We start from the raw sequence: 57671 nt of genomic DNA on the forward strand, positions 1-57671 counted from the left end.
GGGCGCTACCTGGGGGTAAAGCCTTAAGGTGGGTACATAATAACCATTTATTCTGACCCCGACTTCACCGCGCACCCATCAAATCGTCAGGTAACCCCCATCGGCATTAATACACGCCCCCGTGGTATAACTCGACGCCCCGGACACCAGATAAAGCACCGTCCCCGCCATCTCATCGGGATCCGCCACACGCTTCATGGGAATATGCGCCATGGCCTGCTTCTTGATGGCCTCATTGGTGGTCAGGGCGCTAGCGAACTTGGTGTCGGTCAGGCCGGGCAGCAGTGCGTTGACGCGAATGTTCTGCTGACCCAGTTCCATGGCGAAAGACTTGGTCATGGAAATAACCGCCGCCTTGGTAACCGAATAGATACCCTGGAAATGGCCGGGGTTCACGCCGTTGACAGACGCCACGTTAACGATCGCGCCACCACCGTGTTTCTTCATCATCTGGGCACCGCGGGCACACATGAAGAAGTAGCCGCGGATGTTCACATCCACGGTTTTCTGGAAGGCGCCGAGATCGGTGTCTTCCACCGGACCGAAATAAGGGTTGGCAGCGGCATTGTTGACCAGGATGTCCAGCTTGCCGTGTGCCTTGTCGATATGCTCCCAGATGGCTTCGATCTGATCCATCTCGCCGATGTGGCAGGCGACCGCTTCGGCGCTACCGCCCTCGTCACAGATGCTGCTGGCCACCTTCTCGCAGCCGTCAATTTTGCGGCTGCTGACGATGACATGGGCTCCATAGTGGGCCAGGGTCCGGGCGACACTCTCGCCAATACCTCGGCTGGCGCCGGTGACCAGGGCCACCTTGCCGGACAGATCGAACAGGTTCTTGGTACTCATGGATTTCCCCTAATGCGTTATCGGAATGTCACCAGGGCGGGGTCTTCCGCCTCTAGGTGGCTGTAGTTGTTGAAGACGGCCAGGCTGCGGCGCGGGCCGGAATAGAGAATGCGGGAAACGCTGGTATTGGCGATGACATTGTTCACCGCCAGCGCCTTCTCATCGGAAAGCTCCAGCAAGTGCTGGGCAATGACGGCAATCGGGCCGCCAGAAGTGGACACCAGCACATCCCCACCATCGGCGTAACCGATCAGCTCATCCAGCGCGGCAATGACCCGTGTCTGAAACGCGCCCCAGGTCTCGGCGTATTCCTCGTCAAACTCACCGCTGATCCAGCGCGCCATGGCCTCCTCGAAAACCTGCTGGAACAACCGCGCAGGCTTGGGAAAGGCGGCCATATCGCGGGCCATGACCTGACGATCCGCCCATTCCGGCTTGAGTCGCTCGACGACTTGCATGTGGTCGAATTCGTTCAGCCCTTCAACCGCCTGCATATCCGGCAACGACTGACCGAACCCGGAGGCGATGGCCTCAACGGTCTCCCGGTGGCGCTCCATGTTGCCGCCGAACACCGCGTTGGGCGCGACTTTACCCGCCAGCCAGCGACCGAGCACCTGCCCCTGTTCCCAGCCCCTGGGAGACAGCTGGTCGTAGTTGTCCTTGCCAAAACTGGCCTGGCCATGCCTGATCAGATAGATGGTCGCCATTACAGAGTGCTCTCGCTGATCAGCCGCTGGCACCGCTTTTCCAGATAATTGGCGGCGTGGCCGAAGGCGGCAAAACGTTTGTCCCTGGTCTGGCCGTGGTAGAAGCGGTAATAAATCTGCTGGACGATCACCGCCAGCCGGAACAGACCGTAGATTTCGTAGAAATCGAAGTTATCGGCATGAAAACCCGACTTCTCCATGTAGTAATCCACCACTTCCCGGCGCGTCAGCATGCCAGGCCGGTGCGTCGGCTGCCGCCGGAGCATCTGGAACGGACCCTCGTCGTCCGCCTCGATCCAGTAGGCCAGGCTGTTGCCCAGGTCCATCAGTGGGTCGCCGATGGTCGCCATCTCCCAGTCCAGCACACCGATGACTTCAAAGGGGTTGTCCGGATTCAGTACCACGTTGTCGAAGCGGTAGTCGTTGTGGATGACCACCTGGGCGATATCTTCCGGCATCTTGTCATTGAGCCAGCCCATCACCGCCTCGAAATCACCCACATCGTCAGTCCGGGCCTTGCGGAAGCGGTCGCTCCAGCCGCCGATCTGGCGCTGCACGTAACCGGCGCCCTTGCCCAGCTTATCGAGACCTGCCGCCTGGGCGTCGACCCGGTGCAGGTCGACCAGCTTGTCGATCACGTTCAGGCAAAGCTTTCGGGTATCGGCCTCGCTCAGCTCGAAATCCTTCGGAAAGTCCTGGCGCAGGATAATGCCCTTCAGGCGCTCCATAACGTAAAAATCACAACCCAGAACGTCATGATCGTCGCAGATGGCCACAATATTCGGCACGTACGGGTATACCGGCCTCAACGCCTGCATCACCCGCGCTTCCCGGAGCATGTCGTGGGCGGATTTCGCGATCTTGCCGAGCGGCGGCCGGCGCAGCACGTAAGAATGGTCGCCGTAATCCACCTGATAGGTCAGGTTGGAGGCGCCACCGGGGTATTGCTTGATCGAGGGCTGCCCCTCCAGGCCTGGAATCGCCTGCTTCATGAACCGGTCGACAGCGCCGATATCCAGCTCCTCACCCTCACGGATATCCACCGCCTGGTCGATCTGTGTCATTCACTTTCTCCTGTGGTCTGTTCCGGCCACTCAGGCGCTGGCCTTGCCGCCCATCTTGTTCATCCAGCGCTTGCTCTCCTGATGCATCAGCCAGTCAAAAGCCCAGGGCGCATGGCGCTTCAACACCCACATCCGGCGCTCTTTCGCATGTGGCAGCACCCAGAAACTCTTGTCCTTCACGCTGCGGAAAATGTCCTCGGCCACATCCTCGGCGCTGATGCTCGAACGCTTCATCAGCTTGTTCACGTTCTGCTGGATGCCGGGAATATCCGAGCGCATGGTACTGGCCAGATTGGTCTGGAAAAATGCCGGGCACACACAACTGACGTGGATACCAGCATCCCGCAGCTCCTGGCTGAGAGTCTCGGACAGGGCAATCACCCCGGCCTTGGAGACATTGTAACTGTCCATCAACGGCGCCAGCATAAGCCCGGCCATGGAAGCGACGTTAACAAAAGCACCGGAGCCCTGCTGCTTAAACAGCGGTGTAAAGGCCTTGCAGCCCCGAACGACGCCCAGCACGTTGATATCGAGGATCCACTCCCAGTCGGCCATGGTAGTGTCCTCAATCGACCCGGCAGAGGCCACACCGGCGTTGTTCACGACAACGTCCACACCACCCCATTTCTTGACCAGGTCATCCCGGACTTTCTCGAAATCCGTCAGCCGGCGCACATCGCATTCGACAAAGTAACCTTCGCCGCCGTCCTTATTGATCTCCTGCTCGACGGCCATGCCCTGCTCCGGGTTGATGTCACCGATACAGACTTTGGCGCCTTCTTTGGCATACCTCAATGCAATCGCCCGGCCGAGACCACTCGCCCCTCCGGTAATGAATACTCGCTGCGTCATTGCTATTTCTCTCCGTCACGTTTGGAGTTGATGTTCTTTTTATCGGTGCAAGAGCTGCCAAAGAATCCAGCTCCGATAGTTCGAGGGAGCAGGTGGGATAAGCTTTCTGAAACTGTGTGGAGCCATGGATGGCGGAGCTCAAGCGTCACATGGACGTGCCGAAGGAGCGGGTTTCAGAAAGCTTATCCCACCTGCTCCCCTGCACCTCAATTAGAAGCCCACGGCTCAGGACTTATATTTCCGAAGCTCAAGCCGAGCCACCATAGCCCGATGGACCTCATCCGGCCCATCCGCCAACCGCAATACCCGAGCATAGGCAAACAACTGGGTCAACGGGAAGTCATCATCGCTGACACCCGCACCACCATGAATCTGAATGGCCTGATCGACAATGGTCTGCAGCATCTGCGGCACCACCGCCTTGATCATGGACACCTCCTGCAGTGCCCCCATGATGCCCTTGGTATCCAGCGCCCAGGCACACTTGAGAGTCAGCAGACGCGCCTGCTCAATGGACATCCGGGCATTGGCAATGATGTCCGGATTGCCACCCAGCTTGGCGATGGGCCGGCCGAAAGCTTCCCGAGTGGTAGCCCGCTTGATCAGTAATTCCAGTGTACGCTCCGCCGCACCGATGGCCCGCATGCAATGGTGTACGCGCCCCGGTCCCAGACGGCCCTGGGCAATTTCGAACCCGCGACCCGGGCCGGCGATGATCGCACTCTTGGGCAGGCGCACATTATCGAAAAGGACCTCACCGTGGCCGTAGGGCTCATCGTAGGCGCCGAAGACTGGCAGCATACGCTCGATCTTCACCCCCGGAGTATCCAGCGGCACCAATACCATGGAATGCTGGCGATGCTTGTGGGCATCAGGATCCGTCAGCCCCATGAAGATGCCCACCTTGCAGTCCGGGTGACCAATGCCGGTACTCCACCACTTACGGCCGTTGAGGACCACTTCGTCGCCCTCGACGATGGCAGTGGCTTCCATATTGGTCGCATCGGAGGACGCCACTGCCGGCTCGGTCATACAGAAGGCGGAGCGGATCTCACCACTCAACAACCTGGGCAACCACTCCGCTTTCTGCTCCTCGGAGCCGTAGTGAATCAGCACTTCCATGTTGCCGGTATCCGGCGCGTTGCAGTTGAAGATTTCCGGGGCGATGAAGCTCCGTCCGGTTTCCTCGGCAATCAGGGCATAATCGGAGTTGAGCAGGCCGCAGCCGTATTTTTCGTCCGGGAAGAACATGTTCCACAGACCCTGGGCCTTCGCCTTCTCCTTCAGATCCTTGATGATCGGTAGCACCACCCAGCGGTTTTCCCGAGACATCAGTTCCCGATGGTACTGCTCTTCGATCGGAAAGATCTCATCCTTCATGAACTGTTTCACGCGGTTGAGATAATCCTGGCCTTTTTCGGAGATGTTGAAGTCCATTGCCTGTCCTCACTGATTCTGAAAGCCGGCGCTCTTTGCGCTTATTGAGCCCAGTCTAGGCAGGACCAAGGTATTAGGCGACTGAATTATTCTTATCCTTTATCATTATCCGGACTTATTCAGAATAACGGATCGCAATCATGGCACTGAATCGCCTGGACCTGAACCTGCTGCATGTATTCAACACCATTTACCGGGAAGGCAGCCTGACCCGGGCCGCCAAGGCCCTGCATCTTACCCAGCCGGCGGTGAGCCATTCCCTGTCCCGATTGCGGGATCACTTCGATGATCCGCTGTTCACCCGCCAGGGCAACCAGATGATCCCCACGCCTCTGGCCCGCCGGTTCCTGGAATCGATGCGACCGGGGCTCACCCAGATCCAGAGTGCGGTGAACCAGTTCCATGCGTTTGATCCGGCCAACCAGCGCAAGACCTACTCCCTGGGATTGAGGGACGTACTTGAATCCACGTTTCTCCCCCAGTTGATGCAGCGGCTGGATGCCTACCCGGAGCTGGAAATCGTCTCCCGCCGCATCGCCCGGCGCGAGATGGAAACGCAGCTGGCCGCCGGCAAACTGGATTTTGCGGTGGATGTACTCTTGCCGGTGAGCAGCCAGACCGGCCATGAACTGATGCGCAGGGATAGACTGGTAGTTCTGGCTCGCAAGGACCACCCCATTGCCGGCGATAGACTGACCATGGAAGGCTACCTCTCGGCCCAGCACGTGCTCGTTTCATCCCGCACTGAGGGACCGGGCATCGAGGATTTTGAGCTTTCGCGCCTGGGCGTGCACCGGAACATACGCCTGCGGTGTCAACATTACTTCGCCGCCTGCCGGGTGGTCGAAGGCACCGACCTGCTGCTCACCATGCCGGAAACCTATGCCCGCATTATCGCGGAGAACTCGTCCCTCGCACTCATGGATCCGCCAGCTGATCTACCCTCTCTGGATGTGCATCTTTATTGGCACAAGGCTTATGAAAAGGAGCCGGCGTTGGTGTGGTTGAGGGAGCAGCTTCGGAGCGTGAGCTAAGTCGGGGTGAGTTAAGGAGGGGTCAGAAGAAGGCTTTCTTCTGACCCCGGAGTATGACTGGCCGCGGCTCGGGTGGGATGAAATTGGGGTCAGATGAAGGCGTTCATCTGACCCCGGCGTTTGAGTCGAAGCTTGCGGGTAAGCGGGGTCTGATGAAAGCCTTCATCTGACCCCATCTTCAATAAGCCCCCACTGCCGCCAGGAACCCGAAGAAACCGGCGGCGGTGATTCCCAGGGACGCTACCACAATCCCCAGCCCCCACCAGACGGCCTTGGCATCGGAAATATTTACCCCATGGCCGCGCAGGGTGCGGTAGAAGGCCCAGGGACCGAGTATGAAAGCGCCAGCCACGGCGAATACCAGGCCGACGCTGATACCGGCAAAGGTCCAGGTGGCCAGGACGGTGGCGCGGTCGGAAACCTGGTCGGTCACGCCGTGGTGTTCCAGGAACTTTTTGCAGAAGAGCCAGATAAGCCCGAACAGGGCGGCGACAAATACCAGCGCGCCAATAATGGTGATGATGCGATACAGCAATTTCGTGTCCTTTCAGGTTCGGTGAAAGCTCGGCTCAGGCAGGATACTCGGGTTCCGGCAGGCACTCAAAACCCGGCTTGGCAAACAGGAATCCCTGGAACAGCGTGATGCCCTGGGAACGCAGCCAGAAATACTCTTCCTTGGTTTCCACCCCTTCCGCGATGATGCGACCGCCCAGGTGCGCCCCCTGGCCTTCGGTTCCCCGGACCAGGGCTTCGTGGGCGAACACCGAGCGGTTGACTACGTCGACGATTGGCTGGAAGGCAAAGCTGAACGAAAAGCCCAACCCTTCTCCGCAGGCACATTGACCGCAATGGGACGCGTCAAAGAGAACTTCAGGTCGCTCCACATCTACTCCTGGTTTCTCAGTACAGGCGACGGTCGCATGTCTGTTGACCATACTTCTCCAAACTATAGTTGTTGGCTTTCCGTTGGTAAAACCACGTACGCAATCGCCGGGGACAACCGGTGGCATCCCCGGAGTGGGTGACTACACTGACTTTTGTACTTATACGCGTCTTTTATGAAAAGGAGTCTCCAGAATGGTCCAATCTACACGTATTGCCGTTACACCGGGCGACGGCATTGGTCCGGAAGTGGTAGCGGAGGCAGTACGTTGCCTTGAAACCCTGCGCGCCAAGCATAGCCTGGCGCTGGAATGGACCCGTTTCCCCTGGCCATCTCATGCCTGGCATGAAGAGAACGGTGAATCCTGGCCTGCGGATGCACTGGAGCAACTGAAACAGTATGACGCCATCCTGCTCGGCGCCCTGGGTGATCCGGGCCCGATGGATGATCCTGACCGCTACCTGCTGCCGGACAGCATTTCCCTGGCCCCGCTTCTGGAGATGCGCAAGAACTTCGACCAGTGGGTGTGCGAACGCCCCGCCCGCCTCCTCAAGGGCGCACGGCAATACCTGGCTGACGAACGGGCCAAGGATATCGACATGCTCGTAATCCGGGAAAACAGTGAGGGCGAGTATGTCAGCCAGGGTGGGCGCCTGCGTCAGGGAACGCCGGATGAAGTGGCCACCCAGATGGAGGTGTTCACCCGCAAGGCCACCGACAGAATCATCCGCTACGGTTTCGAGCAGGCCCGTAGACGGGCGGAAGAACGGGTTCGGGATGGCCGTACCCGCGGCTTCCGGACCCTGGATGGTCGCACCTGTGAAAGCCAGGTGTGCCTGGTGACCAAGCGCAATGCGTTACGTTACTGGGGTGACATGTACACCGAGGCCTTTGAGGAGATCAGCAAGGAGTACCCGGATGTCGCGACCCATCACGAACTGGTGGATGCCGCCTGCATGAAATTCGTCCAGGCCCCCTGGGCATTCGACGTGGTTGTCGCCAGCAACCTCCAGGGCGATATCCTTACCGACCTGGCTGCGGTTCTTTCCGGGGGCATGGGGGTGGCTCCGTCCTGCAATCTGAATCCCACCGACAGCAACATGCCGTCCATGTTCGAGCCCACCCATGGCAGCGCCCCGGACATCGCTGGCCAGGGTCTGGCGGACCCCACAGCCATGCTGTTCACCACGGCCCGCATGCTGGAATGGCTGGGACGAAAGGATCCTACCCTGGCCGCTGCCGGCAAGGAACTGTTCGATGCTGTCGCCGCCGATCTGGCCCAGAATGCCGGGACACAGCGCGGTACCCACGAAATAGGCCAGGCCATTTGTAAACGTCTGGAGGCCTGACTAGTCTGCAAAAGAGGTATTCTACTCACTTCTGGAGGTACGATGTGACCGAGCACAAAGGCAAGTTATCCCCCCTGCTCAAGCAGGCCACCGGCATCACTGCAGCCAAGGGCGAAGGCGCCTACATTATTGATCCGGAGGGCAAGCGCTATCTGGATTTCACCTCAGGGATCGGGGTAACCAGTACAGGTCACTGCCATCCGAAGGTTGTGGAAGCTGCCCAGAAACAGGTGGCGACCATGATCCATGCCCAGGCCACCACGGTGATGAATCCAAGGCTGCCGGAGCTGGCCGAAAAGCTCGGTGAACTGACGCCGGATCCCCTCAATGCCTTCTTCTTTTCCAATGCCGGGACGGAAGTGGCCGAGGGTGCCATCCGGCTGGTGCGCCAGGCCACCGGTCGGCCGAACATCATCGTGTTCCACGGTGGCTTCCATGGCCGGACCATGGGATCGCTGTCCCTGACCACCTCCAGTGTCGGCTTGCGGGCTGGTGTGAGCCCGATGATGGGTGGTGTGGTGGTTGCCCCCTTCCCCCATGCCTTCCATTACGGCTGGAGCGTGGAGGAGGCCACGGATTTCTGCCTGAAAGAGCTGGACCGGATCTTCGTGACCTACTCGGCCCCGAAGGAAACCGCCGCCATGCTGATCGAGCCGGTCCAGGGTGAAGGCGGTTACGTGCCCGCCAACGCCCGTTTCATGCAGGGCCTGCGGGAACGCTGCGACAAGCATGGCATCATGCTGGTGTTTGATGAGGTCCAGGCCGGCTTTGGCCGCAGCGGCAAGTTCTGGGCCCATGAACATTTTGGTGTCACGCCGGATGCGATCATGATTGCCAAGGGCCTGGCCAGCGGCTTCCCGATCTCGGCGCTGGCAGCTTCCGAGGAAACCATGGCCAAGGGCTGGCCGGGATCCCAGGGTGGCACCTACGGTGGCAATGCCGTCTCTGCAGCTGCGGCGATTGCCACCATCGATGTGATCAAGGAGGAAGGCCTGGTCGAGAATGCCGCCAGGATGGGGCAGCGCCTCTGGGACAACCTGCACGCCCTGAAGAAGGACTATCCCGAGATGGCGGATATCCGCGGCAAGGGCCTTATGGTGGGTGTGGAGATGCGTCGGGGCGACTGCCCGGATGGCGAACGGGCCGGCAACCTGCTCAAGGAATGCGAGAAGCGCGGGCTGCTGATGCTGCGGTGCGGACCCTACCACGAGATCGTGCGCTGGCTGCCGCCGCTGATTGTGAACCAGCAACAGGTTGACGAGGCCACGGGGATTTTTGAGGAGGCGTTGAAGGCGACTGCCTGAAATTTGAAGCTAGGCCTAAGACGGGGTCAGATGAAAGCTTTCATCTGACCCCATTTTAATTCCGAAGCCTGAGCGTGAACCCCGGGGTCAGAAGAACGCTTTCTTCTGACCCCTTTTTCAACTTTGTAGATAGACCCAAGACGGGGTCAGATGAAGGCTTTCATCTGACCCCATGTTAGTGACCCCGCTTTCATTCGTTGTCCATCACGAATTCCAGGCGCCCCGGCGCCACCCGCACATCCATCGGCACCATCCCGAACATCCGCTGGGCGAAGTCGGCCTCATCCAGGCGGTACACCGGCATGGTCTCCAGCATCTGCGCCACCATCCGCATCACGGTGTCGGTCACCGGTGCCAGATCCCCCTTGAAGAAGGGCGAGTCGATACTGCTTTCCAGCAGTTGCAGCCGCCGGATGTATACGGCCTTTTCCTGCCTGTCGTAGTAAGGCGCGCCTTCCACTTTCAGGGCGATGTCGACGGGCAGCTTTGCCATCAGGGCATTCAGGGCCACCTGCCCACGCACGTCGATCACGGCAACATCCCGGCCATCGGGGCCCAGGGTGATGTCAGCGTCATTCAGACTAAGACTGAGCGGGGAGCCACTCTGCAACTGCTTGCGGTCATACTCCGCCACCACGTCTTTCAGATGGCGCTCCAGCTCCCCCTCCGAGATGGAGTAGGGGGAAATGCTGGCACAGCCGCCCGAAAGCAGCGCCACAACAGCCAGAAGTGCCCACAAGGCGCGGTTTGGTAATGTCTTCATGAATGGTTCCTCCGAAAGATGCTCTTATCCTGCGCCACGGGGCAGGATCGGGCAACTGCGGGATATTAAAGATCGGTCAGGAACAGCCCGGGTCTAGTCATTCTCGGCCCGGGCCTCAACGTGCGGTGTAAGGTTTTCATCAATGGTCACATGCAGCAGAATCGGCTGACAGCAGACCTGGCAGTCCTCCACGTACTCCTGCTCCGCCACTGACGGGTCGACGCTGATGTCCAGCGTCTCCCAGCAGTAGGGGCATTGGATGAGCACAGACTCCAGGGCAGGCACGCAGGCTCCTTACAGTTGCTGCTTGGCCATCCAGGGGATGATCCGGTCAAACGCCTCTTCGAGCCGTTCGCAGGTGGTGGAGAAGCTGATGCGCAGGGCATTGGTGCACTCCTCACCGAAGGCATCCCCCGGCACCACGCAGACCCCGGTTTCCTTGAGCATGCGCAGCGCCAGGTCCGAGCCGTCCACATGGGGCGGCAGATCCGGGAAGGCAAAGAATGCGCCGCCGGGTTTATACCCGGTCATGTAGGGTGTCTGATCAATCAGTTCCACCACCTTGTCCCGGCGTTCCCGGTAGATATCCACCATGTCCCGAACGCACTGCTGATCGCCGGTCAGGGCCGCCACACCGGCGAACTGGGCCGGGGTATTGGCCACCGAGGTGGTGAACATGTGGTACCGGCGCAGCGACTTGATCGCTGCCTGGCTGGAAATCACCCAGCCAACCCGCAGGCCCGCCATGCTGTAGGTCTTGGAGAAACTGCTGATACACATAATGTTGTCCAGGTCCATCGAACAGTTGAGGACACTGGCAAAATCGTCATCATCGAAGATCAGGTGGTCATACACCTCATCGGCGTAGACCTGGATGCCCCGGTAGGCGCATTCCTCCAGGATGGTTTCCACGGTGCTGCGCGGGTAAACCGCCCCGGTGGGGTTGTTCGGGTTATTCAGGACCAGTGCAAAGGTCCGGGAACCCATGGCGCGGATCACGTCATCCGGATCCAGCTGGTGGTTGTTCTCGGCCCGGGTGGGCACGTACTTGACCTCACCACCGTTCATGCGAATCAGCGGGGCATAGAGCAGGAACGAGGGGTCAGTGACAATGAACTGGCGGCCAGGTGCCGAGGTGGCGGACAACGCCAGGTACATGGCCTCGGTGGCGCCACTGGTAATCAGGATGTTGTCCCGGGTGAGCTTGCGGTTGTAACGGCGGCCGTAATAGTCACGCAGTGCTACCAACAGTTCCGGCAGGCCGGCATCCATGGTATAGCCGGTCTGGCCCGCATTGAGGGCGTCAACGTAAGCATCGATGATGTGCTTGGGCGTTGGCAGATCCGGCTGACCGATGGACAGGTGGATCACGTCCTTCATGCTCGAGGCCATATTCACCAGACGACGAATACCGGATACCGGAATCGCCTGCATGGCAGGGTTCCAACTGGCCTTCGCCTTACGATACTTGATCTTGCGCGGCTTGGCCTGGCCGGTTTCGCGGTTGGGAGCTTCTGCCATAAATACCTCCTCGGGACGGGACGGAAAAAGACCTACCTCTGCAGGTTAGCCAGTAAAAACAGGCGGTACAAGACAAAAACCAACAAAGATGGGATAAGTAAAAATACGGCCGCGGCCCCGTGATTACGGCCCACGAAACCTCGCCTTGTCGAGCACACGAGAAGGCGAACCCCGGGGTCAGATGAAAGCCTTCATCTGACCCCTTCTTGGCGGCCACTCCCGCTTGATGACAACTTCTCCCCGGGAGGACCGGGGTCAGAAGAAGGCTTTCTTCAGACCCCTAGTTTGATGCCCCGGGATCTGATGAACACTTTCATCTGACCCCATCTTATTGAAGACCTCCCCAGGTTGACCGCACTCCATCGTCAAACCAGACTGTAGGAAGCGGTATACCCAACCCACCGCAGGAATTTCATTATTCACCGATAACGAGGCGGAGGCCCAATGACTCAGCAAAGCAAACCGGTTGTAACCGTTTTGACAGCCCCTGGCGAACAGCCACCACCGGGCATGGATGCGTTAAAAGCCCGGGCCGAGATCCGGTTTGCCTGTGACGAACAGACGCTGAGAGACACCCTCCCGGGCACCGACGTGATGATGGTGACCGATTTCAGGACCGAAGCCCTGGAGGCCGCCTGGCCCTGTGCCGACAAACTCCAGTGGATCCACGCCACCAGTGCCGGCGTCGATGCCCTGATGTTCCCGGGCCTGATCGAAAGCGACGTGGTCGTCACCAACGCCAGGGGCATCTTCGACCGGACCATCGCCGAGTACGTGCTCTGCACCATCCTGATGTTCGCCAAGGACTTTCCCAATTCGATCCGCCTCCAGGGCCGGCATGAGTGGAAACACCGGGACACCGAGCGGGCCGAAGGCAAGCAGGTGCTGGTGGTCGGCGCCGGCTCCATCGGGCGGCAGATCGGCCGACTGGTCCGGGCGGCGGGGCTCAAGCCCCACGGCATTGCCCGCACCCCGCGCCACGACGATCCCGATTTCGTGGCAGTACATGGCAACGATGACCTGTTCAATCAGCTGCCCCACTATGATTTTGTGGTCATTGCCGCTCCCCTCACCCCCCAGACCGAGGGCCTGTTCGACCACAAGGCCTTCAAGGCCATGCGCAACAGCGCCCGGCTCATCAACATCGGCCGCGGCCCCATCGTGAAAACCGACGATCTGATCGTTGCCCTGCAGGATGGGGAAATCGCCGGCGCTGCCCTGGATGTCTTCGAGGAAGAGCCGCTGCCCCAGGGACACCCGCTCTGGGATATGGAAAACGTCATCATGACCGCCCACATGGCCGGCGATTTCATCGGCTGGAAGCGGGCCCTGACCGACCAGTTCCTGGAGAACTTCGATCTGTGGCACAAGGGCCGTGACCGGTTCAACCTGGTGGACAAGAGGCTAGGTTACGCCGGCAGCAAATAACCGCAGCCCCGGGATTACAGCCCCACCAACAAAAACGGGAGCCTAAAGGCTCCCGTTTTCAGGTCAAACCCGGGGTCAGATGAAAGTTTTCATCTGACCCCAACTTCAATCAGCCACCGGAAAGCGACTGATCCGAAGGATCGATTTCCATCTGCTGGATCGCGATCACTGCCTGGGTCCGGTTACGAACCCCCAGCTTCCGGAATACCGCCGTGATATGGGCCTTGATGGTCGCCTCAGAGACATCCAGATCGTAGGCGATCTGTTTGTTCAGAAGCCCCTCGGCCAGCATACCCAGCACCCGGAACTGCTGTGGCGTCAGGGACGCCAGGCGCTCGGAGAAATCCGTCGACTCGGACTGCATCCGTTCGATCTTCTCTGCCACTCCCTCCGGCAGCCAGACATCCCCTTCCAGGACCGCCTGAATCGCCTCGGTAATGGTCGGCAGCGGCGCCGACTTCGGAATGAAGCCGGACGCCCCGTAGTCGATCGAACGACGCATCACCTGCAGCTCCTCCGATCCTGACACAACCACCACCGGCAGGCCCGGATACTGCCCGCGCATGAACACGAGCCCGGAGAAGCCGTGGGCACCCGGCATGTTCAGGTCCAGCAGAACCAGATCCGCGTCCGGGTGCGACTCTACCGCCGCCTGCAGTGACTTGATGCTGTCGACTTCAACCGTCTTGGCATCCGGCACCGCCTGACTGACCGCCTGCTTCAATGCTGCTCGGAACAGCGGGTGATCATCAGCGACGATAATTGTTTGTGTCATTCAACAGATTCCTCACAGGTTATTGGCTGACAGCCGGCGTTACTTGAACGCCCGGCTGCTGATCAGCTCGTCCACTACACCCGGGTCTGCCAGAGTAGAGGTATCGCCCAGCTGATCATGCTCGTTAGCGGCAATCTTACGCAAAATCCGACGCATAATCTTGCCAGAACGAGTCTTCGGCAGTCCAGGCGCCCACTGGATCACGTCCGGAGAAGCGATCGGACCGATCTCCTTGCGTACCCACTGGACCAGTTCTTTCTTCAGCTCTTCGCTGGGCTCCTCGCCCTGCACCAGGGTGACATAGACATAGATGCCCTGACCCTTGATGTCGTGCGGATAGCCGACCACGGCAGCTTCCGCCACCTTGTCATGGGCAACCAGTGCGCTTTCGACTTCGGCGGTACCCAGGCGGTGACCGGACACGTTCAGCACGTCGTCGACACGGCCGGTGATCCAGTAGTAACCGTCCTCATCACGACGGGCACCGTCACCGGTGAAGTACATGCCCTTGTAGGTGCTGAAGTAGGTCTGAATGAAACGCTCGTGGTCACCGAAGATGGTGCGCATCTGGCCCGGCCAGCTGTCCAGGATAACAAGGTTACCCTCGGTCTTGCCTTCCAGGATGTTGCCTTCGTTATCCACCAGCGCCGGCTGGACACCGAAGAACGGCAGGGTCGCGGAACCCGGCTTGAGGTCCACGGCACCGGGCAGCGGAGAAATCAGGATGCCGCCGGTCTCGGTCTGCCACCAGGTGTCCACGATCGGGCACTTGCTGTTGCCGATAACGCGGTGGTACCACTCCCAGGCTTCCGGGTTGATCGGTTCGCCCACGGAACCCAGCAATTTCAGGCTTTCGCGGGTAGTACCGTCCATGCAGGACTCGCCCTGGGCCATCAGTGCACGGATGGCGGTCGGGGCAGTATACAGGATGTTGACCTTGTGCTTGTCGACCACCTGACCCATACGGGAGCTGTCCGGGTAGTTGGGCACACCCTCGAACAGCAGGGTGATGGCACCGTTGGCCAGCGGGCCGTACAGGATGTAGCTGTGACCGGTCACCCAACCGAAGTCGGCGGTACACCAGTAGACATCACCGTCATGGTAGTCGAACACGTACTGGTGGGTCATGGAAGTGTAAACCATGTAACCACCGGTGGTGTGCAGGACGCCCTTCGGAGCGCCGGTAGAGCCGGAGGTGTACAGCATGAACAGCGGATCCTCCGCATTCATCGGCTCGGGCTCGCACTCGGTGGAGGCGGACTTCATCAGGTCCTCGTAACGCAGGTCACGGCCTTCGTTCCAGGGTACTTCCTTGTTGCCGGTGCGGGTGACAACGATCACCTTGTCGACGTTGGCGTTTTCTTCATGCTTGAGTGCGGAATCCACGTTCTTCTTCAGGGGGATCGCACGGCCACCACGCAGGCCTTCGTCAGCGGTAATAACGAAACGGGATTTGCCGTTGACGACCCGGGCCGCCAGTGCTTCCGGTGAGAACCCACCGAAGACCACGGAGTGGATCGCGCCGATACGGGCACAGGCCAGCATGGCAACCGCGGTTTCCACGATCATCGGCATGTAGATGGTAACCACATCACCTTTCTTGACGCCCTGATCTTTCAGCACGTTGGCGAACTTGCAGGTCTCTTCGTACAGTTCACGGTAGGTGACGTTGCGGGATTCGGAAGGATCATCACCCTCGAAAATGATCGCAGTCTGGTCGCCGCGATCCGCCAGGTGACGGTCCAGGCAGTTGGCGGAGGCGTTCAGGACACCATCCTCGAACCACTTGATGGACAAGTTGTTGTAGTCGTAAGAGGTGTTCTTGACCTTGGTGAAAGGCTTGATCCAGTCAATCCGCTTACCGTGTTCGCCCCAGAAGGTATCCGGGTCTTCGACTGACTGACGATACATTTCGTCGTACTGTTCCCGGGTCACCAGGGCCCGTTCGGCCACTTCCGGGCTTACCGGATATAGCTGTTTATCAGTCATTGTGCTCCCCCTTTTAGTTAGAGTCTGTTGTCATTGTCGGTTTTTAAAAACAGAGCGATCGGGCCTCTCCGGCCCAGAAGACGGATAGTCGTAGTTCAACATGTGTGCCACCACACAATGAATTAGACTAACGTCCTAATGTGCCTGCACTTTTAGTCCCAAACTGACGGCAAACTGCAAGAAACGGCTGGAAAAAACACAAACTGAGTGGCTATCTTGAGGATAGTCCGAGACAGGAAAATCGCCAGTAAAAATGGCCGGATCCGATCATTGCGACCGGACCCGGATGCCCGGACGGATCAGGCCGCTTTCTTTTTGCGGTCGCGGGCCGCACGCAGGCTGTACAGTTTTCGCTCCTTGAGCGCATAACGGTTGAGGCCAGCGAGATGGATCTTGCGCAGGTACATCGACCAGTCAATCTGGCGGGCGTCCACCGGGAACAGCGCCTGATCCAGACCGCCCATGCGGGCTGACAGAGCCATGAGTTCACCGTTCCGGAAAATATAATCCGGAGCCGTGTAGAAGCCGAAGATGGTCGCCAGCGAACGGGTGGTGTCCAGGTTCCGGAGCATCTTCAGTTCCCGGGTGTGGCCCAGCAGCTTGAGCACCCGGTCCGTCAGCCTCAGCGGGATACGAACACCGCCAACCACGGTGTCGAACAGCTTGCGATTCACCGCCACAAAAGGCTTTTTCGGCTGGCGATAGAACAACTGGTCGTACTCGGCATAGTTGCTCTTCGACTCCGCCATCAGGTGGTCGATGAACTCGCCCAGGGAAATCGGATTGGAACTGCCGCTGCAGCATTGGTAGATGCGATGCTCTGCCTGCTCGGACAGCGCCTCGGCCAGCCCCAGGATGATGGCATTGGCAACAAGATCCACCGGAATGACATCGATGACACCGGCGCGCTTGCCCGGGAACAGGGTCACCTTCTCGCGGGCATAGGCCAGGATAATGGCATCCGCCACCTTCACACCTTCAATCCAGCCTGGCGCCGGCTCTTCCAGCGCGCTCTCGATGATGGACGGGCGAACGATGGTCAGCGCACGACCCGCCAGCGCTTTCATCAGTCGTTGCTCGCCCAGCCACTTGGTGAAGGTGTACGTGTCACTCCAGCCATAACGATTGGCTTCCCGGATACCCAGCTCCACCAGTTTCTTTTCCAGCAACCTGCCGGAATAGCGCGAGCGCACGTCCGCAATCTTGTCTTCGAGCAGGTTGACCAGCTCGCCGATTTCAAAATAGCCGTTTTCACTGCGGGGGATCGCGTCGCCGGCAGGCTTGATAATGGATTCGGTCACCTGCCCCGCATTCATCCCGTTCACGTAACAGGTAGAGACCTGAATCACTGCCAGCTCCGGGTTGCTGAGCGCCAGTCCGGCAATGTTGTCCAGGCAAAGAGTGTTGATTGCCAGGGCCTTGTCGAGCTCCTCGCGGAAATTCACACTCGCGGCAGAGTTGATCACCGCATCCAGGCCGGAGGACAGGGCGTTGAAATCCTTGAGGGGCAAGCCGAAGCGGGGCTCGGTCACTTCTCCGGTGACACAATGGATCTTGTCCTCAACGAAGGTTTCAAATCCTTCGGAATCCTCGGCACGCAGGCGCTCGAACACGGACGAGGTGGCAATTTCATTCAGGAACCGGCTCCGGGCATCCGGGTGGCGTTTGTTTCCCCGAATGAGCAGGTGTATGCCACCAATATCCGGCACTGTCCGGATCAACTTCTCCAGGACAACCTTACCCAGAAAACCGGTGGTACCGGTAACCAGAACCTGCTTTCCGCGCAGTGCATCGAGTACCTTCGATGAAGATGCTTCGGGGGTGATTTGTGGTGTTGCCATGAACGAACTCCTTCTCTGACTGAGCTGGTTAGCCGGATCGATACCTGCCGGGCAGTGGCCCCGGATCATATCCACCCTTTCACCGGATGGGTTGCATATTACGGGCCACCACGCCCATTTCTGCGGTCAATGTTTGCACAATCTCCGTGACAACACGGTGACAAACCGCAAAATTACGACACAAAAAAAGTACAAATGAAATGACATAAAAAGAGGCACATTCGAAGTGCGGTTCAGAAGCGGTCTGTACCGTGACTGGCAAGGGCACGGAGCAACTGATCAATAGAAACGTCCGCCGGCTGTTCCCTCAGAGCCCGCACCAGACGCTCCTGCTCACCAAGGCTGATGCGGTCAAACAAGGGTTCGGGAGCTTCCGCAGGCACGGCGGCCGGTTTGGGGTTTTCATCTTCCGGGGGCGCAATCTGGTCCGCCAGATGCCTTAAATGCGTGGCCATATGTTGTCGGTCATCGGGCGGCATTTTCTCCCAGGGCATGGCGGCCAGGCCGGTCTGGATAAACTCGATGCTATCGGCATCCAGGTTGCGCCCCAGCAGTGCAAAAAAACGGTTGAATGCCTCATAACGCAGCATGGGGTCCAGGCGCTGGCCGAGTATCGCATCCAGCTCATCCATGGCGGCCGAGAGACGTTCCTGCTCGCTCCGGGGGCGCTCGACCGTCTCCTCCTGATGCTGCAGTCCGGTTCTGTGCCGGCGCCGAAGAACCGACTGCCAGTAACCCGCCATTCCCGATTTTTCCGGTGGCAATCGGGAAAGCCGGACGTCCAGCATGTCAGCGAGGGTATGGAACTGGCGGCAGGAAGGATCGGATACCGGCAACGTTGCCACCGGGACACCGGTCACTACCGACTGGCGCAGGGTTTCATCGCGCCAGACCGCGCCGAGATAATGCAGGGAATCCCCCAGGTGACGCCCGACGGCACCGTCCAGCCGCTGGAAAATCGACTGCGCCTGACTGGCTCCCGATGCCATGTTAACGACCACGCTTGGCACCCGCCGGTAACCGCGCTTTCTCAGATTCCGGACCAGTGAAAACACCTGTTTCAGGGACTCGGGATCCGGCGTCACCACCAGGCAGGCCAGTGCCGCGCTGGCCACCATGTGCAGCCCGGGAAGATCCGTGCCGCTGCCGGTATCCACGAGCACATAGTCATAGCGGTGCTCAAGATCGTCCAGTGCCTCCAGGGCAGTCATGGCCTCCCGCTGATCCATGTCCAGGCACTGGTGCAGGTCGGCTGCCCCAGGCAGGATATTGAGGTCATAGTCCGAGGTCACCAGGGCCTCTTCCAGACCGAATTGTGCTTCAAACACCCCCGAAAAACCCTTGCCTGTCCCCAGCCCCAAGCGTGCAGTGAGACTGGAGAGCCCGGTGTCACCGTCCAGCAACAACACCCGTTTACCCTGCCTCGCCAGGGCCAGGGCCAGGTTCAACGCCACGGAGGTTTTTCCTACTCCACCCGCGCCCCCCGCAATGGCAACCGTGTGAGGCTGGTTCGAATCATGCTTGTCGGTATCCGGATCAAGGGCCATCTGAATGTGTTCTCGTCCCTGGGAAAACAGCGAATAACAAACTAACCTGTAAAAAGTCTACACATATCACAGATGAGATAATATATTGCTCATTAAAACAACAAAGAGCATTTAATAACCGAAAGCGATTGTTTAGGATTTTCGGATAACAAGAATGAAACCGGCGTCAGGAAACGACGTCTGATCAGGGTTCGGCAAGGCATGCCTATGGAACTAGCGCCAGATCTACAGCTACCGAGTCTCCCGGAGGTGACGCTGCGGGCGCTCGAGGCTTGTCATGACGACGCCAGTTTCCAGACCATCAGTGACATCATCTCCGCCGATACCGCACTCGTTGGCCGCGTTCTCTCCCTCGCCAACCTGGCCACAGAATCCCACGAAGGCCGCATCCGATCCATCGAGCAGGCCCTGGTCCGTCTTGGTCCGCAACGGTTACGCAGCCTGGTGCTGACAGCAGCGCTGAACCAGCTTCAATTCGGGCTTGGCAATGACGACTGGCAGCAAATCCGTGATTTCTGGCGCCATTCCCTGACTACCGCGCTGACGGCCCGGGCCCTGGCGACGCTCACCGGCTATCCCTACCCCGAAGAAGCATTCATGCTCGGCGTGCTTCATAACATCGGCGAACTGGTTGCTATCAAAACCCGCGCTCCGGATGTCCGCCAGCATTACCTGAACAACCAGTCCGACGTTGCCGCTGACCTGGTCAGTGCCTGGGGCCTGGGACCCATGGCCGCGGACGCCATGCGCTATCAACAGGCCGCTCCGGAGGAGTCGCGGGACGCTGGCCACCTGGTCAAGCTGATCAGCCTGGCTACCCGGCTCGCCCTGTCCGATGCGGCGGGCATTGCCGCCGCCGGCACCGTCTTCGGCCTCAGCGAAGAGCTGACCCGGGAGATCAACCGGCGTATCGCCCACGAAGTGGCCGGCATCGCCAGTTCCCTCGGGATTGCCCTGGATGACAACTATGACGGCGAGCAAGCAACCCGGGAACTGCAAGAGGCGATTCTGTGGCAGGCCATCGTCAACCAGGCCCTGGACTTTGCAGAACCGGGACAAACTCCGGAGGGCCTGCTTGCCGAGGCCGCGAACAACCTGGGACTGATCACCGGATCTCCCACACTCTGTTTCGTACCCAGGGACGAGTTCCTCGCACTGGTCGCGGGGACGGGAACCGACACTCCGGAGCTCACGATTTCTCCCAATCCGGGCGGCAGCGCCCTGACCGAGGCCTTCAATACCGGCAGCCCGGTCAGACTCGTCGGTCGCAACCGCACGGTACTCGACCGCCAGTTGCTCTCCCTGCTGCGAACGCCCTCAATGGTAGCCATACCGGTCAACGCCGGCAGCGGATGCGCCGGCGTTTTTGCACTGGGCTCCGATGAAACCAGACAGGACAGCACGCTGGAACTGGCGAGCCTGTTCAGTCACCGGCTCGGCCAACTCCTCGCCAACCGCCAATCCTCCGGGCAGATTACCGGGGCCGCAGAGAATCTCCAGCAGGAGCTCGACCGCCAGCAGCTCCGCAAGCAGGTTCACGAAGTCAATAATCCGCTGACCATCATCCGCCAGTACATCTACCAGTTACGAAACCGGCTCGATGATCCCGACGTGCACCAGGAGCTGGACATCATCCGCGAGGAACTGGACCGGGCGGGCGACCTGCTGCAACAGATGGGTCAGAAAGAGCCGGGCCCCGAACACGCCGGCGGCATCTCGCTCAATGACGAGCTGGACAGCCTCAGCCGCATTGTCGAGGACAGCCTGTTTGATGACGGCAAACGCCGGCTCAGGCTGGATCTGACCGACAACCCGGCCCTGGTTCACGGTCCGGCCTCGGCTCTCCGGCAGGTCATTATCAACCTGCTGCGCAATGCCGCCGAGGCATTACCGGAAAGCGGTGGCACCGTGACTTTGCGAACCTCGGCCCCGGTCTGGCAAAACCAGAGAACCTGGGTCGAGCTTGAAATATCCGACACCGGCGCTGGCATCCCGGAAGCAGTCAGGGACAAACTGTTCGCGCCGGTGAAAACCACAAAGGGAGACGGCCACAGTGGTTTGGGCCTGAGCATTGTGAAGCAACTCGTTGATGACATGGACGGCATCATCGCTTGTCGTACGGGGCGGGACGGAACCACTTTCCGAGTCCTGCTCCCGGCAACGTTCCAGAAAAAGAAAACGCCTGATGACAAACCGACGGGTACCGACCAATGAAACCTGAACACGCTGATCAGCCCTCCAGCCAGGGTTTACCGGCCAGGCTCCTGGTAGTGGACGATGAGCCCCGGCTTCTGAGCTCGCTTGCGTCTCTGCTGCGCAGCCAGGGCTACGAGGTAACCGAAGCCGAAGGTGGAGAGCGCGCCTGCGAACTGATTGATCAACACTCATTTGACCTCGCATTGCTTGACCTTCGAATGCCCGGCGTGGACGGTTTCGACGTCATGGCGCAGCTGACCGGCAAGCAACCGGACTGCGGCACCATTGTCGTCAGCGGCGAGAGTTCGTTTGCGGCGGTCAGCCGTGCGCTGCGCCGGGGCGCGCTGGATTACATCCGTAAACCCTTTGACCCCGAAGAACTACTGGCCACCGTCGAGAGCGTCATCAACAAGCAATCCCTCATGCGGGCACACGAACATATCCAGGTGCGGCTGGAGAAGTCCGAAGCCTTGCACCGTTATATCGTCAACACCTCCCCGGACATCGTGTTCATGCTCGATGAGGAGGGCTATATCTGCTTCATCAACAGCAAGGTGGAATCCCTGCTTGGCTATCAGCCAGAGGAACTCTGCGGCCAGCACTTCCGGCAGATCCTCGACGACCGGGACGTGTCCAAGGGGACCTACGCCCTCAAAGGGGCCAACATCACCGCGGACAACCCGCGGACACTGGAAGTACGACTCAAAACACGTGGCAGTCAGCAGGCTACCCGTCATTTTGAAATCACGGCCTTTCCGATCGATCCCCAGACCTGGCCTCACACCGGTGACAGCCAGATCGGTGCAACCCCCAAATCCGCCCGGTACTATGGCACGGCCCGGGATGTGACCGAACGCAAGGAGGCCGAGGCGTTCATCAATTTTCAGGCCTATCACGACCTGCTGACCCGTCTGCCCAACCGCGCCCTGTTCAAGGACCGCCTGGAACTGGCGATCGCCCAGGCCCGGCGGGGCAACGAAAAACTGGCGGTAATGTTCCTGGATCTTGATCGCTTCAAGATCATCAACGACACCCTCGGCCACGCCATGGGTGACCGCCTGCTCCAGGCGGTTACCCAGCGGCTGGAGAAATGCCTGCGCAAGGGGGACACCCTGTCCCGCTTTGGCGGGGACGAATTCACCCTGCTGCTGCCGGCGATCCATGATAATGACGACGCCCGGCAGATCGCCCGAAAGCTGATCCGGGCGCTTCAGGCCCCGTTCCAGCTGGGCGAGCACGAGGTGTTCGTGGGTGTCAGCATCGGGATCGCGATTTACCCCGAGGCAGGTGAGAACCTGGATCAGCTGATCCAGAGCGCCGACATCGCCATGTACCACGTCAAAGGGCGCGGCAAGGATGGCTACCGGTTCTACTCCCAGACCATGAGCGTGGATACTGCCAACCGGCTGAACCTGGAGCGGGATCTTCGCCTGGCCCTGGAGCGTGACGAACTCCGGGTTTTCTACCAGCCCCAGGTCTGTTCCAGGAGCAACCGTATCGTTGGTCTCGAAGCACTGGTGCGGTGGCAGCACCCGGAGCGCGGCCTTCTGTATCCCGGCGATTTCCTGCCGCTGGCCGAGGAAACCAAGCTCATCGTCCAACTCAGCGAATGGGTCATGGACCGGGCCTTTCGGGATGTCGGTGACTGGATCCGCAACGGCCATCCGGACCTGCGCCTGGCGGTGAATCTCTCCCCGACCCAGGTGGAGCATCCCCGCTTCGTGGACAATCTTGTCGGGCGGATGACCAAGCAGCACTTCCCACCGGACAACCTGGAGATCGAGATCACTGAAAACGTGATCATGAGTGATCTTGACCAGATCAGCCACAAGCTGCGTGAACTGGCGACCGTCGGTGTGCGCATCGCCATCGACGATTTCGGCACGGGCTATTCCTCCCTCAATTACCTGCACCGGCTGCCCATCCATACCCTAAAGGTCGACCAGTCCTTTGTCCGGGCCATTCGCAGCGGCGAGGACGGGGCCTGCATCGTCAACGCGATCGTTGCCATGGCCCATGGCCTGAAGCTGGAAATCGTCGCCGAAGGCGTGGAGACCGACGAGCAGCTTTCGTATTTGCGCAACCTGGGCTGCCACCAGGTTCAGGGCTTCTTCTACGGGCCCGCCCGACCGGCACAGGAGGTTTTCAAGGCGCTGGAAGAGAGGTCCGTCAAAGCGGTCTCCTTCTGACGCCCAATTTATTGTCCGACACTCCTAACATAAATCTTGACCGGGTTTGCAAAGTGTTGCGTTGCGTTACTTTGTGTATCCGGAAATGCGCAGTACTGCACATAATTCCCCCCACCTGTTCTCTACTCTCGAAGCTCAAGGCGCTGAAACGGAACTCCCTGTTACGAAATCAGGGTCAACAAAGACAATAACGCTTCAGCATCCCCCGAACAGGTACAGGCAGCAGTGATCATGCGCGACAAGTACAAATACATCGGCCCCGTCTACGATTTTCTGAGCAACCTCTACAGCGGCAAGAACATACATCGCTGCAAGACCGCCATGCTGGACGTGGAAACCGTCCGTCCGGGCGACCGCATCCTGTTTGCCGGTGTCGGCCACGGCCGGGACGCAATCCGGGCCGCCGAACTTGGCGCCGACGTCACCGTGGTCGACCTGTCCGAAACCATGCTGCGCAAGTTTGCCGAAGCCCAGCAGGAGGAGGCACCGCACCTGAGTATCCGGCGGATTCACAGCGACATCATGAAGGTCGAGGAGTTCGAGCAGTACGACATGGTCGTCGCCAACTTCTTCCTCAACGTATTCGACGAAGACATGATGGTGAAGGTTCTGGAGCATCTGATCCGCCTGGGCAAGGCAAACGCCCGGGTGGTGGTGGGCGACTTCTGCTACCCCACCGGCAACCTGTTCTCCCGCCTGTTCAAGAAGCTTTATTGGTACATGGCCGTGTTCGTGTTCTGGCTGTTTGCCAACAACGCTTTCCACAAGATCTACAACTACCCGGAACACATGCAGCGGCTGGGCCTTGAGGTCACCGACAAGAAACACTTCAAGCTCCTGAACATGGACTGCTACTGGTCCATCCTCGGGCGCAAGCAGGCCTGACTCCAAAACATTGCCCAAGAACAATAACCCCGGAGCAGAGACATGACGGATCAGATTCTTGCACTGGACAGCGCCCGCGAACTGGACAGCGGGAACTTCAGTTTTGCCGAACGGGTGAGCTACCTGAAGAAGTACGGCACCCACTCCCAGTCCTTTTCAACCCTGCAGCCGGGCATGCGTTTCTTTGATCTGCCGGGCCTCGGCTACATCGCGTTCATGCGCAAATGGGGCGGCACCTTTGTTTTGTCCGATCCGGTCTGTGCCCCGGAGAACTTTGGGGAGATCCTGGACCGGTTTCACGAGCGCTACCCCAATGCCAGCTACATCCAGGTGTCACGACCGGTCGTGGATTTCCTGCACCAGCGCTTTGGCCTGTTCGGTACCCAGTTCGGCAGCGAATCCCGCATAGACCTGTCCCGCTGGAATCTCAGCGGCAAGAAAAAGCAGATACTGCGCACGGCCCTGAACCAGGCACAGAAGAACGGGATTACCGTGAAGGAGCGTTTCAGCGACGACCACACACGGGAGATCTCCGAAGCCTGGATCCGCACCCGGAAATGCAAAAGCAACGAAATCCGCTTCCTGATCCGGCCGATGGAGATGTCATACCGGGAGAATGAACGGCACTTCTATGCCTACCAGGATGGCAAGGCGGTGGGGTTCATCTACTTCGACCCGATCTACCGGAACAACGAGATCATCAGCTACGTACCCAACATCTCCCGGGCCAATGCCGATTTCCGCCAGGGCATTTTCTACACGCTGATGGCCCACGCCATGGAAGTGTTCAGGGCCGAGGGTGTGCCCTATCTGGATCTGGGGCTGATTCCGCTGTCACTGGACCCCACCACCGAACAACAGGAAAGCCGGCTGCTCAAACGCCTGCTGCACCTGGTGTACGAGAAAGGAAACTTTCTCTACAATTTCAAGGGGCTGGAGTTCACAAAGTCACGATTCCGGGGCGAGGTCTTCAAGACCTACTGCTGCCACCGCCGGGCCATCCCCGCCATGGAATTTCTGGCCATGTTCAAACTGACCCGGTTGATTTGACCGGGTCCGCCAGCCCACCCCAGCGTTCATCCATTCGCCGCACCGCCAGGTCTGACGATGCCATGAAGTCCACCAGTCCGTGGGGTGTATCTCCAGACAGCAACACCGCACGGACAGGCTCGGGATGCTCACCTTCGGTGATGGCCTCCAGATCCCGGCCGGTCTCACCGAGCAGAAACTTCACCCTCCTGGCGATGGCGTCACCCGAATCCACCCAGTGCCGGACCTCCGGCAACGCGGTTTTCAACGCATTCAGCAGCAGCGGGTAATGGGTGCAGCCAAGCACCACGGTATCCACCCCTGACCGTTTCAGGGGAGCGAGCACCTCCCGCAGTTCAGCCTCCGGCACCGGAATCCCCCGCACCAGCTGCTCGGCCCAGCGCACCAGGGCCGGGTGCCCGACCCGCACTACCTGGCAATCACCCGCAAACTCATCGATCAGCCGGTCCAGGTAGCGACGGCGGACCGTGGCCGGGGTCGCCAGAACACCGATCCTGCGATTGGCTGTCCGCCCGGCTGCGGGTTTGATCGCCGGAACCACCCCCACCACCGGCACATCAATCAGCGCCCGCAATCGGGGCAGAACCACGGTACTGGCGGTGTTACAGGCCACCACCACCACGTCACAGGGTATTTCCCCAAGCGCCCGGCGAATCAGGGTGGTACAGCGTTCGATCACCACCGGTTCCGGCTGATCGCCGTAAGGGAAGCCGGCATTGTCCGCCAGGTAGACCAGCTCGGCACCCGGCAGGGTCTCGTGGATGCACCGGGCAACGCTCAGCCCACCCACGCCGGAATCGAATACCAGGATGCACGGCGCCGGGGCGTCAGTCACGGGATCCTCCTGCCACGGTTATCTCCTGCTCCATGAGCCGGATCAGCCGGCCGGCAATGGTGGTCTGTGGAGGCACCGGCGGTGTATCACCGGGGCGGTACCAGCCGGCATCGGACAACTCGTCCTCCTGGAGTACCAGTTCACCACCGGCGTAGTCGGCGAAGAAGCCGACCATGAGCTGGTGGGGGAACGGCCAGGGCTGGGATTCACAATAGCGCACGTTGGTGACGGCCAGACCGGTTTCCTCCATGACCTCCCTGGCCACCGCCTCCTCCAGACCCTCCCCGGGTTCCACGAAACCGGCGATCAGGCTGTAGAAATGACGCTTGACCCTTGAATTCTTCGCCAGCAGAAAGCGATCATCCCGGCGAATGACCACGATCACACAGGGCGCAAGCCGTGGATACCAGGGGATGTTGCAGGTTTCGCACCACTTCGCGCGCTCGCGGGGATGGAACCCGGTCTCCCCGCCGCAGCGGCCACAGAAACGGTGATCCCGCCACCACTGCCAGACCTGGAACCCTGTGCTCACCAGCGCCGTGGGGACATCCTCCCGCATCAGGATCGCCTCCCGGAGGTTAACCAGTTCGAAACCCGCGGTATCTTCCGGCACCTCGGTCACATAGACTGCCCGTTCACGGATGGAACCCAGGGCCACCGCATCGGCATCGACACCGACGAGCCGGGGGTCATCCCGGCTTACCAGCCAGCCTTCTTGGGGCTTGAGGATATGGGCTCCGGAAACCAGCAGTACCAGATCCCGCGGCTCCGGCCCGGCGATAGTCCAGCCGGGTTTCCAGTCTGTGTCTGAATAGTTCATCCAAATGGTCGCTTTACAGAAAACGGTGATGGAGAAATGTACCACATTGCGGCAAGTGCCAAGAATCGCGGGCCGACTTTCCGCACCGTACGCAACCAAGTAAACTTAGCGCCTGTTTTCAGTCACCGGAGCATCATTTTATGCGACTTTACCAGGGCATTCGCAGCCTGATTCTGACCATTCTCCGCAAGATCCTGTTCTTGTGGGTACGGACAGACGTCAGCGGAAACAGTGCCGAATCCCTGGGCCTCGATCCGGACAGGCCGGTGTGTTACGTGCTCCAGTACAGCTCCCTGTCGAGCCGGCTGGTACTGGAACAGGAGGTCATCCGCGCCGGGCTGCCGGGTGCAACCGAGTCACTGCCGGTAAAGAATGGCCCCTCCCATTCGTTTTTCTTCCTTTATCGTCGCATCGGTGGCCTGTTCAGCGGCGGTCGCCAGACACCAGTACCCACCAACGAGTTCAAGTCACTGGTCCGCTACGGCCTGGAGCATCCGGACCGGGACGTGCAGATTGTGCCGGTGTCCATGTTCTGGGGCCGGTCTCCGGACAAGGAGAAATCCCTGGTCAAGCTGCTGCTCTCCGACACCTGGTCGGTGGCCGGGCGCCTGCAGAAGTTCCTGATCATCATGGTGCACGGGCGCAATACCTACGTGCAGTTCAACCAGCCGCTGTCCCTCAAGCAGGTGATTGATGAATACCGGCACAGTGAGGAACGGGCCAACCGCAAGCTGGCCCGACTGCTGCGCACGCATTTCCGCCGGGTGCGCCAGGCCGTGCTCGGGCCGGACCTGTCCCATCGCCGTACCCTGGTAGAAGGGCTGGTGCGCACCCAGGCGGTAAAGGAAGCGATCCGCGAAACCGCCGCCAGGGACGACATCCCGCCGGAGAAAGTGCGGGCCAAGGCCTACAAGTATGCGGATGAAATCGCCGCCAGCATGTCCATCGTGACCATACGCTTCCTGGAAGTGGTGCTGTCCTGGCTCTGGAACCGTATCTACAACGGCATCGCCGTGAACAACGTCAAGGTCGCCAAGGAAGTGGCCCAGGACAACGCCGTGGTTTATGTGCCCTGCCACCGCTCCCACATCGATTACCTGCTGCTGTCCTACGTACTGTACAAGAACGGCCTGATGCCTCCGCACATTGCTGCCGGCATCAACCTGAACATGCCCGTCGTCGGGCCGATCCTGCGTCGGGGCGGCGCCTTCTTCATGCGTCGCTCGTTCCGGGACAACCCGCTGTATGCCACGGTGTTCAACGAATACATGCACGTGATGTTCTCCCGGGGTTACTCGGTGGAATATTTCGTGGAAGGTGGCCGTAGCCGGACCGGACGCATGCTGCCACCCCGTCCGGGCATGCTCTCCATGACGGTCCGCAGTTTCCTGCGGGATCACCGCAAGCCCATCGTCTTCGTGCCGGTCTACATCGGCTATGAAAAGGTCATGGAAGGCCGTTCCTACCTGGGCGAACTGCGTGGCAAGAAGAAGCAGAAAGAGAGCGTGTTCGGGCTGGCCAAGACCGTCCGCAAGCTCACCAACTCCTTCGGGCGGGTTGCGGTGAACTTCGGTGACGCGATTCACCTGTCCGATGTCCTTGACGATGTGCACGAGAGCTGGCGCCAGGAGGCCTACGATGCCGAGTACCGGCCGGCCTGGCTGACTACTGCGGTTGACCAGCTCTCGCTCCGGGTGGCTTCAAATATCAACGCGTCGGTGGCCGTCAATCCCATCGGCATGACGGCCACCGTTCTGCTGGGAACGGATCGTCTGGCCATGGACGAGGGCCAGCTGATCCGCCTGATGGACCAGTACGCCGGCCTGCTGAAAGCCTTCCCTTACGCTGAAACCGTTACCCTGCCGGAAGGGTCGGGCAAGGACTGGGTCGCCTATTGTGAGGACATGGGCCTGGTTACCCGACAGCCCCAGAAGCTGGGCGACATCATTGCGCTCGAGGGCAGCAATGCCATCCTGATGACCTACTACCGGAACAATATCCAGCACCTGTTTGCCCTGCCCTCGCTGGTCGCCAGCCTGTTCGAGAACAAGGACTCCCTGCGCCGGGACAAGATCGTGTTCCTGGCGACCGTGGCCTACCCCTACCTGCAGTCCGAACTGTTCCTGAAGTATTCCGCCGACGAGGTGGAGGGCGTCATCAATCACTGGATTGATATCCTGGTGGACCAGGGGCTGCTGGAAGCCCTGGAGGACGATCGCATTGGCCGCCCCGAGGAAGGCACCGAAGCCATGTTGCGGTTACGGGTGCTGTCCCGGTTCATCATCCAGACCCTGGAGCGTTACCACATCGCCCTGGGCATCCTGCGCAAGTATGGCTCAGGCAAGATCAGCGCGGCGGAGCTAGAGGAACAGAGCACCCTGCTGGCCGAGCGCATGTCGATCCTGTTCGGCCTGAACGCGCCGGAATTCTTCGACAAGACCCTGTTCCGGAACTTCATTGCCAACATGCAGGAGAACGGCGTCATCACCACCGATGACAACGGCCTGATCAACTATGGCGAGGGACTGGAGGAAGTGGCGGACGATGCCCGCCTGGTGCTGAGCGTGGAGAAGCGCCAGGCCATCCAGCAGGTCACCATGCTCGGCGCCTGACCCGCTCAGGCCGCCGGCAGCGCCTTGATGGCGTAGATATCGTAGCGGCTGCTCTTGCCTTCCACCCGGGTGCTGGGCTCAGGACCGTCGATGGCGGGCGCCTTGCGGGGGCGCTTGACCACCACCCGGTAAGTGGCGACTTTCATGGCTGCCTCGAGCAATTCGGAGGCGTCCTCGTCATCGCCCACGATTTGCCGGAACACCTCCATTTCCTTCTTCACCCGGGCTGATTTGTCCCGGTGCGGGAACATGGGGTCCAGATAGACCACATCCACTGATCCACCGTCCGCCTGGCGCAACCAATCGATACTGCTTCCGGCGGCCAGGGTCATCCTGGCGACGATCGGTGCGCACTCGACGTTGAGTGCGGCGCGTGCCAGGCCATCCTCCAGCAACGCATGGATGACGGGGTTACGTTCAAACAGGGTCACCTCGCACCCGAGGCTGGCCAGGACAAAGGCATCCTGACCCAGGCCCGCGGTCGCATCCAGCACGTGAAGCCTGGCTTTGGTCTTCTGCAGGCCCACGGCCCGGGCAACCAGCTGGCCGGCTCCGCCACCATGCTCACGCCGATACCCCATTTTGCCGGAAACGAACTCGACCCGGACCGGACCCGGCGCGCCTTTCCCGGTCAGCTGGAGGCAGAGCCCCTGCTCATCCAGGAAAAGCAGTACCGGCACATCGGCGACATCACGGGGGCGAACTACCCCAAGATAGGGAACACCCAGGCGTTCGCAGAGTTCCCCGCCCCGGGTGTGATCACCCAGGGGGCTACGGGCAATCGCGAGGGAGAAGGATGAAAGGTCAGGACGGGAAGTGGCCACAGGCTACTCGCGGCCGGGCAGCTTTTTCCAGGCCACCTCATCACGGATGTAGACGGGTTGCGCCTGTTCGGCGGACACGGTGTGGCCTTCTACCGCCGGTTTCTCGGCAAGACGCGCCACCCAACTGGCGCGCAACAGCAGCTCCGGCGCCACGGACACCATCGGGCCTGACACTTCTGCCGGCATCTGGTCCCGGAACTGCCAGCCGGGCCCGGCACCATACCAGTGCCCGGCCTCCCCAGTCAGGCTAACCGCCTCCGGCGGACAGACCCTTTCCTCGCCCAGCAACTCGGGCAATCCCTCGTTGCAGCGATAACAGCCCCAGTAGACTTCGCCCATGCGAGCATCGAAAGCCACGGCCACAGCATCGCCCTCGGCGACATTGAAGTTCTCCATGGCGCCATAGGCCACGGCAGCGAGAGAGGAAACCGGAACCACAGGAAGGTTGAGGCCCCATGCCAGGCCCTGGACCACGCCGGTGGCAATCCTCAAGCCGGTGAAAGAACCCGGCCCGCAGGCAAACGCAAGGGCATCCAGGTCCGCGGGCACCAGGTCCTTCTCTGCAAGCAGTTCCCGCACCATGGGCATGAGCAGCCGGGTATGGCCACGGGGAGCAATCTCGAATCGCTCGGTTATCTCGCCATCAACAAGAAGGGCTGCGGAGCAGCCCTCTGATGACGTATCCAGTGCCAGCAGTTTCACGGCAGTGAATGCCTCGACGTCAATAATGGATTACTGGAGCTGGGACAGGATCTGGTCGCGGATGCTGTCCAGGCTGCCAACGCCTTCCACACGCACGTACTTGGGTGCAGCGGAGGGATTCTTCTCGGCCCAGTCCTGGTAGAAGCCCACCAGCGGAGCGGTCTGCTCGTGATAGATTTTCAGGCGCTTGCGAACGGTTTCTTCCTGGTCGTCCTCGCGCTGAACCAGCGGCTCGCCGGTTTCGTCGTCCTTGCCTTCCACCTTGGGCGGATCGTATTTCACGTGATAGATACGACCACTGCCCTCGTGGACGCGACGGCCAGACAGGCGGCTGACGATTTCCTCGTCATCCACAGCAATCTCGACCACGTAGTCAATGGCAATGCCCTGGTCCTTCAATGCTTCGGCCTGGGGAATGGTGCGCGGGAAACCATCCAGCAGGAAGCCGTTTTTGCAATCCGGCTGCTGGATACGCTCTTCGATCAGGGCGATGATGATGTCGTCGGAGACCAGTCCACCGGAAGCCATGACTTCCTTGACCTGGTTACCCAGCTCGGAACCGGACTTGACCGCGGCCCGCAGCATGTCGCCAGTGGAAATCTGGGGAATATCAAAGCGCTCAGTGATGAACTGTGCCTGAGTCCCCTTGCCTGCGCCTGGCGCGCCTAACATGATGATTCGCATAACGCTGTGCTCCCGTTTTAGTCATTATCGTTTGAAAAGCTGTGGCAAAAACCCCTGCCTTTGCGACAACCTCTCTGAGCGGTACAGATGTACGCCCGGAACGGCGAACGCGCATTATACGAAGTCAGCCTGCCCATAGAAAGTCGACCTCAGTATCATGCACCGAAAAGCAGCAGCGTCAGACTGTCGCAGGCACCGGGAGGCAATCAGGATGGGCGGGAAGAGGTCAGTGCGTCAAGGTCGGGGGACAGGCTGTCGATGTCCTTCTCGAAGTCGTATACCGCGTCCTGTCTCAGGCCCAGAGAGCCGAGCAGTACCGGGACATTATCCTCGTTGAACTCATCCCCGATTCCCCTGGATTTCAGCAGTCCGTTAGCCAGCTGCACGATCAGCACATAGGTTTCATGCTCACCGGTGTAGCCCTGGTACTGATGCATGCCGGCGGCCTTGATGACCGGCTCGGGTAACTGCCAGAAACGGTGGAAAAGGCCGCCAATGGCACCATGGCCCACCGCCAGCTCACCTTCCTCGTCACCATGCCCGAACACCTGTTGTTCGAGGGCCTTCATGCTGGCTTCGGGATTGCTCTCCCGCAGTCGACTGAGCTCCTCGAACTCTGCCGGGAACAGATACCCAAGCAGCAGCAGACCGAAGTTGTGAAGCAAACCGCACAGGTAAGCCATATCCCGGTCGACGCCACAACGAGGTGCAATCCGCTGACACAGGAACCCGCAGTAAAGGGCGTGGGACCAGAATGCCTGCATGCCCAGGATGCCATCCCTGGGAATGCCGAAGCCACCGACCAGGGCACTGCCCTGGACAATATGGGCCACCCGGTCGACACCCAGAACCCGGGTTACGGCCTGGCGCACGGTTTCGGTCTCGCCGGAGGTCTCGAACAGCCCGGATCGGGCGTAACGCAGGATCTGCGCAGTCAGGCTGGGATCCAGCTCGATGACGTCCGCCAGGTCTTCGGCGACCGCACCTTCACTGGTTGCCATAGAAAGGATCTGCGGGGCCAGCGCCGGCATCGGCGGAAGCCGGTAGATATTCCGCAACTTGCCGGCAACTTCGTCCAGGGTCAGCGCCCCGCGGTCACTGCCACCCTGACCGTGAATTACCAGTCGGGCCCGGAAAGCATCCGCCAGCAGGATTTTCAGGGTCTCCCCTTCAATCTCGATCAAGGCATCGTTACGCCCCCCGGAAAACAGCACCGGCTGCCCATTCACGACATCCTCATCGACCAGCACCGGGACCCGGTAGGCAAAGCCGACCGGCGGCACGAATCCCGGCTCGCAGTCCTCGAAAAGCCGCCTGCTCTGGCGGGCGGTCAGAGGCTGAAGCCGGCGCCCGGTCAACTGTTGTACCGCCGGAATATCCAGGGCGCTGTCGAACCGGTGAACCGCCATGACCACCCCGTCGATATCGATCAACAGCGTGGCCTGGACAAAATCATGCTGGGACCTGCCCGAGGCAATCACCGCCGCATCCAGGTTCGGGACGGGCTCGATGGCCAGCTCCCGATAGGCCAGCCCCTGTTCACTCAGATACTGCTCCAGCTTGGCAGCAAGCGCCACACCCGGTACTCCTATGTCTGTGTCTGGCAGATGGCGGGCACCCGGTCAGCCGGTGTTCCGCATACCGGCCGAGATGCCGGCCATTGTCACTTTCAGGGCCCGCTCCACCATTTCCGGCACCTCGCCTTTACCTTCACTTTCCCGGTCGCGCCTCAAAAGCTCGGCCTGGAGGTAATGCAGGGGGTCGGTATAGGGATTGCGCACTCTCATGGAATGGGCAAAGACCGGCTCCTGCTCCAGCAACTCCTGCTGTTCCTTCAGCTCCAGTACCCGCCTGATGCAGCCAGCAAGGCGCTCACGCAGCCCCTCACCCAGGGCCTGTAATTTACTGTCCTCGACCAGGGTCTGTTCATAATAGCTGGCAATCCGCAGGTCGGCTTTGGCCAGCACCATTTCCAGCATATCCACATAGGTCCGGAAGAAGGGCCAGCCCTGCATCATTTCCCGGAGTTCCGGCAACCGGTTTTCCCGGGCGGCCTCCTCCAGCGCCACATCGCTCCCCAGCCAGCTCGGCAACATCAGCCGCATCTGGGTCCAGGCGAAGATCCAGGGAATGGCGCGCAGGCTCTCGACACCGCCGGAGGGCTTGCGCCTTGCCGGGCGGCTACCCAGAGCCAGCTTGCCAAGGGCCTGCTCGGGCGTTACCTGCCGGAAGTAAGGCACAAAGTCCGGATTTTCACGAACGACGTCCCGGTAGGCCTTCAGCGAACGTTCAGTCAGCCAGTCCATGGTCCCGCGCCAGCTGTCCTCGGGTTCCGGTGGTGGCGCCAGGGTCGCTTCGATCACCGCCGTGCTGTACAGGGTCAGACTCTGTACCGCCAGGCGCGGCAGGCCGAACTTGAAACGGATCATCTCGCCCTGCTCGGTGATCCGGAAACTGCCGTTCACCGACCCCGGCGGCTGGGACAGGATGGCGCGATTGGCGGGGCCACCACCGCGGCCGACCGTGCCCCCACGGCCGTGGAACAGGGTCAGATGGACACCGTACTGGCTGGCCACGTGGGTCAGCTTTTCCTGGGCCTGGTACTGGGCCCAGGCGGCCATCAGCTGGCCGGCATCCTTGGACGAATCAGAGTAGCCGATCATCACCTCCTGGCGACCCTGGCAGTACTCCCGATACCACTCCACCTCGTACAGGGCAGCCATGGCATCGGGCGCGCCCCGAAGGTCATCCAGGGTTTCGAACAGGGGCACCACCCGCATCGGAAACTTCATGCCCGCTTCCCGCAACAGCAGGATCACACTCAGCACGTCCGAGGGTTTACTCGCCATGGAGATAACGTAGGAACCGAGGGCTTCCGGTGTCTGCGCTGCCACCACTTCACAAGTCGCCAGAACCTCCCGGACGTTGTCCGATGGCTCCCAGCTCCTCGGCACCAGCGGCCGTCGGCCCTGGAGCTCCTTGACCAGGAAGGCCTGGCGCTCGTCCTCGGTCCAGCTGGTGTAGTCGCCTAGGTCAAGGAAATCGACCATCTCCGCCACCGCCTCGGCGTGGCGGGAGGCCTCCTGCCGGATGTCCAGGCGGATCAGCGGCAGGCCGAAAGTGTGGGCGCGCCGGATGGTGTCCAGCAGGGGCCCGTTGGCAATGGTTTCCAGGCCGCAGTCGATCAGAGAACGGTAACAGAGCTCAAGCGGTCCGGTGAGATCCTCGTTCTCGAACAGGATGCCCTCGGCATCCGCCGATTGCCCATGCACCTTCGCCTCGGCCCAGTCACGGGTTTTCACCAGTCGTTCCCGGAGGTCCGCCAGCACCTGGCGATAGGGTTCCCGGGACTCGCCGACCACTGCCTTCAGTTCGTCACTGGCCTGCCACATGGAAAGCTCCGCCCGCAGTGACTGGATGTCCCGCAGAAACAGATCCGCTGCCATCCACCGACCGAGCAGAAATACCGTGCGGGTCACCTCGTGGGTCACGTTCGGGTTGCCATCCCGATCACCGCCCATCCAGGAGGCAATACGGATGGGTGATACCTGTAACGGCAAGCCCTTGCCGGTGGCATCGGACAGGGAGGTATCAAGACTGCGCAGAAAATCCGGCAGGGCCTGCCAGAGGCTGTTCTCAATAACGGCAAATCCCCACTTGGCCTCATCCACCGCGGTCGGCCGCTCATGGCGGATCTCGTCAGTATGCCAGGCCTCGGCAATCAGCCGGGACAATCGCGCGACGATCTCGTCTCGTTCCGCCGGCATGAGATCGTCATGATCCAGCTGGGACAGGCAGTCGGACATCTCGTCGTACTTCATGATCAGGGTGCGGCGCGCCACTTCGGTGGGATGGGCGGTGAGCACGAACTCGATACGCAGGTCTGCAACCCGGCGATGCAGCTCCTCCGCGGGCACGCCCCCGGATTTGAGCCGGTCGAAGACTTCCCCCAGGGATTCCACCATCAGATCAGACTGATGCCCACGCTTGCGGCGGATGCCGTGGTACTGCTCGGCCAGGTTGGCCAGGTTGAGAAACTGGTTGAAGGCCCTTGTGACCGGCAGCAGCTCATCATCACCAAGCTTTCTCAGCAGGCTCACCAGGCGCTGGCCGGAGCCGCTTTCCTGCCGGCGATCGGCTTTCGCCGCCGCCCGGATTTCCTCGATCAGGTCGTAGCAGTCCCGGCCGGGAAACCGCAGGATACTCTGCCCCAGCAGTTCGCCCAGCATTCGTACGTTTTCGCGCAGATCCGTATGTAGCTCAGTCACATTGAGGTCCTTTTGAATTGACGGAGGCGAAGTAAACTTACGATACTAAGAATCAGCCGAGAAAGTCTATTGGCGTAACCGCTTGTGGTCGCAAGGAGTATTCATGAAAGTGACTGATCTTCCCAAGCATTGGGAGAAGGAAAAAGAGCCCGTGGAGCGTACCCACGACTATAACCTCCGTTTGCCGCTGGAGGATGCCGCCAGGATCGCTGCCCTGGCAGAACTGTACCCGGATCGTACCGAGGCCGACATCTTGAATGACATGATTGGTGCCGCCCTGGACGATCTGGTCCGTCAGAGCCCGATCAAGGACAAGCTGGAAAGCAAGGATAAGTAAACGGGGGCAGGCAGTCGTGCCGGAGTGGTGAGGGCACCACTCCGGAAGGGCAATTCAGGCTGGAAGTCTTCCTGTGGTCAGGCCACGGATTCCAGCTGGCGGGCCTTGAGGCGCTGGATGTGCTTCTGGCTCAGGCTGACAAATTTCGGTGTCAGCCCCTGATCCTCGTAGATCTCGAACCCATCCTCATCGTAAGCCACCACCCGGGTACCCTGCACATAGGGAAAGCTGGTTTCCAGCTCATCCAGGGCTGCGGAAATCAGGTCCCGCATCAGGTCCTGTGGCGACTTCATCGGATAAAGTGCCGCAAGTTTCTCGAGCCGCTTGTGATGCTGGTCAGACAGCGCCATGAAGTAGGCGTCCCGGGTCAGCCGTCCCCGCGCATGCTTGTCCCAGTAGTTGACCAGATCTTTGATTTTCATGGTGCCTTCACTCCTGCATCTTATTGATAGCATCCGGCGCACTGAAGTTGTGCATCCGTTACCGGAAGTGTAGACGAAGCCCAGGGTTTGGGAACCATCGGATTGGTAACGGATTGTACTTACCGGATACAGGTTCTCAATGCCCGGAGCGGTCCTTCTCGACGCCCTTTACCGCCTGCCAGATGGCATCCAGCGCCGCCAGGGACTCCTCGTCCATGTCGCGGCCCTCCTGCCCCAGCACCTGCTCGATGGCCCGAAACCGGGCCTCGAATTTGTGATTGGTGCGTTTGAGGGCCTGTTCAGGATTTACCTTCATGAACCGTGCCAGGTTGACGCAGACAAACATCAGATCCCCGAGCTCATCCTCGACGGCATCGCGATCACCGGCACCGGTCTCCGCCGCCTGCCAGGCTTCCTTGAGTTCGTCGATTTCCTCGTGGAGCTTGTCAAACACCGGTTCGATGTCCGGCCAGTCAAAACCGTGGCGGGCAGCCCGACGCTGGAGCTTCTCGGCCCGCGCCATGGCCGGCAGGGTGCGCGCGATACCGTCCAGGCGACTGACGGTCTCCGTGCTCTCGGGCTTGTCAGCTCGCTCTTCGGCCTTGATCCGCTCCCAGCTTTCCTTGATCCAGACTTCACTGGGCCGGTTATCGGGGTCGATCCGACTCTCCAGCGTGCCCTCGGGGAAGACATGGGGGTGACGCCGCACCAGTTTCCGCACCAGGTGATCGACAATGGCATCGAAATCAAAGTGGCCGTCTTCCCGGCCAATCTGGGCGTAGAAGATGACCTGGAACAGCAGGTCGCCCAGCTCATCCTTCAGGTGGGGATAGTCACCACGCTCAATGGCATCCGCCACCTCGTAGGCCTCTTCGATGGTGTGCGGCACGATGGTGCCGTAGGTCTGTTTGGTATCCCACGGGCAACCGATTTCAGGGTCCCGCAGCCGGGCCATCAGCGTTTTGAGATCGTCAATGGTGTAACTCATCCGCGCTTGCGCCTCACGTCGATGATATTTGGCAGGTTACGGATCTGCGCCAGCAACCGTGCCAGCTGCTCAAGGCTGGAGATTTCCACGGTGACCGTCATGGTCGCGGTGTTCTCGTCCTTGTTGGTCTGGGTGTTCAGTGCCAGCACATCGCTCTTGGAGGCTGAGAGCACCTGGGTAATGTCCCGCAACAGTCCGGAACGGTCGTAGGCCTCGATCTCGATATCCACCGGATAGACCGCCGCCGGTTTGCCCCCCCAGTTCACCTCGATGATCCGGTTCGGCTCGAACTCCCGGAGGTTGAGAAAGGTCAGGCAATCCTGGCGATGCACGGTCACTCCCCGTCCCACGGTGATATAACCACCAATGGCATCCCCGGGCAGCGGCTTGCAGCATTTGGCCACCTGGGTTTTGAGCTTGCCCACCCCGAGAATCTGGATATCCGATTCGGTGTCGTAGGGCTTTCTGCGCTGGGTGGTCAGTTTCAGGTCCAGCTGCTCGGAACGGGGCTCCAGCATCTGCTGGGCCACGTTGGCCACGTGGGTCGGGCGCAGATCCCCGGCCCCCACCGCCGCGAACATGTCGGCGGCGCTATGACAGTTCACTTTCCGGGCCAGTTCCTCGAGATCCACGTCATACAGGGACAGACGCTTGAACTCGTCCTCCAGGATGGCGCGACCGTCGATAATGTTGCGGTCCCGGTCCTGCTGCTTGAACCAGTGGGTAACCTTGGCCCGGGCCCTGGAGGTCTGGATATAGCCCAGGCTCGGGTTCAGCCAGTCGCGGCTCGGCGCCGGGTTGTTGGAGGTGAGGATGAACACCTGATCCCCGGTCTTCAGCGGATAGGTCAGCGGAACAATCCGGCTGTTGACCCTGGCACCCCGGCAGGCATGGCCAATCTCGGTGTGCACCCGATAGGCAAAGTCCACCGGCGTCGCGCCCTGTGGCAGATCCACCACGTGGCCTTCCGGGGTGAACACATACACCCGGTCCGAAGCCACATCGGACTTCAGATGATCGGCCAGGCCAGACAGATCACCCAGCTCTTCCTGCCACTCCAGCACCTGGCGCAACCAATTGATCTTGGCGTCGTAACCGGTGGACTTGTTGTGCTTGTCGGTACCCTTGTACAGCCAGTGGGCACAGACCCCCAGCTCCGCTTCCTGATGCATCTTGTGGGTCCGGATCTGCACTTCCATGACCTTGCCTTCGGGCCCGATCACCGCGGTATGGAGCGATTGGTAACCGTTTTCCTTCGGGTTGGCGATGTAGTCGTCGAATTCGTTGGGAATGTGGCGCCAGAGCGAATGCACGATCCCCAGCGCGGCATAGCAGTCCCGCACCTCGGGCACCAGGATGCGCACGGCGCGCACGTCGTAGACCTGGGAAAAGTCGATGCCCTTGCGGCGCATCTTCCTCCAGATGCTGTAAATATGCTTGGCCCGGCCGGAGAGCTCGCCCTCGATGCCGGAGGCCCGGAGTTCCGCCTGCAGGGTTTCAATCACCCGGCGGATGTACCCCTCACGGTCGAGACGTTTCTCGTCCAGCAGCTTGGCGATCTTCTTGTAGGCAGTTTCGTGCAGGTAACGGAAGGACAGATCCTCCAGCTCCCACTTGATGTGACCGATACCCAGTCGGTGAGCCAGGGGCGCGTAGATATCGAAAACCTCACGGGCAACCCGCATGCGCTTCTCTTCCGGCGCGTTCTTGACCGCTCGGATGGCACAGGTCCGCTCCGCCAGCTTGATCAGGGCAACGCGCACGTCATCGATCATCGTGACCAGCATCTTGCGCACGTTATCCAGCTGACCCTCGCTCTGGCCCAGCACATTACCCTTGAGCGGGTGATGGATGGAGGAGATTGCCGCCATCTGCTGGACACCGTTGATCAGCCCCGCGACTTCATCGCCGAACTCCTTGCGGATTTCCTCCAGCGGGACCCGCTCCTCACGCACCGCCCGGTAGAGGATGGCGGCGACCAGACTGGCCTGGTCCAGGTGTAGCTCCGCCAGCACCTGGGCCATCTCCAGTCCGATCCGGAAACTGCTGGAGCCCGGTGCCCACAGCCGGTCTTCCCGAAAGGCCTGCAGATCGATCTCGGCCGATTTCTCACAGGCCCGGCGGAACTGGTCAACGTCTTCGAGATGGGTTTGCGAGGCGATGTGGCTGACGCACCGTTCGATGTCGACTTCGCCATCACCTGTTACGGCATAATCTTCGCGAACTTTTACCATATCGGTCTTGTTGTTCCTGTTCGTTGTCGCGGACATCCCTGCCCGCGCTCAATCCTGTTCAGCGATCGGCCCGCTCGAACAGGGCGATAGACTCCACATGGGTGGTGTGCGGGAACATGTCCATCACACCGGCGCGCACCAGGCGGTAGCCATTGCGCACCATGACGCCCGCATCCCGGGCCAGGGTTGCCGGGTTGCAGGAGACATAGACAATACGACGGGCGCCGAAGGCCGTCAGGTATTTGCAGATCTCCTCCGCACCGGAGCGGGGCGGATCGATCAGGATCTTGTCAAAGCCCTCTTTTGCCCAGGACTGACCGGTAAAATCGCCATGCAGGTCAGCGCCGTGAAAGGTCACATTGTCCAGGCCATTGTGTCCGGCATTTTCCCGGCCACGTACCACCATGGCCTCGTCGCCCTCGACGCCGACCACCTGGCCACCCCGACGGGCCAGCGGCAGGGTAAAGTTACCGAGCCCGCAGAACAGGTCCAGCACCCGCTCGCCCGGCTGGACGTCCAGCCACTCGACCGCACGGTGTACCATGGACCGGTTGATCCCCGCATTGACCTGGGTAAAGTCCATGGGATGAAACTGCATGGTCAGATCGAACTCATCCAGGCGATAGCTCAGCCGCTCATCGTCCCTGCCTGCTGATTCCGGCCAGATCCGGTGTACGGTGTCCGGCCCCTTGGGCTGCAGGTATATATGCAAGTCATGGGCCTGGCCGAAGACGATGAGCTTTTCCCGGTCGCCGGGGCTGAGCTCATCCATGTTGCGGAACACCATGGCTGCCATGTCGTCACCGCAGGCCACCTCGACCTGGGGAATGCGGTCGAAGGCATCCATGCTGTGCAGCAGTTCCCGCAGCGGCAGGATACGCTCGCCGATGCGCGGATCCATGACCACGCAACGGTCAATGTCGGTCAGGAAGCTGTTACGTTTCTCCCGGAACCCCACCAGCACCGACTCCCGGGCCTTGACGAAACGGACACCCAGGCGGGCCTTGCGTCGGTAACCAAGACTGGCCTCGGAACGCATGGGCGCCACCCATTCTTCCGGTTCAATGCCCCCGAAATGGGCAAAATGCTGGCGCAGGGTGTCTTCCTTGAACCGGATCTGGGCATCGCCGCTCATGTGCTGCAGACTGCAACCGCCACACAGGTCGGCAAATTCACAGGGGGTCTCCTGGCGCTCGGACGAGGATTCCAGCACCTCCAGTGTGCGCAGCTCGTCGAATTTGCTGCGAGTGGAGACCACTTTCGCCATCACCGTTTCGCCGGGCAGTGCGCCGTCCACGAACTGAGTCTTGCCGTCATTACGGGCGATACCCCGGCCGTCATGGCTCAGGGTTTCAATCACACAGCGCACAGGTTCCTTGGGCAGAACCTTCCTGCGTCTTCTACTCATATTGAAATCTCTTGCTGGCTGGTTCAGGCGCCGGGAAAGACACCTGTCGACAGGTACCGGTCACCGCGATCACAGATAATGGCCACGATCACCGCGTTTTCAACCTGCTCTGACAACTTCAGGGCCGCTGCGATCGAACCGCCGGACGACACCCCACAGAAAATACCCTCCCGGGCGGCCAGGGCACGCATGGTGTTCTCGGCCTCTTCCTGGCCGATATCGAGCACCTGGTCCACGCGAGTGGCATCGTAGATCTTCGGCAAATATTCCTCGGGCCAGCGGCGGATGCCCGGAATGGAAGCGCCTTCCTTCGGCTGCAGGCCGATGATGCGGATATCGGGATTACGCTCCTTGAGGTAACGGGAGACACCCATGATGGTCCCGGTGGTACCCATGGAGCTGACAAAGTGGGTCACGCGACCTTCGGTCTGCTCCCAGATCTCCGGACCGGTAGTGCGATAGTGGGCCAGCGGGTTGTCAGGGTTGCTGAACTGGTCCAGCACCTTGCCCTTGCCTTCGGCTTCCATCGCCAGAGCCAGGTCGCGGGCCGCCTCCATGCCCTCTTCCTTGCTGACGGTAATGATTTCGGCACCATAGGCACGCATCGAAGCCCGACGCTCCTCGCTCATGTTGGCCGGCATGATCAGCACCATGCGGTAGCCCTTGATCGCCGCCGCCATGGCCAGGGCGATTCCGGTGTTGCCGCTGGTGGCTTCGATCAGGGTATCCCCGGGTTTGATCTCGCCACGGCGCTCGGCCTCCTGGATCATGCTGAGTGCCGGGCGGTCCTTCACCGAACCGGCTGGGTTATTGCCCTCAAGCTTGGCCAGGATGACATTGCTGGTATCGCCCGGCAGGCGCTGCAGGCGGACCAGCGGGGTATGGCCAACATAATCTTCAATGGTGGGGAAATTCATAATAAAACCCTGTGGTACACTTTTGGCTCCGAATCATACGCGTTATGGCCCCGGCATCCCAATACAGCTTCTCGCTATATCCATGACCCGCGGCTATAACCTGTACTTTTTCTGTCTGGTCCGGGACAGATACCACAGTCAGTCCCGGCCGGATCATCTATTCTGACAGGGAAGTGACTGCGGGTTCATTCCCGTAGCAGGGCAATTTTCAGGAAAATCGTATGCGGCGCTGGGGCATTCGCAAGAAAGTGCTGGTGGTGACTCTGGTTCCCACCTTGCTGACCACCCTGATTCTCGGGCTGTTCTTCACCTATAGCTGGGTAAACAACATCGAGAGCCTGCTGAGCGATCGCGGGGAGTCACTGTCCCGGCAGCTGGCCGCAGGTTCCGAGTATGGCCTGTTTACCGCCAACCGCAGCCTGCTGAGCAGCCTCTCCAACGCCCTGCTGGAAGAACAGGATGTCCGTTCGATCACCTTTTATGGCAGCGACGGCCGCCGGCTGCTGCACACCGGACCGGGCAGTTCCCAGACCCCCGCCTCCGGAACACTCCCCCCTGACCATGCTCTCCGTATGGCCGGTGAGGACAGCACACGCTTTGTGACCCCCGTGCACCTCCAGGACCTGATGATCGAGACCATGCTCGATCCGGACGCCCGCCAGTCCATGAACGGGCTGAAGGCACCGCTAGGCTGGGTGTCGGTAGAGATGTCCCACGTCCGCACCGAGAAAGAAACCTACAAGGCCATGCTCATTTCCCTGCTGCTGGTGCTCGGTGGCGTACTCCTGAGCCTGGCCATTGCCATGCGCCTCAGCCGGGCCTTCACCGATCCGGTGTTCGAGCTGAACGAGGCAGTGGCGCGGCTCAAGGAAGGCAAACTCGATACCCGGGTCCACACCGGTGCGGGCCCGGAATTCGAGCAGCTGGAATCCGGCCTCAATGACATGGCCGAGGAGCTGAGCAAGGCCCAGGCCGAGATGCAGCAGAATATTGACCAGGCCACCGAAGACCTGCGCGAGACCCTGGAAACCATCGAAATACAGAACATCGAACTGGACTTTGCCCGCAAGGAAGCACTGGAAGCCAGCCGGATCAAGTCGGAATTCCTGGCCAACATGTCCCACGAGATCCGGACGCCGCTCAACGGCATCATCGGCTTTACCGAACTGCTGCTGAAAAGCCCCCTGCCACGGCAGCAGCGGGATCACCTCAATACCATCCGGAAATCCTCGGAAATCCTGCTGACGATCATCAACGACATCCTGGATTTCTCCAAGATCGAGGCCGGCAAGCTGATCCTGGACCGGGTGCCCTTCCAGCTCCGGGACATCATCGAGGAAGTGATGGTCATGCTCGCGCCGGCGGCCCACAGCAAGAACCTGGACCTGGCCCCGCTGGTCTATAACGACGTGCCGGATAACGTCATGGGCGACCCGCTGCGGGTCAAGCAGATCATCACCAACCTGGTGAACAACGCCATCAAGTTCACCCAGACCGGGGAAGTGGTGCTGCGGGCCAGCCTGGAGGAGGAAGACCAGGAGAACAACCAGGTGAGCGTGAAAATCAGCATCACCGATTCCGGCGTCGGGCTTTCCCGGGCCCAGCAGCAGTCCCTGTTCAATGCCTTCAGTCAGGCGGATGCCTCCACTGCCCGGCAGTATGGCGGGACGGGCCTGGGGCTGGCCATCTCCAAACGACTGGTGGAGGAAATGGGCGGTCAGATCGGGCTGGAGAGTGAGCTGGGCAAAGGTTCCACGTTCTGGTTTACCCTGAACACCGAACTGTCAGCCACCGGCGAGGCCGTCGCTCCCAGGGACGCCCTGAAGGGCGAAAAGGTTCTCTATCTGGAACATCAGAAAACCACGGGGCTGGCCGTCGAACATATGCTCCGGGACTGGGGCATGGTGGTGGATCGCGTTGCCTCCTCCGGCGCCATGCAGGAACAGATCGAGGAAGCCCAGAAAAGCCAGGCCGGCTACGCAGTTGCCATTGTCGGCATCACCCGGAACCTGCTCAACTCCAGTCAGTACCGCAACCTGCTGCATAACTTGGAAGTCGAGCGTGATTGCCGGACGCTACTGCTAACGCCTACCCTGGAGACCCATGATGCCGGACTCTCCGGGCTCGCCAGTGGTCATCTGACCAAGCCGGTGTGCCGCAATGCCCTCTATGACGAACTGTTGCTCCTCGTGCACGGCATCAACGCCGGAGGGCGGGCAATCGACAGTTACTCCCAGGGCGCCGGGCGACAAGTCCGGAACGACGTCCCCAGGGTACTGGCGGTGGACGATAACGAGGCCAACCTGAAACTGGTCATGACCCTGCTGGATGACTGCCAGCTGGAGGCCGAGTCGGCCTGCAACGGCTTCGAAGCCTTGAGCAAGGCCCGGCAGAAGTCCTTCGACCTGGTGTTCATGGACCTGCAGATGCCTGGCATGGATGGCGTCGAAACCACGGCCCGGATTCGCGAGCTGGACACCAACAGCCACCGGACTCCCATCATCGCCCTGACTGCCCATGCCCTCGCCGATGAACAGGAGGCGCTGGCAAAGCAGGGCTTTGACGGTTACATGGCCAAGCCTATCAGCAGCACCGAACTGACTGCGATTATTCGGGAATACACGGGGTATGACTGCGGCAATCGCAGCACGCCGTCCAATTTTTCCGAAGTCCGCGACACCCGCCAGCCCCTGCGACCGTCTTCTCGCAGGGTGCAGCAGGATTGTGTCAGTGTGTCAGAGAGTATCCAGCTGGCCGCCGGCAAGGCAGACCTGGCGGAAGAGCTGTTCAGCATGCTGATTGAACAGCTGCGCCCGGATATGCAGAAAATCCGCGACTTCTGGGCGAAAAAGGACAAGGACAGTTTGCTGGACTGCGTTCACAAGCTCCATGGCGCCACCCGCTATTGCGGTGTGCCGGAGTTGAGAGCCGCCGCCAATCAGCTGGAAACCGCCCTCAAGTGCTCGGCCCCGGATATCGGGGATCACAAGGACCAGATGCTCGAGGCCATGGAGCGTCTGCACGCCTGGAGCGAGCAGACCGACTGGCAACAGCTGTTCCGGCAGGATCAGTACCAGACCGGCACTGCGCCCTGAGCACCGGCTTCAGGCGCGGCCGCGGGCCCGATCAACAATGGCCTTCATATCGGCTACGGCGTCCTTGAGACCGGTGAACACGGCCCGGGCAATGATGGCGTGGCCGATATTGAGCTCGTTGATGCCGGGGATGGCAGCCACCCGCTCGGTGTTGTGATAGTGAAGACCGTGGCCGGCGTTCACGATCAGACCCTTCTTCCGGGCATAGGCCACGGCATTGGCGATCGTCTGGAAAGCCTTGTCGACCTCCTCGACGGTTTTTGCCTCGGCATACTCGCCGGTATGCAGCTCCACCACCGGCGCACCACAGCGAACCGCTGCATCGATCTGGACCGGGTCCGGGTCAATGAACAGGGAAACCTCGGCACCGATCCGGCCCAGCCGCTCACACGCCTTGGCTACCCGCGTTTCCTGGCCATCAACGTCGAGACCACCCTCGGTGGTCAGCTCTTCCCGCTTCTCCGGCACCAGGCAGACACACTCCGGCCGTACCTGCTCGGCAAACGCCAGCATGGCGTCGGTCACGGCCATTTCGAGATTCATCTTGGTCTGCAGGACCTCACGCAACAACAACACGTCGCGGTCCTGAATGTGGCGCCGGTCTTCCCTGGGGTGAATGGTGATACCATCGGCCCCCGCTTCCTCGGCAAGGATCGCCGCCTGTACCGGATCCGGGTAACGGGTGCCACGGGCCTGGCGCAGGGTGGCCACGTGATCGATGTTGACGCCAAGCAATACTCTAGGATTCATGGTGTTCTCCCCGAAGGTGACTGAAAAGGCTTCGACTGTTCAATGGGCGGCCCTGCAGCAGGTAGTCGACCAGCACCCGCATGACCCGTTTGGCAAGCCGTCGGCTGCGGGCGGATTCCAGGTCGCCGGCGGCGATCGCCAGCAGAACCTCACCCGGCAAATCCTGCAACCGCACACCCTGGAAAGGTTTCGAGACAATGCCCTGCTCCGGATCATAGCAGTAGCGCTGGCCGGCCTCGACCGCTTCACCGGTATCGGTGGTTTGATCCCAGGCAAAGTCGTAGCCAAGGGCGCCGGCGAAGGTCTGTTCGAACCGGCGCAACACCGGTTCTATGTCGGAGGTGGCAGACAGTTCGCTTATGGCATCAATGTAGGCGGCAAACAGGGTGGGATGGGGATCGGCCACAGGTAGAATCCGTTGCAGCAATTCATTCAGGTACAGACCGCTGTAGAGCGACGCGGTGCGCTTGAGTTCCGGCCCGGGGCGCACCTCGACCTGGGTCAGTGTCTTGAGGTCACCGCGCCCGGTCCAGTCCAGCAGGAGCGGCTGGAAGGGTTGAAGCTGCGCCTTGAGCGGGCTTCTGGCACTGTTCGCCCCCCGCGCGATGACAGTCATCCGGCCCCGGTTCAGGGTGAAGACATCCACCATGAGGCTGGTTTCCCGCCACGGACGGCGGTGGATGACATAGGCGGGCTCCTGTTGCTCCAGCCCCCTCATAGATGCCTCAGAAGTCGTTCATGCCCAGGCTTTTGAGTGCCCGGTCACTGTCAGCCCAGCCGCGCTTCACCTTGACCCACAGCCGGAGCATGACCTTGCCCCCGAACATACGCTCCATGTCGGTGCGGGCTTCCTGGCCGATCCGGCGCATGCGCTCACCCTTGTCACCGATGATGATTTTCTTCTGGCCTTCCCGCTCCACCAGGATCAGGGCGGAAATATGCAGGGTCTTGCCCTGCTGCTTGAACTCCTCAATCTCCACTGCCACCGAATAGGGCAACTCGGCGCCCAACTGACGGGTGATTTTTTCCCGGACAATTTCCGCCGCCATGAATCGCTCACTGCGATCGGTAATCTGGTCATCCGGGTAGAAGTGCACGCTCTCCGGCAGATAGCGGCCAACCGTCTCTTCCAGGGGTTCAAGGTTGGTTTCCCGCAGGGCAGACAGCGGAATGATCTCCGCGAACTCCCGCTTCTTCGACAGCATCTCCAGGTGCGGCAAGAGGGCGTCGCGGTTTTCCAGCTTGTCGACCTTGTTGACGGCCAGGATCACCGGGCACTTCACCCCGGAAAGCTTCTCCAGCACCATTTCATCCGCAGTGGTCCAGGCCAGCTGGTCCACCACGAACACCACCACATCCACATCGATCAGCGCTGACGAGGCCGCCTTGTTCATGTAGCGGTTCAGGGCCCGGGGCTCGTCTTCATGCATGCCCGGGGTGTCCACATAGATGGCCTGGACCGGGCCGACGGTCTTGATGCCCAGCACCTGGTGACGGGTGGTCTGTGGCTTGCGGGAGGTAATGCTCAGCTTCTGTCCCAGGATATGGTTCAGCAGAGTGGACTTGCCGACATTCGGGCGGCCGACAATGGCCACGAATCCGCAACGACTGTCGGGATTCTCGGGACGGGTAATATCATTCATCAGGAATTCTCCACACCCAGCTCTTTCAGGGCGTTACGGGCTGCCTGCTGCTCGGCCACACGACGGCTGCTGCCGGTGCCGGTAGTCTTGCGATCGAGGGATGGCAGGGCGCAGGATACATGGAATGTCTGGTTGTGTGCTTCACCGTCGACGGAGATAACGTCATAGCGGGGGAGCGGGAACTGCCGGGACTGCAGATATTCCTGCAGCCTGGTCTTGGGATCTTTCTGGGTATCCTGCAGATCCAGGTTTCGCAGGCGCTGCTCGAACCACCGCAGCACCTGGGAACGACAGGTGTGGAAATCGCTGTCCAGATAGATGGCGCCGATGATGGATTCGACGGCATCGGCGAGGATGGACTCCCGGCGGAATCCGCCGCTCTTGAGTTCACCGGATCCAAGGCGCAGGTATTTCCCCAGCTCGAACTCGCGACCGATCTCAGCCAGGGTCACGCCCTTGACCATGCGGGCACGCAGCCGGCTCAGCTGCCCTTCCCGGGCCTTGTCAAAGTTCAGGAACAGGTACTCGGCAATGACCATATTGACGATGGAGTCCCCCAGGAACTCCAGTCGCTCGTTGTTCTGGTTGCCGTAACTGCGGTGTGTGAGCGCCAGCAGCAGCCGCTCGGGAGATTTGAACTGATAGCCGATGCGCCGCTGTAACTGATCCAGATCCGGTTGTGAACTCACTTGCCCTTCAACTCATACTCATGCTTGAAGTGGATAACAGTATCCACGTTACTGAAAAGGTTGTTGCGAACTTCGTAATCCACCTTGATCACGACGAATTCGCCATTCTTCTCCACGGAAATGTGCTTGGGATCGAAACCACGCACATTGTTCACGCTCAGGCGCTTGTTGATCAGGGTAAGCACCTGTGCCGGCCCCATAGTCGAAAGGCCTTCTGTGCCATCCAGGCTCTCCAGGGCCTCCTGAATGGTGATGTCGTCGATATAGACCGGCCCAAGCTTGACCACCAGTGTCAGCAGGCTGCCGAAAAACAGCACCATGATCAGAATGGTCAGGACGGATGCGCCGCCCTGACGCCCCATCGTGGAGAGATTGTTTTTCTTCATTATAACTGCACTCCAGATTAGTCTGTGTTATTCGATACCACCGACACGATCAAAGGATGGCAGACTGGTGATCGATTTCCAGTGCATCCAGATCGCAAAGGCCTTGCCGACGATCAGTTCGTCCGGCACCGTGCCCCAGTAGCGGCTGTCGTTACTGTTATCCCGGTTGTCGCCCATCACGAAATAATGGCCTTCGGGAACCACCCAATCCCCTTCGCCGGAGTTGCCGGTCCGTCCGAGGGTCAGGAAGATATCGTGTTCCACTTCACCCAGGTCCTCGCGCCGCAGTTCCATCGGCGGCAATCGGGCAACGAACCGGCTGTCTACCAGTTCACCGTTGATGAACAGCTGTTTGTCCTGGTACCGGATGCGATCACCCGGCAGCCCGATGACCCGCTTGATGTAGTTGGTAGCGCCGTCTTCCGGGTACTTGAACACCATGACATCGCCGCGCTCGGGGTCCCCGACCTCCAGGATCTTGGTGCCGGCCACCGGCAGGCGAATTCCGTAGGCGTACTTGTTGACCAGGATGAAATCACCCACCTCCAGTGTCGGCAGCATGGAGCCGGATGGAATCTGGAACGGTTCGACCAGAAACGAGCGCAGGATCAGGACGATGGCCAGAACCGGGAAAAACGATCGGCTCAGGTCAACCAGGTAAGGCTCTTTCGGTTCTTCCTCATCGGATACCGGTGTATCTTCCTGGCCGGTGCCCGGGTTGCTGGTCCGGGCCGCCGCGAGCCGCCGTTCACGCAGGAAGAGTTTGTCCGCCAGCCAGATCAGACCTGTCGCAAAGGTCAGAACTACCAGAACCAGGGGAAAATCGATATCCATCCGGGTGCCTTCTGTTATTTGTCCACTTTCAACACGGCAAGAAACGCTTCCTGAGGCACCTCGACATTACCCAGCTGCTTCATACGCTTTTTACCTTCTTTCTGCTTCTGCAGCAGTTTCTTCTTACGGCTGACGTCACCCCCGTAACACTTGGCGGTCACGTTCTTGCGCAGAGCCTTGACGGTCACCCGGGCCACCACATGGGTGCCAATGGCCGCCTGGATGGCGATATCAAACATCTGCCGGGGAATCAGCTCTTTCATCTTGTCGATCAGCTGCCGGCCCTTGTAGTGCGCCTGCTCCTTGTGAACGATCAGCGCGAGGGCATCCACTCGCTCGCCATTGATCAGCACGTCCAGGCGTACCAGGTTCGCCGGCTGGAAGCGCACAAAGTGGTAATCCAGAGAGGCAAAACCGCGACTGGCCGACTTGATCCGGTCAAAGAAGTCCATCACCACTTCCGCCATGGGCAACTCGTAGGTGAGCTGCACCTGGGTGGACATGAAGTGCATGTTCTTCTGTATGCCGCGTTTCTCCTCGCACAGGGCGATGACGTTACCCAGGTGCTCCTGTGGCACCAGGATATTGGCCTCCACGATGGGCTCACGCATCTCCTCGATGGAGCCAATATCCGGAAGCCTTGAGGGGTTGTCCACCGACAGGGTCTCACCCTGCTTGGTCACCACTTCATAAATCACCGTCGGCGCGGTGGTGATCAGATCCAGGTCATACTCGCGCTCGAGCCGCTCCTGGATGATCTCCATGTGCAGCATGCCCAGGAAGCCACAACGGAACCCGAAACCGAGGGCGTCGGAGTTCTCCGGCTCGAAAAACAGGGAGGCATCGTTCAGCGTCAGCTTTTCCAGGGCGTCACGGAAGTCGTCGTAGTCGTCCGCGCTGACCGGGAACAGGCCGGCGTAGACCTGCGGCTTGACCTTCTTGAAACCGGGCAGCATCGGGGTCTCTGCCGCGAACTTCTGGTGCACGATGGTGTCGCCCACCGGCGCGCCATGGATATCCTTGATGCCGGCAACCACAAACCCTACGTCACCTGCCTCGAGTATGTCGGTATCCGTCGGCTTGGGATTGAAAATCCCCACCTTGTCGGCATTCCAGGCCTTGCCGGTGGACTTGATCACGATCTTGTCGCCCTTGCGCAGGGTACCCTCGGTAACGCGCACCAGGGATACCACGCCAAGGTAATTATCAAACCACGAATCAATGATCAGCGCCTGCAAAGGCGCGCTGCGGTCACCCTTGGGCGGTGGAATCTTGCGAATCAGGTCTTCCAGCACATCCTCCACGCCCATGCCGCTCTTGGCACTGCAGCGCACGGCGTCGGATGCCTCGATGCCGATGATGTCCTCGATCTCGGCGGCTACCCGGTCCGGCTCGGCCTGGGGCAGGTCCATCTTGTTCAGGACCGGTACCACCTCAAGCCCCTGCTCGATGGCGGTGTAGCAGTTGGCCACGGACTGGGCTTCCACGCCCTGCCCGGCATCCACCACCAGCAGCGCACCTTCACAGGCGTACAGGGAGCGGGACACCTCGTAGGAGAAATCCACGTGGCCCGGAGTGTCGATGAAATTCAGTTTGTAGGTCTCACCATCCCGGGCCTTGTAGTTGAGCGTGACACTCTGGGCCTTGATGGTGATCCCGCGCTCCCGTTCCAGGTCCATGGAATCCAGGACCTGCTCGGCCATCTCACGGTCCGTCAGGCCGCCACAGATCTGGATAAAACGATCAGCGAGGGTGGATTTACCGTGGTCGATGTGGGCGATGATGGAAAAGTTACGGATTCGGCTCAGTTCAGTCACAGAAAATGAATACTCATATTTAAGACGAAGGATTGAGCCCGGAGGGGCCGCTACCGGGATCCGGGAACGGCGTGATTTTACCGGTTACCGCCGGCCATTGCCATGATCAGGAAATCAGCGGTTTCTCATACTGGCGAATCAGGAAGCCGATCAGGGCATCCTCGTCCAGCGGATAACTGAACAGGTTGCCCTGGCACTGGGCACAACCGGCGGTTTTCAGGAAGCTCAATTGCTGGAGCGTTTCCACGCCCTCGGCCACCACCGTCAGGTGCAGCTTGCGGGCCAGCGCGATAACGGCGGAGGCGACATCGGTGGCGCTGACGTTGTAGGGAATGTCGCGAATGAAGCGATGGTCAATCTTGATCACGTCCAGCGGCAGCTGCTGCAACGCCACCAGCGAACAGGAGCCGGTGCCGAAATCGTCGAGAATCAGACAGACACCGAGGTCATTGAGTGCGACCAGCAACTCCCTCAGCATGCGCGGATCCTCGTTCAGCAATTCCGCCGGCATCTCCAGTTCCAGGCGCTCCGGCGAGACCCCGGTTTCGGTGATCACCTGGCGAACCATGTCCAGAAAACCGTTGTCGGTCAGCTGTCGCACCGAGAGGTTCACCGCCATTTTCAGGGATTCGAAACCAGCCCGCTCAAGGGCCTGCACCTGGATACAGGCCTGCCGCAGCGCCTGCTCGCCCAGTCGGACGATCAGCCCGGTTTCCTCGGCAAGCCCGATAAACTGCTGGGCCGAGACCAGGCCTTTCTCGGGATGATGCCAGCGCAGGAAGGCTTCAACCCCGATAACCCGCTCGGTGGTCAGGTCCACCTTGGGCTGGTAGTGCAGGACAAAGCGATCCTCATCCAGCGCGGTCGCCAACTCTTCCTGCTGCAATAGCCGCCGGGCGGCCTGGATATTCATCGCCGGGGTGAAGAACTGGTAGGTGTTCCGACCGACTTCCTTGGCCCGGTACATCGCCAGGTCCGCGTACTTCATCAGCGTGCCGGAATCCTCGCTGTCCTGGGGCACCATGGTAATGCCGATACTGACGGTCACACCCACTTCGTGGTCATTGAGCCTGACCCGCTGGCACAACCGGCGCAGAATGGTATCCGCCACCTTGCCTGCGGCATCCGGGCCACTGATCCGGGACAGCAGCACCACGAACTCGTCACCGCCCAGCCGGGCGACCGAATCTTCCTCGCGGACACACCCTTCCAACCAATAGGCGACCTGGCGCAGCAACTCGTCGCCGGCGTCATGGCCGAGGGTATCGTTGATACGCTTGAAACCGTCGAGATCCAGGAACATCAGGGCTGCCGAGTCTCCGCTGCGACGACACCGGCGAACCACATGGTTGAGACGATCCCGGAACAGCTGGCGGTTGGCCAGGCCGGTGAGTGGATCGTAGAACGCCAGTCGATGCAGTTCCGATTGCGCCGCCTTGAGCTGCGTAAGGTCGCGAAGGCTGAGTACCACACCGTTGACCCCCGGCACCGACAACATGGCGGTGTAGGTGCCTTCCATGTCCCGCCATTGGCCACCGGCATCCCTGATGCGGGCCCGGATGACCGGCATCTGCTTGCCCGGCGACTTCATCGATTCTTCAAACCCGCGCTGGAGCTGAGGCCAGTCATCACTGTGAACCAGGTCCTCGAACGCCAATCCAGGCACTTTCTCCGGCTCGAACCCAAGGATGTCGAGACTGGAGGGGCTGGCGTACCGGGGCTGGCCATTGCGGTCCATCACCAGAGTTACATTGGCGGCACCCTCGGTAATGGCCCGGTAACGGCCGGCGGTGATCTGGGCCATCAGGCGGGAACGGACCAGGGCCAGCACGAACAGGAACAGCAGAACACTGATGACCACACCACTGCCCAGGACGATGGGCGGCCTCGGGTCGGAGGCCAGGTAATCGAAGGCGGGTGTGGAACGGGTCTGCAGCAGCCAGTCACGGCCACCGTGGGTGATGGTCTGGCTCATCTCGAAACTGAACTCGTTATCCAGGGAGCCCAGGTTCGAGCCGTACATCACCGCGTCCCGGCTGATGATACCGTTGTCATAGATCCTGACATCAAGGAAAGGTGCAATCAGCCCGACAATGCCGTCGAGCAGGTTATTCATGCGGAAAGCGCTGAAGACATAGCCCGCGAGCATCATTCGTCGCTCGGCGCGGTTATCGGGAATGGTACCGCCCTGATAGACCGGATAGTACATCAGGAAGCTGGCCTGATCCTCGGCCACCTCCTCCTGCACCAGTACCACCTTGGGCGTGACCGTGGGTTCAGCCTCGTCCCTGGCCTGTTCCATGGCTTGCCGGTGTTTGGGATCGCTGAACGCGTCATAACCGAGCGCCCGACGGTTCCTCTCGGTGCCCGGTTCCAGGTAAACCATGGGATAGTAATAGGGGCCGGCACCCAGCGGGGTCACCAGGTAATTATGAACGCCTTGGGCCCTGACCGAGGCGATGTGATCGGCCATCTGCCTTACCCCGATGCGCCGGACATAACCGATGCCCTGGATTCCGGGGTAATAGCGATTGATATCAACCTTGTCGACGTATTCTCGCCAGTGGTCCCGGGAGACGTCGCCGGCTACGGCAAAGAGTCCGGCACTGCCTGCCAGAACCTGCTCGTAATTGAGCAGACGTTCCTCGATAGCTGTCTTGAGCTGAAGCGACTGGGTCCGGAACCGCGCTTCGGTACGATCCTCGACCAGACGGATGGAGACCTGCCAAAGGACAATGGTTACGGCGATGCCAACTGCAAAGACAAGCCAGGCAACCCAGGCATTGCGGAATTCCAGCAGTCTGCGGAGGGGAAGTTCCTTCTTGTTCATCATTGGTCCCGGTCCGGTCCATGGCCTCTTTGTTATCGGTTCGCGCGAGTATAGCAAAAGCCCCCGGGCCTGTCGCTCCGACCGGCCCGGGGGCTTTCTGACTGCCTTTTACGGTTTTAGCATCGCTGAATCAGGGCTTCATCACCAGATACAGTGCCCGGCCCTGACGTACGATCCGCACCGAGACGGCCCGACCCTCCGGCAGGGATGCCACCACCTCCCGGAAGTCGGCAACCGAGCGTATCTCCCGGCGGTTGATCTCGGTGATCACATCCTTGGGACGAATCCCCGCTTCGAACGCGGGTCCGCGGCCGATATCGGTGACCACCACACCGCCCGGGACACCGAGCGAGTCGGCCAGTTCCGCAGGCAGCGGTTCAATAGTCATGCCCAGGGGCGCTGAAGAGGACCCACCGTTGTTGCCCGCCGGCGCCTGGCTCTGTGCCTGAGCTTCATCCGGCAGCTGACCGATTTCCACTTCCAGGGTCACCTCTTCACCGCCACGAAGGACGGTCAGGCGAGCGGTCTCGCCCACCGGAGTGCGGCCAACCATGGGCGGCAGGTCCGAGGAGAACTGGACTTCATCGCCATCATACTCGAGCACGATATCACCGGACTGCAGGCCTGCCTCCTCGGCTGGCGAACCCTCCATCACTTCGGCAACCAACGCGCCGCGGGGCCGCTTCAGACCAAAGGATTCGGCCAGATCACGATTGACCTCCTGGATCAGGACGCCGAGCCAACCACGGGACACCATGCCCTTGTCACGGATCTGCCGGAACACATTCATGGCATCGTCAATGGGGATGGCGAAGGAAACGCCCATGAAGCCACCGGAGCGGGTATAGATCTGGGAGTTGATACCGACAACCTCACCATCCATGTTGAACAGTGGCCCGCCGGAGTTACCCGGGTTGATGGCAACGTCGGTCTGGATGAACGGAACATAGTTTTCACTGGGCAGGGAACGCCCCAGTGCGCTGACAATGCCGGCTGTCACGGTGTAGTCAAAACCGAACGGCGAGCCGATGGCGAACACCCATTCCCCGACTTTCAGATCCCGGGATTTTCCAACCTTGACCACAGGCAGGTCGTCACCGTCCTCGATTTTCAGCACGGCCATATCGGAGCGCGGATCGGTGCCCACCAGTTTGGCCGGCAACTCGCGGCGATCATTCAGGCGAACGACAATTTCATCGGCACCCTCGACCACATGATTGTTGGTCAGCACATAACCGTCACTGGACACGATAAAGCCCGAGCCCATGGACCGCCGGGGCTGGGCGCCACCGGGCGAGCCACCGAAAGGCGACTGGGGGCCGCGGAAAAAGTGCTGGAAGAATTCAGGCATCTGTTCCAGCTGACGCTCATCAAAGGGCATGCCGCCGAAACCGGTGTTGCCACCCTTCGGCTCGGTGGTGGTACTGATGTTGACCACGGCACCGGAGTTTTCCTCCACCAGCCCGGTGAAATCCGGGAGGCTGCGGGCTGCAACGCCCTGACTCCAGAACACCATCACCATGACGGACATCATCAGCAGGGCACTCAGCACCCTGTCGATCCGGAACGCGGGCAAGGTACGGGTGGCCACTGTTATCTCTCTCGGCATGTTGAACCCCCTTTTATTAACAACTGATAAGGTTAGTTTTGAGGCCCGTAGAAGCGTTTTCAACTTACAAATCGGTAGGATTTATGGACAGGTTCGGGCCACAACCCGGATTGCGCCGCAGAAGCGTCGGCTCATAGCCACCACGACGGCCTGGCAACAGTCGGGCCAGGAGAAAGCCACCGGCGAGGCCGGCGGCCGCACCCAGCATGGCGCCACCATCGCTGCCCCCTGACAGATTGTGTCCGGCGATGGTTGCCAGCACCATGGCAACAAGCGGAACGGCGTAAACCAGCATGGAGGCACCCAGCAGGGCCTGTTCCTCGATACCAATGGTCACTTCATCGCCAACTCTGGCACTGATGCTGTTGGCGACCAGGACCTGGTTGGCCCGGCCGCCGGTTACCGAAGCCAGCGCCCTCTGGCCACAGCCACTCCGGGCTGAGCAACTCTGACAGGCACTGGATCTAATGGTCTGCACCCAGGCATGATCGCCCTTGATCGCGATCACCTTGCCGGTTTCGGTAATCACGAGCCATTACCCTCAAGCGCCAGGGTGTCCTGAACCCGGACCGACTCGGCGACCCTCCGGGCCGTTGCCGGCGGGACTTCACCCACCACGGTCACCAGAAATTCGCGCCCTCCGGACTCAAGCGCATGCATGTAGATGGTTGTGGCACCTATGCGGGAGGCTCCCTTGGGCATGTTCAGACGGCCAGCCGGCTCGACAAACACCGAGAACGCTGCCAGACCATCAGAGAACGCGACAACCTGCCCACGACCGGCACGGGGAGCCGCTGCGGGAGCAAAACCATCGGGACGCCACCCCAGTTCCCAGCCATTCATTCTGGAGACCGGTGAGGCCTCGGCACCCCCGTCATCAGTAGCCAGACTTCGGGATATCTCCCGGCCTTCGGTCCGGATCTCGAATTCCTCGTCCGGAATATTTTCGGTAATCTCCAGACTGGTGAACTGGAACTGCTCCATCACGTCTCCGGACAAGGTTCGGACATGACTTTTCACCAGCAAGCCGGTTGTTCTCTCCAGCCATAAACGGTGGCTGTACCGGTACTCGTCCCGGGATCTCAGTGCGATCTCGACCGCCTCATAGCCAGCAACCCGGTCCTCGCCCACCATCTCGGCACTGTACCAACGACTGACCGGCATCAGCTGGCTGGTAAATGCCTCCGCGAAGGGGCCCGACGGAATGACCTGATCCAGCCGGATCCGTCCCCGGTCCGGCAGCACACAGACCACATTGACACCACGCCGCACAATCTCGCCGCTGCCTCCGTCCTGCATCACCA

48 protein-coding genes (1 of these 48 running past the window's edge) are annotated in these 57671 nt (G+C 60.4%); 11 read left to right on the forward strand and 37 right to left on the reverse strand.

The genetic code is table 11. The features are described 5' to 3' along the window. Positions 1-78: 78 nt before the first annotated feature. The 5 genes from ACESMW_RS03980 to ACESMW_RS04000 form a co-directional block, all read right to left on the reverse strand. Positions 79-849: an SDR family oxidoreductase gene (locus tag ACESMW_RS03980; RefSeq protein WP_372985783.1), complete on the reverse strand. Its 771-nt coding sequence runs from the start codon at positions 847-849 to the stop codon at positions 79-81. A gap of 17 nt (positions 850-866) precedes the next feature. Beyond that, positions 867-1556 (reverse strand): histidine phosphatase family protein, encoded by a 690-nt coding sequence (locus ACESMW_RS03985; protein WP_372985784.1) that lies wholly within the window; start codon positions 1554-1556, stop codon positions 867-869. After that, a complete protein-coding gene (locus ACESMW_RS03990) occupies positions 1556-2620 on the reverse strand; it encodes a phosphotransferase family protein (RefSeq protein WP_372985785.1) in 1065 nt (354 codons plus the stop codon). Before ACESMW_RS03990 ends, ACESMW_RS03985 begins: the two co-directional genes overlap by 1 nt. 30 nt (positions 2621-2650) lie before the next feature. Beyond that, positions 2651-3472: an SDR family oxidoreductase gene (locus ACESMW_RS03995; RefSeq protein ID WP_372985786.1), complete on the reverse strand. Its 822-nt coding sequence runs from the start codon at positions 3470-3472 to the stop codon at positions 2651-2653. Between the two features lie 225 nt (positions 3473-3697). Then, the gene (locus ACESMW_RS04000) at positions 3698-4909 is read right to left on the reverse strand and encodes an acyl-CoA dehydrogenase family protein (protein WP_372985787.1); all 1212 of its coding nucleotides are present in this window, start codon (positions 4907-4909) and stop codon (positions 3698-3700) included. Positions 4910-5049: 140 nt separating this feature from the next. Between ACESMW_RS04000 and ACESMW_RS04005 the strand changes: the two genes are divergently transcribed. Then, complete coding sequence (locus tag ACESMW_RS04005) at positions 5050-5943, forward strand: LysR family transcriptional regulator (protein ID WP_372985788.1); 894 nt, start codon at positions 5050-5052, stop codon at positions 5941-5943. Between the two features lie 178 nt (positions 5944-6121). On the opposite strand, the gene ACESMW_RS04010 is transcribed toward ACESMW_RS04005, so the two are convergent. Together ACESMW_RS04010 and ACESMW_RS04015 are read right to left on the reverse strand one after the other, a co-directional pair. Further along, positions 6122-6478 (reverse strand): hypothetical protein, encoded by a 357-nt coding sequence (locus ACESMW_RS04010; RefSeq protein ID WP_372985789.1) that lies wholly within the window; start codon positions 6476-6478, stop codon positions 6122-6124. Between the two features lie 34 nt (positions 6479-6512). Beyond that, positions 6513-6827 (reverse strand): hypothetical protein, encoded by a 315-nt coding sequence (locus ACESMW_RS04015; protein ID WP_372985790.1) that lies wholly within the window; start codon positions 6825-6827, stop codon positions 6513-6515. 193 nt (positions 6828-7020) lie between these two features. On the opposite strand from ACESMW_RS04015, the gene ACESMW_RS04020 reads away from it, so the two are divergent. Together ACESMW_RS04020 and ACESMW_RS04025 are read left to right on the forward strand one after the other, a co-directional pair. Next, positions 7021-8175 carry an isocitrate/isopropylmalate dehydrogenase family protein gene (locus ACESMW_RS04020; RefSeq protein WP_372985791.1) on the forward strand — a complete coding sequence of 385 codons (1155 nt, stop codon included), beginning with the start codon at positions 7021-7023 and terminating at the stop codon, positions 8173-8175. 44 nt (positions 8176-8219) lie between these two features. Continuing rightward, entirely contained in the window at positions 8220-9479 is a 1260-nt protein-coding gene (locus tag ACESMW_RS04025; RefSeq protein ID WP_372985792.1) for an aspartate aminotransferase family protein, read from the forward strand. 190 nt (positions 9480-9669) lie between these two features. Here ACESMW_RS04025 and ACESMW_RS04030 read toward each other — a convergent pair whose 3' ends face one another. The 3 genes from ACESMW_RS04030 to ACESMW_RS04040 all read right to left on the reverse strand — a co-directional run bounded on the left by ACESMW_RS04030 (position 9670) and on the right by ACESMW_RS04040 (position 11763). Further along, positions 9670-10242, reverse strand: a complete 573-nt coding sequence (locus ACESMW_RS04030) for a DUF1439 domain-containing protein (protein ID WP_372985793.1) — start codon at positions 10240-10242, stop codon at positions 9670-9672. A 93-nt stretch (positions 10243-10335) separates the two neighbouring features. Beyond that, positions 10336-10527 (reverse strand): CPXCG motif-containing cysteine-rich protein, encoded by a 192-nt coding sequence (locus tag ACESMW_RS04035; RefSeq protein WP_372985794.1) that lies wholly within the window; start codon positions 10525-10527, stop codon positions 10336-10338. Between the two features lie 9 nt (positions 10528-10536). Beyond that, positions 10537-11763: a pyridoxal phosphate-dependent aminotransferase gene (locus ACESMW_RS04040; protein WP_092004742.1), complete on the reverse strand. Its 1227-nt coding sequence runs from the start codon at positions 11761-11763 to the stop codon at positions 10537-10539. Between the two features lie 444 nt (positions 11764-12207). Between ACESMW_RS04040 and ACESMW_RS04045 the strand changes: the two genes are divergently transcribed. Next, the gene (locus ACESMW_RS04045) at positions 12208-13191 is read left to right on the forward strand and encodes a D-2-hydroxyacid dehydrogenase (protein WP_372985795.1); all 984 of its coding nucleotides are present in this window, start codon (positions 12208-12210) and stop codon (positions 13189-13191) included. 109 nt (positions 13192-13300) lie between these two features. Here the strand turns inward: ACESMW_RS04045 and ACESMW_RS04050 are convergent, their stop codons facing one another. The 4 genes from ACESMW_RS04050 to ACESMW_RS04065 all read right to left on the reverse strand — a co-directional run bounded on the left by ACESMW_RS04050 (position 13301) and on the right by ACESMW_RS04065 (position 19343). Next, complete coding sequence (locus ACESMW_RS04050; protein ID WP_113861070.1) at positions 13301-13966, reverse strand: LuxR C-terminal-related transcriptional regulator; 666 nt, start codon at positions 13964-13966, stop codon at positions 13301-13303. A gap of 39 nt (positions 13967-14005) precedes the next feature. Further along, positions 14006-15955: an acetate--CoA ligase gene (acs, locus tag ACESMW_RS04055; protein WP_372985796.1), complete on the reverse strand. Its 1950-nt coding sequence runs from the start codon at positions 15953-15955 to the stop codon at positions 14006-14008. A gap of 299 nt (positions 15956-16254) precedes the next feature. Continuing rightward, positions 16255-17796: a fatty acyl-CoA reductase gene (locus ACESMW_RS04060; protein ID WP_372985797.1), complete on the reverse strand. Its 1542-nt coding sequence runs from the start codon at positions 17794-17796 to the stop codon at positions 16255-16257. A 233-nt stretch (positions 17797-18029) separates the two neighbouring features. Continuing rightward, entirely contained in the window at positions 18030-19343 is a 1314-nt protein-coding gene (locus ACESMW_RS04065; RefSeq protein ID WP_372985798.1) for a MinD/ParA family protein, read from the reverse strand. 207 nt (positions 19344-19550) lie between these two features. On the opposite strand from ACESMW_RS04065, the gene ACESMW_RS04070 reads away from it, so the two are divergent. The 4 genes from ACESMW_RS04070 (at position 19551) to ACESMW_RS04085 (ending at position 25663) form a co-directional block, all read left to right on the forward strand. Further along, on the forward strand, positions 19551-21557 hold the full coding sequence (locus ACESMW_RS04070; protein ID WP_372985799.1) for an HDOD domain-containing protein: 2007 nt from the start codon (positions 19551-19553) through the stop codon (positions 21555-21557). Continuing rightward, a complete protein-coding gene (locus tag ACESMW_RS04075; protein WP_372985800.1) occupies positions 21554-23728 on the forward strand; it encodes an EAL domain-containing protein in 2175 nt (724 codons plus the stop codon). The genes ACESMW_RS04070 and ACESMW_RS04075 overlap by 4 nt, the downstream gene beginning before the upstream one ends. A 231-nt stretch (positions 23729-23959) precedes the next feature. Continuing rightward, entirely contained in the window at positions 23960-24613 is a 654-nt protein-coding gene (locus ACESMW_RS04080; RefSeq protein WP_372985801.1) for a class I SAM-dependent methyltransferase, read from the forward strand. A 42-nt stretch (positions 24614-24655) separates the two neighbouring features. Then, positions 24656-25663: a DUF2156 domain-containing protein gene (locus ACESMW_RS04085; RefSeq protein ID WP_372985802.1), complete on the forward strand. Its 1008-nt coding sequence runs from the start codon at positions 24656-24658 to the stop codon at positions 25661-25663. On the opposite strand, the gene murI is transcribed toward ACESMW_RS04085, so the two are convergent. Together murI and nudC are read right to left on the reverse strand one after the other, a co-directional pair. Continuing rightward, entirely contained in the window at positions 25641-26498 is an 858-nt protein-coding gene (murI, locus tag ACESMW_RS04090; RefSeq protein ID WP_372985803.1) for a glutamate racemase, read from the reverse strand. The genes ACESMW_RS04085 and murI overlap by 23 nt on opposite strands. Then, positions 26491-27318 carry an NAD(+) diphosphatase gene (nudC, locus tag ACESMW_RS04095; RefSeq protein WP_372985804.1) on the reverse strand — a complete coding sequence of 276 codons (828 nt, stop codon included), beginning with the start codon at positions 27316-27318 and terminating at the stop codon, positions 26491-26493. The genes murI and nudC overlap by 8 nt, the downstream gene beginning before the upstream one ends. Before the next feature lie 140 nt (positions 27319-27458). Between nudC and plsB the strand changes: the two genes are divergently transcribed. Beyond that, positions 27459-29930: a glycerol-3-phosphate 1-O-acyltransferase PlsB gene (gene plsB / locus ACESMW_RS04100; protein ID WP_372985805.1), complete on the forward strand. Its 2472-nt coding sequence runs from the start codon at positions 27459-27461 to the stop codon at positions 29928-29930. Positions 29931-29935: 5 nt separating this feature from the next. Here the strand turns inward: plsB and ACESMW_RS04105 are convergent, their stop codons facing one another. The 5 genes from ACESMW_RS04105 to ppc all read right to left on the reverse strand — a co-directional run bounded on the left by ACESMW_RS04105 (position 29936) and on the right by ppc (position 36408). After that, positions 29936-30754: a class I SAM-dependent methyltransferase gene (locus tag ACESMW_RS04105; RefSeq protein WP_372985806.1), complete on the reverse strand. Its 819-nt coding sequence runs from the start codon at positions 30752-30754 to the stop codon at positions 29936-29938. 3 nt (positions 30755-30757) lie between these two features. Continuing rightward, positions 30758-31456: a tRNA (adenosine(37)-N6)-threonylcarbamoyltransferase complex dimerization subunit type 1 TsaB gene (gene tsaB / locus ACESMW_RS04110; RefSeq protein ID WP_372985807.1), complete on the reverse strand. Its 699-nt coding sequence runs from the start codon at positions 31454-31456 to the stop codon at positions 30758-30760. Positions 31457-31486: 30 nt separating this feature from the next. Continuing rightward, positions 31487-32140, reverse strand: coding sequence for an adenylate kinase (adk, locus tag ACESMW_RS04115; RefSeq protein WP_372985808.1), 654 nt, complete (start codon positions 32138-32140; stop codon positions 31487-31489). 206 nt (positions 32141-32346) lie between these two features. Continuing rightward, positions 32347-33717, reverse strand: a complete 1371-nt coding sequence (locus ACESMW_RS04120) for an HDOD domain-containing protein (protein WP_372985809.1) — start codon at positions 33715-33717, stop codon at positions 32347-32349. Positions 33718-33762: 45 nt separating this feature from the next. Next, positions 33763-36408 (reverse strand): phosphoenolpyruvate carboxylase, encoded by a 2646-nt coding sequence (gene ppc / locus ACESMW_RS04125; protein WP_372985810.1) that lies wholly within the window; start codon positions 36406-36408, stop codon positions 33763-33765. Between the two features lie 103 nt (positions 36409-36511). On the opposite strand from ppc, the gene ACESMW_RS04130 reads away from it, so the two are divergent. Further along, positions 36512-36745 (forward strand): hypothetical protein, encoded by a 234-nt coding sequence (locus ACESMW_RS04130; protein ID WP_372985811.1) that lies wholly within the window; start codon positions 36512-36514, stop codon positions 36743-36745. A 77-nt stretch (positions 36746-36822) separates the two neighbouring features. Here the strand turns inward: ACESMW_RS04130 and ACESMW_RS04135 are convergent, their stop codons facing one another. The 5 genes from ACESMW_RS04135 to cysM all read right to left on the reverse strand — a co-directional run bounded on the left by ACESMW_RS04135 (position 36823) and on the right by cysM (position 42714). After that, complete coding sequence (locus ACESMW_RS04135; protein WP_092004802.1) at positions 36823-37167, reverse strand: pilin assembly protein; 345 nt, start codon at positions 37165-37167, stop codon at positions 36823-36825. Between the two features lie 136 nt (positions 37168-37303). Next, on the reverse strand, positions 37304-38155 hold the full coding sequence (gene mazG / locus ACESMW_RS04140; RefSeq protein ID WP_372985812.1) for a nucleoside triphosphate pyrophosphohydrolase: 852 nt from the start codon (positions 38153-38155) through the stop codon (positions 37304-37306). Beyond that, the gene (relA, locus tag ACESMW_RS04145; RefSeq protein WP_372985813.1) at positions 38152-40389 is read right to left on the reverse strand and encodes a GTP diphosphokinase; all 2238 of its coding nucleotides are present in this window, start codon (positions 40387-40389) and stop codon (positions 38152-38154) included. The genes mazG and relA overlap by 4 nt, the downstream gene beginning before the upstream one ends. Positions 40390-40447: 58 nt before the next feature. Then, positions 40448-41797 carry a 23S rRNA (uracil(1939)-C(5))-methyltransferase RlmD gene (gene rlmD / locus ACESMW_RS04150; RefSeq protein ID WP_372985814.1) on the reverse strand — a complete coding sequence of 450 codons (1350 nt, stop codon included), beginning with the start codon at positions 41795-41797 and terminating at the stop codon, positions 40448-40450. A 23-nt stretch (positions 41798-41820) separates the two neighbouring features. After that, a complete protein-coding gene (gene cysM, locus ACESMW_RS04155; protein ID WP_372985815.1) occupies positions 41821-42714 on the reverse strand; it encodes a cysteine synthase CysM in 894 nt (297 codons plus the stop codon). Positions 42715-42935: 221 nt separating this feature from the next. Here cysM and ACESMW_RS04160 point away from each other — a divergent pair, with 221 nt between their 5' ends. Continuing rightward, positions 42936-45809 (forward strand): ATP-binding protein, encoded by a 2874-nt coding sequence (locus ACESMW_RS04160; protein ID WP_372985816.1) that lies wholly within the window; start codon positions 42936-42938, stop codon positions 45807-45809. 9 nt (positions 45810-45818) lie between these two features. On the opposite strand, the gene pdxJ is transcribed toward ACESMW_RS04160, so the two are convergent. From pdxJ to ACESMW_RS04215, 11 genes are all read right to left on the reverse strand, one after another. Beyond that, positions 45819-46559 (reverse strand): pyridoxine 5'-phosphate synthase, encoded by a 741-nt coding sequence (gene pdxJ / locus ACESMW_RS04165; RefSeq protein WP_372985817.1) that lies wholly within the window; start codon positions 46557-46559, stop codon positions 45819-45821. After that, a complete protein-coding gene (gene recO / locus ACESMW_RS04170; protein WP_372985818.1) occupies positions 46549-47277 on the reverse strand; it encodes a DNA repair protein RecO in 729 nt (242 codons plus the stop codon). The genes pdxJ and recO overlap by 11 nt, the downstream gene beginning before the upstream one ends. A gap of 7 nt (positions 47278-47284) precedes the next feature. Then, positions 47285-48202 carry a GTPase Era gene (era, locus tag ACESMW_RS04175; protein WP_372985819.1) on the reverse strand — a complete coding sequence of 306 codons (918 nt, stop codon included), beginning with the start codon at positions 48200-48202 and terminating at the stop codon, positions 47285-47287. Next, positions 48202-48891 (reverse strand): ribonuclease III, encoded by a 690-nt coding sequence (rnc, locus tag ACESMW_RS04180; RefSeq protein ID WP_092004827.1) that lies wholly within the window; start codon positions 48889-48891, stop codon positions 48202-48204. Before rnc ends, era begins: the two co-directional genes overlap by 1 nt. Beyond that, positions 48888-49277 carry a DUF4845 domain-containing protein gene (locus ACESMW_RS04185; RefSeq protein ID WP_092004832.1) on the reverse strand — a complete coding sequence of 130 codons (390 nt, stop codon included), beginning with the start codon at positions 49275-49277 and terminating at the stop codon, positions 48888-48890. Before ACESMW_RS04185 ends, rnc begins: the two co-directional genes overlap by 4 nt. 27 nt (positions 49278-49304) lie before the next feature. Further along, positions 49305-50111, reverse strand: coding sequence for a signal peptidase I (gene lepB / locus ACESMW_RS04190; RefSeq protein WP_372985820.1), 807 nt, complete (start codon positions 50109-50111; stop codon positions 49305-49307). 14 nt (positions 50112-50125) lie between these two features. Further along, positions 50126-51928 carry a translation elongation factor 4 gene (lepA, locus tag ACESMW_RS04195; protein ID WP_372985821.1) on the reverse strand — a complete coding sequence of 601 codons (1803 nt, stop codon included), beginning with the start codon at positions 51926-51928 and terminating at the stop codon, positions 50126-50128. A 106-nt stretch (positions 51929-52034) separates the two neighbouring features. Then, a complete protein-coding gene (locus ACESMW_RS04200; RefSeq protein WP_372985822.1) occupies positions 52035-54761 on the reverse strand; it encodes an EAL domain-containing protein in 2727 nt (908 codons plus the stop codon). Positions 54762-54888: 127 nt separating this feature from the next. After that, complete coding sequence (locus tag ACESMW_RS04205; protein ID WP_372985823.1) at positions 54889-56367, reverse strand: DegQ family serine endoprotease; 1479 nt, start codon at positions 56365-56367, stop codon at positions 54889-54891. A 64-nt stretch (positions 56368-56431) separates the two neighbouring features. Continuing rightward, entirely contained in the window at positions 56432-56896 is a 465-nt protein-coding gene (locus ACESMW_RS04210; RefSeq protein ID WP_372985824.1) for a SoxR reducing system RseC family protein, read from the reverse strand. Next, positions 56893-57671: the 3' portion of a MucB/RseB C-terminal domain-containing protein gene (locus tag ACESMW_RS04215; protein WP_372985825.1), read on the reverse strand. It continues 250 nt past the right edge of the window; 779 of the gene's 1029 nt are visible here — the last part of the coding sequence; its start codon lies beyond the right edge, outside the window — the gene reads right to left on this strand; it ends in the stop codon at positions 56893-56895. The genes ACESMW_RS04210 and ACESMW_RS04215 overlap by 4 nt, the downstream gene beginning before the upstream one ends.

Origin of the sequence: Marinobacter sp. (genome assembly GCF_041690455.1) — a bacterium.
In the GTDB taxonomy this organism is placed as follows: domain Bacteria; phylum Pseudomonadota; class Gammaproteobacteria; order Pseudomonadales; family Oleiphilaceae; genus Marinobacter.

Coding starts and splice junctions, on each gene's coding strand:
- recO (WP_372985818.1), bottom strand. CDS start 47,277: ATGAGGGGGCTGGAGCAACAGGAGCCCGCCTATGTCATCCACCGCCGT.
- ACESMW_RS04205 (WP_372985823.1), bottom strand. CDS start 56,367: ATGCCGAGAGAGATAACAGTGGCCACCCGTACCTTGCCCGCGTTCCGG.
- ACESMW_RS04030 (WP_372985793.1), bottom strand. CDS start 10,242: ATGAAGACATTACCAAACCGCGCCTTGTGGGCACTTCTGGCTGTTGTG.
- rlmD (WP_372985814.1), bottom strand. CDS start 41,797: ATGAGTAGAAGACGCAGGAAGGTTCTGCCCAAGGAACCTGTGCGCTGT.
- ACESMW_RS04050 (WP_113861070.1), bottom strand. CDS start 13,966: ATGACACAAACAATTATCGTCGCTGATGATCACCCGCTGTTCCGAGCA.
- ACESMW_RS04085 (WP_372985802.1), top strand. CDS start 24,656: ATGACGGATCAGATTCTTGCACTGGACAGCGCCCGCGAACTGGACAGC.
- ACESMW_RS03990 (WP_372985785.1), bottom strand. CDS start 2,620: ATGACACAGATCGACCAGGCGGTGGATATCCGTGAGGGTGAGGAGCTG.
- ACESMW_RS04060 (WP_372985797.1), bottom strand. CDS start 17,796: ATGGCAACACCACAAATCACCCCCGAAGCATCTTCATCGAAGGTACTC.
- ACESMW_RS04040 (WP_092004742.1), bottom strand. CDS start 11,763: ATGGCAGAAGCTCCCAACCGCGAAACCGGCCAGGCCAAGCCGCGCAAG.
- plsB (WP_372985805.1), top strand. CDS start 27,459: ATGCGACTTTACCAGGGCATTCGCAGCCTGATTCTGACCATTCTCCGC.
- acs (WP_372985796.1), bottom strand. CDS start 15,955: ATGACTGATAAACAGCTATATCCGGTAAGCCCGGAAGTGGCCGAACGG.
- ACESMW_RS04160 (WP_372985816.1), top strand. CDS start 42,936: ATGCGGCGCTGGGGCATTCGCAAGAAAGTGCTGGTGGTGACTCTGGTT.
- relA (WP_372985813.1), bottom strand. CDS start 40,389: ATGGTAAAAGTTCGCGAAGATTATGCCGTAACAGGTGATGGCGAAGTC.
- ACESMW_RS03995 (WP_372985786.1), bottom strand. CDS start 3,472: ATGACGCAGCGAGTATTCATTACCGGAGGGGCGAGTGGTCTCGGCCGG.
- ACESMW_RS04135 (WP_092004802.1), bottom strand. CDS start 37,167: ATGAAAATCAAAGATCTGGTCAACTACTGGGACAAGCATGCGCGGGGA.
- ACESMW_RS04200 (WP_372985822.1), bottom strand. CDS start 54,761: ATGATGAACAAGAAGGAACTTCCCCTCCGCAGACTGCTGGAATTCCGC.
- nudC (WP_372985804.1), bottom strand. CDS start 27,318: ATGAACTATTCAGACACAGACTGGAAACCCGGCTGGACTATCGCCGGG.
- lepB (WP_372985820.1), bottom strand. CDS start 50,111: ATGGATATCGATTTTCCCCTGGTTCTGGTAGTTCTGACCTTTGCGACA.
- cysM (WP_372985815.1), bottom strand. CDS start 42,714: ATGAATTTCCCCACCATTGAAGATTATGTTGGCCATACCCCGCTGGTC.
- ACESMW_RS04130 (WP_372985811.1), top strand. CDS start 36,512: ATGAAAGTGACTGATCTTCCCAAGCATTGGGAGAAGGAAAAAGAGCCC.
- adk (WP_372985808.1), bottom strand. CDS start 32,140: ATGCGAATCATCATGTTAGGCGCGCCAGGCGCAGGCAAGGGGACTCAG.
- ACESMW_RS04075 (WP_372985800.1), top strand. CDS start 21,554: ATGAAACCTGAACACGCTGATCAGCCCTCCAGCCAGGGTTTACCGGCC.
- ACESMW_RS04005 (WP_372985788.1), top strand. CDS start 5,050: ATGGCACTGAATCGCCTGGACCTGAACCTGCTGCATGTATTCAACACC.
- ACESMW_RS04045 (WP_372985795.1), top strand. CDS start 12,208: ATGACTCAGCAAAGCAAACCGGTTGTAACCGTTTTGACAGCCCCTGGC.
- ACESMW_RS04020 (WP_372985791.1), top strand. CDS start 7,021: ATGGTCCAATCTACACGTATTGCCGTTACACCGGGCGACGGCATTGGT.
- ACESMW_RS04070 (WP_372985799.1), top strand. CDS start 19,551: ATGGAACTAGCGCCAGATCTACAGCTACCGAGTCTCCCGGAGGTGACG.
- ACESMW_RS04065 (WP_372985798.1), bottom strand. CDS start 19,343: ATGGCCCTTGATCCGGATACCGACAAGCATGATTCGAACCAGCCTCAC.
- ACESMW_RS03985 (WP_372985784.1), bottom strand. CDS start 1,556: ATGGCGACCATCTATCTGATCAGGCATGGCCAGGCCAGTTTTGGCAAG.
- era (WP_372985819.1), bottom strand. CDS start 48,202: ATGAATGATATTACCCGTCCCGAGAATCCCGACAGTCGTTGCGGATTC.
- ACESMW_RS04185 (WP_092004832.1), bottom strand. CDS start 49,277: ATGAAGAAAAACAATCTCTCCACGATGGGGCGTCAGGGCGGCGCATCC.
- mazG (WP_372985812.1), bottom strand. CDS start 38,155: ATGAGTTACACCATTGACGATCTCAAAACGCTGATGGCCCGGCTGCGG.
- ACESMW_RS04000 (WP_372985787.1), bottom strand. CDS start 4,909: ATGGACTTCAACATCTCCGAAAAAGGCCAGGATTATCTCAACCGCGTG.
- ACESMW_RS04080 (WP_372985801.1), top strand. CDS start 23,960: ATGCGCGACAAGTACAAATACATCGGCCCCGTCTACGATTTTCTGAGC.
- ACESMW_RS03980 (WP_372985783.1), bottom strand. CDS start 849: ATGAGTACCAAGAACCTGTTCGATCTGTCCGGCAAGGTGGCCCTGGTC.
- pdxJ (WP_372985817.1), bottom strand. CDS start 46,559: ATGAATCCTAGAGTATTGCTTGGCGTCAACATCGATCACGTGGCCACC.